This window comes from Caulobacter sp. DWR1-3-2b1 (assembly GCF_049895765.1).
GTDB lineage: Bacteria > Pseudomonadota > Alphaproteobacteria > Caulobacterales > Caulobacteraceae > Caulobacter.
Genome location: NZ_JAFCSZ010000002.1, coordinates 1 through 53973, shown reverse-complemented (window position 1 = coordinate 53973; position 53973 = coordinate 1). Strand labels below are relative to the sequence as shown.

General features: G+C 66.2%; 59 protein-coding genes, 1 tRNA gene and 1 pseudogene. 33 read left to right on the top strand and 28 right to left on the bottom strand.

The annotated features are described in order from the left end of the window. Window positions 1-107 precede the first annotated feature (107 nt). A pseudogene (locus tag ACP69S_RS02165) lies at window positions 108-362 on the top strand (Asd/ArgC dimerization domain-containing protein); the annotation flags it as partial. 10 nt (window positions 363-372) lie between these two features. Here ACP69S_RS02165 and ACP69S_RS02160 read toward each other — a convergent pair. The 5 genes from ACP69S_RS02160 to ACP69S_RS02140 all read right to left on the bottom strand — a co-directional run bounded on the left by ACP69S_RS02160 (window position 373) and on the right by ACP69S_RS02140 (window position 3766). Further along, window positions 373-801: a dihydrofolate reductase family protein gene (locus ACP69S_RS02160; protein WP_425994422.1), complete on the bottom strand. Its 429-nt coding sequence runs from the start codon at window positions 799-801 to the stop codon at window positions 373-375. Continuing rightward, window positions 789-911, bottom strand: a complete 123-nt coding sequence (locus tag ACP69S_RS02155; RefSeq protein WP_425994420.1) for a hypothetical protein — start codon at window positions 909-911, stop codon at window positions 789-791. The genes ACP69S_RS02160 and ACP69S_RS02155 overlap by 13 nt, the downstream gene beginning before the upstream one ends. Window positions 912-1012: 101 nt before the next feature. Continuing rightward, window positions 1013-1735: a M48 family metallopeptidase gene (locus ACP69S_RS02150; RefSeq protein ID WP_425994418.1), complete on the bottom strand. Its 723-nt coding sequence runs from the start codon at window positions 1733-1735 to the stop codon at window positions 1013-1015. A 62-nt stretch (window positions 1736-1797) separates the two neighbouring features. Beyond that, window positions 1798-3060, bottom strand: coding sequence for a polyhydroxyalkanoate depolymerase (locus ACP69S_RS02145; RefSeq protein WP_425994416.1), 1263 nt, complete (start codon window positions 3058-3060; stop codon window positions 1798-1800). Window positions 3061-3148: 88 nt separating this feature from the next. Further along, window positions 3149-3766: an SCO family protein gene (locus ACP69S_RS02140; protein ID WP_425994987.1), complete on the bottom strand. Its 618-nt coding sequence runs from the start codon at window positions 3764-3766 to the stop codon at window positions 3149-3151. A 54-nt stretch (window positions 3767-3820) separates the two neighbouring features. On the opposite strand from ACP69S_RS02140, the gene ACP69S_RS02135 reads away from it, so the two are divergent. Then, the gene (locus tag ACP69S_RS02135) at window positions 3821-5221 is read left to right on the top strand and encodes an ActS/PrrB/RegB family redox-sensitive histidine kinase (RefSeq protein WP_425994414.1); all 1401 of its coding nucleotides are present in this window, start codon (window positions 3821-3823) and stop codon (window positions 5219-5221) included. Between the two features lie 76 nt (window positions 5222-5297). Then, a complete protein-coding gene (spdR, locus tag ACP69S_RS02130; RefSeq protein WP_425994412.1) occupies window positions 5298-5855 on the top strand; it encodes a stationary phase response regulator transcription factor SpdR in 558 nt (185 codons plus the stop codon). 152 nt (window positions 5856-6007) lie between these two features. On the opposite strand, the gene ACP69S_RS02125 is transcribed toward spdR, so the two are convergent. The 3 genes from ACP69S_RS02125 to ACP69S_RS02115 all read right to left on the bottom strand — a co-directional run bounded on the left by ACP69S_RS02125 (window position 6008) and on the right by ACP69S_RS02115 (window position 7999). After that, complete coding sequence (locus tag ACP69S_RS02125) at window positions 6008-6793, bottom strand: SDR family oxidoreductase (protein WP_425994410.1); 786 nt, start codon at window positions 6791-6793, stop codon at window positions 6008-6010. Between the two features lie 242 nt (window positions 6794-7035). After that, entirely contained in the window at window positions 7036-7332 is a 297-nt protein-coding gene (locus tag ACP69S_RS02120) for a 4a-hydroxytetrahydrobiopterin dehydratase (RefSeq protein WP_425994409.1), read from the bottom strand. Between the two features lie 25 nt (window positions 7333-7357). Beyond that, window positions 7358-7999 carry an HAD-IA family hydrolase gene (locus ACP69S_RS02115; protein ID WP_425994407.1) on the bottom strand — a complete coding sequence of 214 codons (642 nt, stop codon included), beginning with the start codon at window positions 7997-7999 and terminating at the stop codon, window positions 7358-7360. Between the two features lie 144 nt (window positions 8000-8143). Here ACP69S_RS02115 and ACP69S_RS02110 point away from each other — a divergent pair, with 144 nt between their 5' ends. The 4 genes from ACP69S_RS02110 (at window position 8144) to ACP69S_RS02095 (ending at window position 11556) form a co-directional block, all read left to right on the top strand. Next, window positions 8144-8686, top strand: a complete 543-nt coding sequence (locus ACP69S_RS02110; RefSeq protein ID WP_425994405.1) for a hypothetical protein — start codon at window positions 8144-8146, stop codon at window positions 8684-8686. 66 nt (window positions 8687-8752) lie between these two features. Continuing rightward, window positions 8753-8857: a hypothetical protein gene (locus tag ACP69S_RS02105; protein ID WP_425994404.1), complete on the top strand. Its 105-nt coding sequence runs from the start codon at window positions 8753-8755 to the stop codon at window positions 8855-8857. Window positions 8858-9013: 156 nt separating this feature from the next. After that, a complete protein-coding gene (locus tag ACP69S_RS02100) occupies window positions 9014-11023 on the top strand; it encodes an AsmA family protein (RefSeq protein ID WP_425994402.1) in 2010 nt (669 codons plus the stop codon). Between the two features lie 257 nt (window positions 11024-11280). Then, a complete protein-coding gene (locus ACP69S_RS02095; RefSeq protein ID WP_425994400.1) occupies window positions 11281-11556 on the top strand; it encodes a YjhX family toxin in 276 nt (91 codons plus the stop codon). 36 nt (window positions 11557-11592) lie between these two features. Here ACP69S_RS02095 and rsmD read toward each other — a convergent pair whose 3' ends face one another. Next, complete coding sequence (rsmD, locus tag ACP69S_RS02090) at window positions 11593-12180, bottom strand: 16S rRNA (guanine(966)-N(2))-methyltransferase RsmD (protein WP_425994398.1); 588 nt, start codon at window positions 12178-12180, stop codon at window positions 11593-11595. Between the two features lie 154 nt (window positions 12181-12334). Here rsmD and ACP69S_RS02085 point away from each other — a divergent pair, with 154 nt between their 5' ends. Beyond that, the gene (locus tag ACP69S_RS02085; protein ID WP_425994396.1) at window positions 12335-13282 is read left to right on the top strand and encodes a CPBP family intramembrane glutamic endopeptidase; all 948 of its coding nucleotides are present in this window, start codon (window positions 12335-12337) and stop codon (window positions 13280-13282) included. Here ACP69S_RS02085 and ACP69S_RS02080 read toward each other — a convergent pair. Together ACP69S_RS02080 and ACP69S_RS02075 are read right to left on the bottom strand one after the other, a co-directional pair. After that, window positions 13279-13923, bottom strand: a complete 645-nt coding sequence (locus tag ACP69S_RS02080) for a lysophospholipid acyltransferase family protein (protein ID WP_425994394.1) — start codon at window positions 13921-13923, stop codon at window positions 13279-13281. The two genes, ACP69S_RS02085 and ACP69S_RS02080, sit on opposite strands and share 4 nt — an antisense overlap. A 6-nt stretch (window positions 13924-13929) precedes the next feature. Further along, complete coding sequence (locus ACP69S_RS02075) at window positions 13930-14904, bottom strand: phosphatidate cytidylyltransferase (protein ID WP_425994392.1); 975 nt, start codon at window positions 14902-14904, stop codon at window positions 13930-13932. A gap of 68 nt (window positions 14905-14972) precedes the next feature. On the opposite strand from ACP69S_RS02075, the gene ACP69S_RS02070 reads away from it, so the two are divergent. Continuing rightward, the gene (locus tag ACP69S_RS02070; protein ID WP_425994390.1) at window positions 14973-15662 is read left to right on the top strand and encodes a CDP-alcohol phosphatidyltransferase family protein; all 690 of its coding nucleotides are present in this window, start codon (window positions 14973-14975) and stop codon (window positions 15660-15662) included. A gap of 110 nt (window positions 15663-15772) precedes the next feature. On the opposite strand, the gene ACP69S_RS02065 is transcribed toward ACP69S_RS02070, so the two are convergent. Continuing rightward, complete coding sequence (locus ACP69S_RS02065; RefSeq protein ID WP_425994388.1) at window positions 15773-17347, bottom strand: pseudouridine synthase; 1575 nt, start codon at window positions 17345-17347, stop codon at window positions 15773-15775. Between the two features lie 50 nt (window positions 17348-17397). On the opposite strand from ACP69S_RS02065, the gene tadA reads away from it, so the two are divergent. Continuing rightward, window positions 17398-17901 carry a tRNA adenosine(34) deaminase TadA gene (tadA, locus tag ACP69S_RS02060; RefSeq protein WP_425994386.1) on the top strand — a complete coding sequence of 168 codons (504 nt, stop codon included), beginning with the start codon at window positions 17398-17400 and terminating at the stop codon, window positions 17899-17901. A gap of 110 nt (window positions 17902-18011) precedes the next feature. On the opposite strand, the gene ACP69S_RS02055 is transcribed toward tadA, so the two are convergent. Then, window positions 18012-18425, bottom strand: a complete 414-nt coding sequence (locus tag ACP69S_RS02055) for a hypothetical protein (RefSeq protein WP_425994384.1) — start codon at window positions 18423-18425, stop codon at window positions 18012-18014. Between the two features lie 117 nt (window positions 18426-18542). Between ACP69S_RS02055 and pseB the strand changes: the two genes are divergently transcribed. Beyond that, complete coding sequence (gene pseB / locus ACP69S_RS02050) at window positions 18543-19580, top strand: UDP-N-acetylglucosamine 4,6-dehydratase (inverting) (protein WP_425994382.1); 1038 nt, start codon at window positions 18543-18545, stop codon at window positions 19578-19580. Further along, window positions 19580-20746: a UDP-4-amino-4,6-dideoxy-N-acetyl-beta-L-altrosamine transaminase gene (gene pseC / locus ACP69S_RS02045; protein ID WP_425994380.1), complete on the top strand. Its 1167-nt coding sequence runs from the start codon at window positions 19580-19582 to the stop codon at window positions 20744-20746. Before pseB ends, pseC begins: the two co-directional genes overlap by 1 nt. Here the strand turns inward: pseC and ACP69S_RS02040 are convergent. Beyond that, window positions 20743-21084, bottom strand: coding sequence for an EthD family reductase (locus tag ACP69S_RS02040; RefSeq protein WP_425994378.1), 342 nt, complete (start codon window positions 21082-21084; stop codon window positions 20743-20745). The two genes, pseC and ACP69S_RS02040, sit on opposite strands and share 4 nt — an antisense overlap. A gap of 61 nt (window positions 21085-21145) precedes the next feature. Next, window positions 21146-22849, bottom strand: a complete 1704-nt coding sequence (locus ACP69S_RS02035) for a hypothetical protein (protein WP_425994376.1) — start codon at window positions 22847-22849, stop codon at window positions 21146-21148. A gap of 326 nt (window positions 22850-23175) precedes the next feature. On the opposite strand from ACP69S_RS02035, the gene ACP69S_RS02030 reads away from it, so the two are divergent. The 6 genes from ACP69S_RS02030 to ACP69S_RS02005 all read left to right on the top strand — a co-directional run bounded on the left by ACP69S_RS02030 (window position 23176) and on the right by ACP69S_RS02005 (window position 27317). Continuing rightward, window positions 23176-23883, top strand: coding sequence for a response regulator transcription factor (locus ACP69S_RS02030; RefSeq protein ID WP_425994374.1), 708 nt, complete (start codon window positions 23176-23178; stop codon window positions 23881-23883). Then, entirely contained in the window at window positions 23858-25456 is a 1599-nt protein-coding gene (locus ACP69S_RS02025; protein WP_425994372.1) for a stimulus-sensing domain-containing protein, read from the top strand. Before ACP69S_RS02030 ends, ACP69S_RS02025 begins: the two co-directional genes overlap by 26 nt. Next, window positions 25453-25887: an HPr kinase/phosphorylase gene (locus tag ACP69S_RS02020; protein WP_425994369.1), complete on the top strand. Its 435-nt coding sequence runs from the start codon at window positions 25453-25455 to the stop codon at window positions 25885-25887. The genes ACP69S_RS02025 and ACP69S_RS02020 overlap by 4 nt, the downstream gene beginning before the upstream one ends. 74 nt (window positions 25888-25961) lie before the next feature. Beyond that, window positions 25962-26366, top strand: coding sequence for a PTS sugar transporter subunit IIA (locus ACP69S_RS02015; RefSeq protein WP_425994366.1), 405 nt, complete (start codon window positions 25962-25964; stop codon window positions 26364-26366). Further along, window positions 26363-26641 carry an HPr family phosphocarrier protein gene (locus tag ACP69S_RS02010; RefSeq protein WP_425994364.1) on the top strand — a complete coding sequence of 93 codons (279 nt, stop codon included), beginning with the start codon at window positions 26363-26365 and terminating at the stop codon, window positions 26639-26641. The genes ACP69S_RS02015 and ACP69S_RS02010 overlap by 4 nt, the downstream gene beginning before the upstream one ends. 364 nt (window positions 26642-27005) lie before the next feature. Then, window positions 27006-27317, top strand: coding sequence for a DNA-binding protein (locus ACP69S_RS02005; protein WP_425994362.1), 312 nt, complete (start codon window positions 27006-27008; stop codon window positions 27315-27317). Here ACP69S_RS02005 and ACP69S_RS02000 read toward each other — a convergent pair. Together ACP69S_RS02000 and phaR are read right to left on the bottom strand one after the other, a co-directional pair. Next, a complete protein-coding gene (locus ACP69S_RS02000) occupies window positions 27314-27646 on the bottom strand; it encodes a hypothetical protein (RefSeq protein ID WP_425994360.1) in 333 nt (110 codons plus the stop codon). The genes ACP69S_RS02005 and ACP69S_RS02000 overlap by 4 nt on opposite strands. A gap of 59 nt (window positions 27647-27705) precedes the next feature. After that, window positions 27706-28386: a polyhydroxyalkanoate synthesis repressor PhaR gene (gene phaR, locus ACP69S_RS01995; RefSeq protein WP_425994358.1), complete on the bottom strand. Its 681-nt coding sequence runs from the start codon at window positions 28384-28386 to the stop codon at window positions 27706-27708. A gap of 218 nt (window positions 28387-28604) precedes the next feature. On the opposite strand from phaR, the gene ACP69S_RS01990 reads away from it, so the two are divergent. The 3 genes from ACP69S_RS01990 (at window position 28605) to ACP69S_RS01980 (ending at window position 31554) form a co-directional block, all read left to right on the top strand. Then, the gene (locus ACP69S_RS01990; protein WP_425994356.1) at window positions 28605-29780 is read left to right on the top strand and encodes an acetyl-CoA C-acetyltransferase; all 1176 of its coding nucleotides are present in this window, start codon (window positions 28605-28607) and stop codon (window positions 29778-29780) included. Between the two features lie 87 nt (window positions 29781-29867). Then, complete coding sequence (locus ACP69S_RS01985; protein WP_425994354.1) at window positions 29868-30593, top strand: beta-ketoacyl-ACP reductase; 726 nt, start codon at window positions 29868-29870, stop codon at window positions 30591-30593. Between the two features lie 178 nt (window positions 30594-30771). Then, window positions 30772-31554, top strand: coding sequence for a DUF4908 domain-containing protein (locus tag ACP69S_RS01980; protein WP_425994352.1), 783 nt, complete (start codon window positions 30772-30774; stop codon window positions 31552-31554). A 154-nt stretch (window positions 31555-31708) separates the two neighbouring features. Here the strand turns inward: ACP69S_RS01980 and ACP69S_RS01975 are convergent, their stop codons facing one another. The 3 genes from ACP69S_RS01975 to gloB form a co-directional block, all read right to left on the bottom strand. Continuing rightward, the gene (locus ACP69S_RS01975) at window positions 31709-32149 is read right to left on the bottom strand and encodes a hypothetical protein (RefSeq protein ID WP_425994350.1); all 441 of its coding nucleotides are present in this window, start codon (window positions 32147-32149) and stop codon (window positions 31709-31711) included. A gap of 137 nt (window positions 32150-32286) precedes the next feature. Then, on the bottom strand, window positions 32287-32754 hold the full coding sequence (locus ACP69S_RS01970; RefSeq protein ID WP_425994348.1) for a cupin domain-containing protein: 468 nt from the start codon (window positions 32752-32754) through the stop codon (window positions 32287-32289). Further along, window positions 32751-33497: a hydroxyacylglutathione hydrolase gene (gene gloB, locus ACP69S_RS01965; protein WP_425994346.1), complete on the bottom strand. Its 747-nt coding sequence runs from the start codon at window positions 33495-33497 to the stop codon at window positions 32751-32753. The genes ACP69S_RS01970 and gloB overlap by 4 nt, the downstream gene beginning before the upstream one ends. 78 nt (window positions 33498-33575) lie before the next feature. Here gloB and ACP69S_RS01960 point away from each other — a divergent pair, with 78 nt between their 5' ends. The 3 genes from ACP69S_RS01960 (at window position 33576) to ACP69S_RS01950 (ending at window position 36464) form a co-directional block, all read left to right on the top strand. Next, entirely contained in the window at window positions 33576-34397 is an 822-nt protein-coding gene (locus ACP69S_RS01960; RefSeq protein WP_425994344.1) for a class I SAM-dependent methyltransferase, read from the top strand. A 26-nt stretch (window positions 34398-34423) separates the two neighbouring features. After that, window positions 34424-34768, top strand: coding sequence for a P-II family nitrogen regulator (locus ACP69S_RS01955; RefSeq protein ID WP_062143741.1), 345 nt, complete (start codon window positions 34424-34426; stop codon window positions 34766-34768). Between the two features lie 184 nt (window positions 34769-34952). Next, the gene (locus ACP69S_RS01950; protein ID WP_425994343.1) at window positions 34953-36464 is read left to right on the top strand and encodes a phospholipase D-like domain-containing protein; all 1512 of its coding nucleotides are present in this window, start codon (window positions 34953-34955) and stop codon (window positions 36462-36464) included. On the opposite strand, the gene ACP69S_RS01945 is transcribed toward ACP69S_RS01950, so the two are convergent. The 3 genes from ACP69S_RS01945 to metX all read right to left on the bottom strand — a co-directional run bounded on the left by ACP69S_RS01945 (window position 36400) and on the right by metX (window position 39144). Continuing rightward, on the bottom strand, window positions 36400-37197 hold the full coding sequence (locus ACP69S_RS01945; RefSeq protein WP_425994342.1) for an endonuclease/exonuclease/phosphatase family protein: 798 nt from the start codon (window positions 37195-37197) through the stop codon (window positions 36400-36402). The genes ACP69S_RS01950 and ACP69S_RS01945 overlap by 65 nt on opposite strands. Continuing rightward, window positions 37194-37853, bottom strand: a complete 660-nt coding sequence (gene metW / locus ACP69S_RS01940; RefSeq protein ID WP_425994340.1) for a methionine biosynthesis protein MetW — start codon at window positions 37851-37853, stop codon at window positions 37194-37196. The genes ACP69S_RS01945 and metW overlap by 4 nt, the downstream gene beginning before the upstream one ends. A 136-nt stretch (window positions 37854-37989) precedes the next feature. Continuing rightward, on the bottom strand, window positions 37990-39144 hold the full coding sequence (gene metX / locus ACP69S_RS01935) for a homoserine O-acetyltransferase MetX (protein ID WP_425994339.1): 1155 nt from the start codon (window positions 39142-39144) through the stop codon (window positions 37990-37992). A gap of 78 nt (window positions 39145-39222) precedes the next feature. Here metX and ACP69S_RS01930 point away from each other — a divergent pair, with 78 nt between their 5' ends. From ACP69S_RS01930 to ACP69S_RS01910, 5 genes are read left to right on the top strand one after another with little or no spacing between them, the layout of a single operon-like run. Beyond that, entirely contained in the window at window positions 39223-39750 is a 528-nt protein-coding gene (locus tag ACP69S_RS01930) for a SixA phosphatase family protein (RefSeq protein ID WP_425994337.1), read from the top strand. After that, on the top strand, window positions 39747-40091 hold the full coding sequence (locus tag ACP69S_RS01925) for a DUF952 domain-containing protein (RefSeq protein WP_425994334.1): 345 nt from the start codon (window positions 39747-39749) through the stop codon (window positions 40089-40091). Before ACP69S_RS01930 ends, ACP69S_RS01925 begins: the two co-directional genes overlap by 4 nt. Further along, entirely contained in the window at window positions 40088-41146 is a 1059-nt protein-coding gene (locus tag ACP69S_RS01920; protein ID WP_425994332.1) for a quinone-dependent dihydroorotate dehydrogenase, read from the top strand. The genes ACP69S_RS01925 and ACP69S_RS01920 overlap by 4 nt, the downstream gene beginning before the upstream one ends. After that, window positions 41143-41880: a TVP38/TMEM64 family protein gene (locus ACP69S_RS01915; protein WP_425994330.1), complete on the top strand. Its 738-nt coding sequence runs from the start codon at window positions 41143-41145 to the stop codon at window positions 41878-41880. Before ACP69S_RS01920 ends, ACP69S_RS01915 begins: the two co-directional genes overlap by 4 nt. A gap of 9 nt (window positions 41881-41889) precedes the next feature. Further along, window positions 41890-43392, top strand: a complete 1503-nt coding sequence (locus tag ACP69S_RS01910; protein WP_425994328.1) for a sensor histidine kinase — start codon at window positions 41890-41892, stop codon at window positions 43390-43392. A gap of 186 nt (window positions 43393-43578) precedes the next feature. On the opposite strand, the gene ACP69S_RS01905 is transcribed toward ACP69S_RS01910, so the two are convergent. Then, on the bottom strand, window positions 43579-44355 hold the full coding sequence (locus tag ACP69S_RS01905; protein WP_425994325.1) for a LytTR family DNA-binding domain-containing protein: 777 nt from the start codon (window positions 44353-44355) through the stop codon (window positions 43579-43581). A 111-nt stretch (window positions 44356-44466) separates the two neighbouring features. Here ACP69S_RS01905 and ACP69S_RS01900 point away from each other — a divergent pair, with 111 nt between their 5' ends. After that, window positions 44467-45858 (top strand): alpha/beta hydrolase family protein, encoded by a 1392-nt coding sequence (locus ACP69S_RS01900; protein ID WP_425994322.1) that lies wholly within the window; start codon window positions 44467-44469, stop codon window positions 45856-45858. Between the two features lie 166 nt (window positions 45859-46024). Here ACP69S_RS01900 and ggt read toward each other — a convergent pair whose 3' ends face one another. Next, on the bottom strand, window positions 46025-47755 hold the full coding sequence (gene ggt / locus ACP69S_RS01895; protein ID WP_425994320.1) for a gamma-glutamyltransferase: 1731 nt from the start codon (window positions 47753-47755) through the stop codon (window positions 46025-46027). Window positions 47756-48010: 255 nt separating this feature from the next. Between ggt and ACP69S_RS01890 the strand changes: the two genes are divergently transcribed. Then, window positions 48011-48087: transfer RNA gene (locus tag ACP69S_RS01890), tRNA-Arg, on the top strand. 1093 nt (window positions 48088-49180) lie between these two features. On the opposite strand, the gene ACP69S_RS01885 is transcribed toward ACP69S_RS01890, so the two are convergent. Both ACP69S_RS01885 and ACP69S_RS01880 read right to left on the bottom strand, forming a co-directional pair. Then, window positions 49181-49603: a hypothetical protein gene (locus ACP69S_RS01885; protein ID WP_425994318.1), complete on the bottom strand. Its 423-nt coding sequence runs from the start codon at window positions 49601-49603 to the stop codon at window positions 49181-49183. 32 nt (window positions 49604-49635) lie between these two features. Continuing rightward, window positions 49636-49962 (bottom strand): hypothetical protein, encoded by a 327-nt coding sequence (locus ACP69S_RS01880; RefSeq protein WP_425994316.1) that lies wholly within the window; start codon window positions 49960-49962, stop codon window positions 49636-49638. A gap of 625 nt (window positions 49963-50587) precedes the next feature. On the opposite strand from ACP69S_RS01880, the gene ACP69S_RS01875 reads away from it, so the two are divergent. After that, a complete protein-coding gene (locus ACP69S_RS01875) occupies window positions 50588-50818 on the top strand; it encodes a DUF3768 domain-containing protein (RefSeq protein WP_425994313.1) in 231 nt (76 codons plus the stop codon). 420 nt (window positions 50819-51238) lie between these two features. On the opposite strand, the gene ACP69S_RS01870 is transcribed toward ACP69S_RS01875, so the two are convergent. Then, window positions 51239-51439 carry a hypothetical protein gene (locus tag ACP69S_RS01870; RefSeq protein ID WP_425994311.1) on the bottom strand — a complete coding sequence of 67 codons (201 nt, stop codon included), beginning with the start codon at window positions 51437-51439 and terminating at the stop codon, window positions 51239-51241. A 410-nt stretch (window positions 51440-51849) separates the two neighbouring features. Here ACP69S_RS01870 and ACP69S_RS01865 point away from each other — a divergent pair, with 410 nt between their 5' ends. Further along, window positions 51850-53886: a TonB-dependent receptor gene (locus tag ACP69S_RS01865; protein ID WP_425994309.1), complete on the top strand. Its 2037-nt coding sequence runs from the start codon at window positions 51850-51852 to the stop codon at window positions 53884-53886. Window positions 53887-53973: the final 87 nt, after the last annotated feature.

Below are 53973 nucleotides of genomic sequence, written 5' to 3'. Positions count from 1 at the left end.
AATGTCAACTTGCGGCCATCAGTTGAACCCGCCACCCGTGGCCGACGTTTGAGCTCGCCCATCGTAGGGGTAGGCTCCTTCAGCGATTGCGGGCGAGGAGCGACTGATCGCTGTCGATCAACGCCGAGTTCGAGCGGCCGATCTCGGTGGAGCAGGCCACCGCCCTGCTGGCCGCCGCGTCGGGGGTGGTGGTGGACGACGTCCCCAACCCGCTGGCGGCGACGGGTCAGGACCCGGTCTTCGTCGGCCGCATCCGTCCCGACCCGACCGTGGTTCACGGCCTGGTCCTGTTCGTCAGCGGCGACAACCTGCGCAAGGACGCGGCCCTGAACGCCGTGCAGATCGCCGAGGTGATGCTGGGGACGACAGGCTTCACGCCGACCGATAGATCTGCGCCACCGCGCCGCCCGGAAAGGCCTGCGAGCTCATCAGCTTGAGCGGAGCCGGCGCGGCGAGTTCGGAGAACAGCGGCAGGCCCTTGCCCAGCGCCACGGGGGCCACGATCAGGGCGAACTGATCGACCAGTCCCTGGGTGACGAGACTGCGAGCGAAGCTGACGCCGCCGTGGGCTATGATCGGTTTGCCCTCCTGGGCTTTCAGCTTGGCGATTTCCGCGGCGTCGAGCACCGCAGTCGTGTTCATGCCGCCCAGGATCGCCGGCCCCTGTCGTGAGAAAACGGCCTTGGGGATCTGGTTCATCGGCGGCGCGAACGGGTCGGCGGAGGTCTGCCAGTAGGCGCCCATCCCCTGAAAGCTGCGACTGCCCATGATGTGCAGGCTGGCGTTGCCTATGAACTCCACCCCAAGGTCTTCGCCTCCTGATCGGCGCCGAACATCCACGTGTTTGCGCCATCCATGTCGCTCACGAAGCCGTCGATCGACATGGCCATCTTCAAGATCAGGTCTCTCACGGCGTCCTCCCGTTGTGGTCCTGACCCAAGGACGGACCGGATCGACAAACTCCGACAGCCTGATCGATTTTTTTGTCCGCCGGCGCCAATGCCGAAAGCACCTAAGCCGAGACCGCGTGCAATTCCGCCGCATGCGCCCGCAGCCACGCCCGGTGTGGCGCGGGATCGCCCGCCAGCCGCTCGCACAGGGTCCAGAACTTCGGACCATGGTTGGCCTCGATCAGGTGGGCGCATTCATGGGCGGCGACATAGTCGGCCACCGGCGCCGGGGCCAGGATCAGGCGCCAGCTGTAGCGGATCGCCGCGAGGTTGGCCCCTCGCGCCGGACGGCACGAGCCCCAGCGCGCCTTGGGATCGGCTACCGCCACGCTTGGCATAGGCCGACCGAGGGCAGTGGCATGGACAGCGGTGCGCTCGGTGAGCACGGCCAAGGCCTCGCGCTTGGCCAGACGCAGGATTTTCAGGCCCCAATTGGCGTCGTCGGGCGCGATCAGGCGGTCGCCCTCCTTGCGCGCGCGGCCAGAACCGGTCTCGAGCCGATAGGCCTGACCGTAGAGGCGCAAGGTCCCGCCAGGCGCGACACTGGTCCGGCCCGGCAGGGCGGCCAGCTGGCCGGCGATCCAGGCGGATTTCTCATGGGCGAAGGCGACGGCTTCCGACAGGCGGCGTGGGGTCGGGGCCAGGGCCACGACTTCCGATCTGGCGCGGTCGACCCGCAGCGACACCCGCCTCGCGCGGCCATCGACCTTCAGCCGCACGGGGCAGCCGGCCACGTCCAGCCGGTCGCCGTCGGAGAAGCGCTGCGCAGCGGTGAACGGACCCATGGTCCCTACATCGCGTTGGTCGGCCGTCCGCGCAAGGCCGTCAATGCAAGGTGGGCGAGAAGCTAGGCTTCCTCGCCGAAGTTCGGGTCGCTCTTGCGGATGAACGAGCGGACGCGGGGATAGATCTCCTCGCGGAACCGGCGGCCGTTGAAGACGCCATAGTGGCCGACGCCCGGCTGCACATAGTCGGTCTTCATATCGTCGGGCAGGTTGGGGGTCAGGGCGTGGGCGGCCTGGGTCTGGCCTATGCCTGAGATGTCGTCGTTCTCGCCCTCGACCGTCATCAGGCCGATATCGGTGATCAGGTCCGGACGCACCAGACGGCCGCGATGCATCAGCTCGCCCTTGGGCAGCAAGTGCTGCTGGAAGACGATGTCGATGGTCTGGAGATAGAATTCTTCGGTCAGATCGAGGACCGAGAGATACTCGTCATAGAATTCCAGGTGCTTGTCGGCGCTGTCGCCGTCGCCCTTCACCAGATCTTGGAAGTAGCGCTTATGGGCTTCCTGGTGCTTGGCCTTGTTCATGCTCATGAAGCTGGCCAGTTGCACGAAGCCCGGATAGACGCGCCGACCCACGCCCACATAGGGCGGCGGCACGGTGTAGATCATGTTGGACTGGAACCAGGCGAAGGGCTTTTCCTCGGCCAGGTTGTTGGTCACGGTCGGCGACAGGCGCGCATCGATCGGCGAGCCCATGAAGGTCATGCTGGCCGGACGCGAGGGATGATTTTCCTCAGCCATCAGGGCGGCGGCGGCCAGAACCGGCGGTCCAGGCTGGCAAACAGCGACGACATTGGGGCGCGGGCCCAGCACGGCCAGCATCTGGATGATGTGGTCGATATAGTCGTGGAAGTCGAAGCGACCCTCCAGCATCGAGACTTCGCGGGCATTGACCCAGTCGACGATGAACACCGCGTGGTCGGGCAGGAAGGCTTCGACCGTGCCGCGCAACAGGGTCGCGTAGTGGCCCGAAAGGGGGGCGACGATCAGCACGGCGGGGTCGAGGCTGAACTTCCCGGCCCGGCGCATGTCGGCCATGTCGCGGTCGAACTGGATGACGCGGGCCCAGGGGCTTTCCCAGACCACGGTGGGGCGCACCCGCACGTCGACCTGGCCGACCTTGATGGTGTCGATGTTCCAGGCCGGCTTGCCGTAGCGCCGCGTGACGTTGGTGAACAGATCGGCGCCGGCATGGATGCGGCGGCCCATATCGGTGTTGGCGGCGGGGTTTAGCGGCGAACCCCAGAAGTCGCGCGCGACACGCGCCGCCTCGCGCAGGGGAGAGGAGGCGTAATAGGCCGCTTCATGAAGGGCGTAGAGCATGGCGCATCCATTATGTTGCGCCGCAGCATAGCATGCCGAAACCTAAGAAAGTCCATCGAAGATACGTGCGACCGCTCGCCTCAAGACATTACGGCCCGCTGGAGATCGCTGAACGCCCGCGCATGGCGTCATTGATCCGCCGCGCGATGTCTTCCGGCGGCAGGTTGTAGGGGATCACCGTCGTGAACCGGCCCTTGGGGTCCATCAGATAGATCGCGGTCGAGTGATCGACCGTATAGCCAGGACCATCACCAACCTTGGTGAAATAGACGCGATAGGCTTTCGCCGCCGCCGCCACCTGTTGCGGCGTACCCGTCAGGCCCAGGGTCGTCTTGGGTACATAGTCGGCCGAAACATAGGCCTTCATCTGCTTGACGTCGTCGCGCTCGGGATCGACCGAGACGAAGACGATCTGCAGGTCCTGCGCCTTCTTGGGCCCCAGGATGTCGGTCGCCGCCGCCAGGCCCTGCAGCGTGCCGGGGCAGACGTCGGGACAGTAGGTGAAGCCGAAGAACACCGCGCTCCACTTGCCCTTCAGGGCCTTTTCCGTGGTCGGCGCGCCGTTCTGATCGACCAGCTGGAAGGGGCCGCCGACCGCCGCCGGAGCGGGCGCGGACTTGAACACGCCGGCGCGGAAAGCCAGGCCCGTGGCGAAAATTGCGGCGACGACGCAGGCCAAAATCAGAATGATGCGGTGACGAGGCATGTGCATTTTACCTTTGGCTCTCGCCAGACGCGAAATTCTGGACAATCCTGCGACATGGCTGACGTTTCGTTCGTAAGAGCGCCCGACGACCAGCGTTCGAAGGGGCTCGATAGGCCGGGTGAAGACCCGGCGCAAGACGATGACTGGTCCTGGGCCGCCCCGGGGCTGCGTCGCGGACGTCTGCGGGTTCGTTCGCTGCTGGCGCAACGCTGGCTGGCCGTCGCCGGCCAGACCATCGCCCTACTGTTCGTCGGCCTAGTGCTCAAGCTGCAGGTGCCTTGGGCCCTGTGCTTCTCCCTGATCGCCCTGTCGGCCTGGCTGAACGTGCTGCTGGGCCTGGCCTCGACCGGCCAGAGGCTGGCCCGCGAGGGCGAGGCCACCGCCCAGGTCGCCTTCGATATCCTGCAGCTTTCGGGCCTGCTGTACCTGACGGGTGGGGCGCTCAATCCGTTCGCCGTCCTGCTGATCGCGCCGGTCACCCTGGCGGCGGCCACCCTGCCCGCGCGCTTCGCCCTGGGCCTGGGCCTGCTGGCCATCGCCTCGTCCGTGCTGCTGGCTTTCTTCCATATGCCGCTTCCGACCCTGGCCGGCGAGCCGCCCCTGGCGCCGCCCGTGCCGGCTGTGCTGGCCTCGATCATTGTGGCGAGGATCCTGGGCATCGTGATCACCGGCGCCTATGCCTGGCAGGCGGCCAGCGAGTCCGCGCGGATGGAACTGGCCCTCAATGTCACCGAAACGGTGTTGGCCCGCGAGCAGAGGCTGTCGGCCCTGGGCGCCTTGGCCGCCGCCGCCGCCCACGAACTGGGCACGCCCCTGGCCACCATCTCGGTGGTGGCGCGCGAGATGGCCCGCAACGCCCCCGACGACACCACCCGCGAGGACGCCGAGCTGATGATCGGCCAGGCCGCCCGCTGTCGCGAGATCCTGCAGCGCCTGACCGAGATGCCCGAGGCCAAGGACGCCGTGCACGAGCGCATGAGCCTGGTCCAGCTGGTCCAGGACGTCATCGAGCCGCACCTGGTGCACGGCGTGCGCGTCGAGGCCGTGGTCAATGGTCCGTCGGGCGAGACCGCGCCAGACATCTGGCGGCGGCCCGAGGTGATCCACGCCATGACCTCCATCGTGGAGAACGCCGTCGATTTCGCCCGCGCCGAGGTGCTGGTCATCGCCCGCTTCGATCAGCGCTCGATCGTCATCGAAGTGCGCGACGACGGCCCCGGCTTTTCCGCCGAGGTGCTGACCAAGCTGGGCGAGCCCTATGTCACCACCCGGCCCGGCGCCGAGGGATCGCGAACGGGCCATGTCGGCATGGGCCTGGGCTTCTTTATCGCCAAGACCCTGCTGGAACGGACAGGGGCTGCGGTGGATTTCCGAAATGGTCGGCGCGGCGGAGCCGTGGTCTCCGCACGCTGGCCGCGATCCGCGCTTGAAGCCCCTGGCTACACGGGGGCTTGATGCTGGGCGGAGAAGGGCGACATGATGTTTTGTGAGCACACTCGGTTGAGTGCGGGCGCGGGGAGGCGCTGGATTCATGGCGGATATTAGTGAGCTGGTTGCGGCCCTGCCCGACAAGACGCTTCTGCTACTCGACGACGACGCGCCCCTGCGCACCAGGCTGGGGCGAGCGCTGGAACAACGCGGGTTCGTGGTGACCCTGGCCGCCTCGGTGGCCGAGGCGCTGGCCCTGCTGCGGGCCCACGCCCCGGCCCACGCCGTGCTCGACATGCGGCTGGAGGATGGCACGGGGCTGAAGGTGGTCGAGGCGGTGCGCGACGCTCGGCCCGACGCCAAGATCATCATGCTCACCGGCTATGGCAACATTGCCACCGCCGTGGCCGCCGTAAAGGCCGGGGTGGTGGACTACCTCTCCAAGCCGGCCGACGCCGACGACGTGGCCCGCGCCCTGCTGGCCGCCAAGGACGCGGCCCCCGTGCCCCCGGAAAACCCGATGAGCGCCGACCGCGTGCGGTGGGAGCACATCCAGCGGGTCTATGAGATGTGCGGACACAACGTGTCGGAGACGGCGCGGCGGCTGAACATGCACCGCCGGACCCTGCAGCGGATCCTGGCCAAACGCGCGCCGCGGTAGGCGATAGCTCCCCTCTCTCCTTGCGGGAGGGATGAGGGGTTGAAGAACGCAAGACGTCGCGACCGCCTCTTCGCTAGTCGCGGCGTTTCTGTCTGCGCGACCCGAAGGCTGCGCCGACACCTTCTCCCGCAAGGGGAGAAGGGACTTCTCGGTCACATCGCCGAGATGCCGCCGTCGACCTTGATCTCGGCGCCGGTCATGAACTTGCTCTCGTCGCTGGCCAGGTAGAGCACGGCGTTGGCGATATCGTTGGGCTCGCCGATCCGGCCCAGGGGGATTTGCCGCGCCAGCTTGGCGTGGGCCTCTTCCTTGCCGAACCGCGCCGAGAAGCCGTCGAGGATCGGGGTGTCGATGAAGGTCGGGTGGATCGAGTTGGAGCGGATATCCAGCTTCATCTTGGCGCAGTAGAGCGCGATGTTCTTGGACAGCAGCCAGACCGCCGCCTTGGAGGCGTTGTAGGCCGGCGAATTGCCGTTGGCGATCAGGCCGGCGATGGAACTGAGATTGACGATCGAGCCGGGCTGGTGGGCGCGCATGTGTGTCAGGGCGTGCTTGGCGCCCAGGAACACCGAGTCGACATTGACCGACATCACCTTCTTCCAGAGCGCGAAATCCAGGCTCTCGATTGGTCCGTCACCGCCGATGCCGGCATTGTTGACCAGCACCGACAGGCCGCCCATGGCCTCCGTCGCCTTTTCCAGCACCGCGATCCATTCGTCTTCCTGGGTGACGTCCAGCTCGAAGGCGAAGGCCGTGCCGGCCCCGTGGGCCGCGTTGATCTCGTCAGCCACGGCTTGCGCGCCGGCCAGATTGATGTCGGCCAAACTGACCTTGGCGCCGTGGCTGGCCAACATTCGTCCCGCCGCCGCGCCCAGACCCTGGGCCCCACCGGTGATGAAGGCCTTCTTGCCGGCGACCCGGCCCGTGTTCTGCGCCATTTGGCGTCCTCCCGATTATTCAAACGATAGTTTGAACTGGATGGCGGCGAGGCGGAAGAGGGAAACGGTTTTGGTCTGGCGGCCAGCGCTGGACGCCCCCTCCGTCACGCTGCGTATCCGCAGCGCGCCACCTTCCCCGCTCCGCATGGGAGGAGAAGGCTGCATCTCCTCACCCGTGAAACGGGAGAGGTGGCAGGGCGCGAATACGCGACATGACGGAGGGGGCGTCCCAGCGTTGGCCGCTAAGCCACCGCCTCATCCATGAACTTCGCCAGCGCCAAATCCAGCTCCGTCACGCCATCGGCGTCATGCGTGGTCAACAGCACCTCGACCCGGTTGTAGACATTGAACCATTCGGGATGGTGGTCGAGCTTGTCGGCCATCAGGGCCACGCGCGTCATGAAGCCGAAGGCTGCATTGAAGTCGGCGAACTTGAACGTCTTTACGATGGCGTCCCGATGAGGGGCAGAGTCCGGTGCGGCGCTCCAGCCAGACAGCTGCGAGATGGCGGCGGCGGCGCCGATCTTGGGGCGGGACATGGAACCTCCGAAAGATGTTTCCCCTTTAGAACGCCAAACCGGTCGCCCTCGCAAGGTCGGCGAGGAGTTGCTCCTCGGCCGAGACCTTGATCGCGGTCATGCCGAGCGCAGCGGCCGGTTTGCAGTTGATCCCCAGGTCGTCGAGATAGACGCAGTTTTCCGGCTTCACGTTCAGGGCCTCGCACATCATCAGATAGATGCGAGGATCGGGCTTGCGGACCCCGGCCTTGGAGCTTTCGATCACCACCGCGAAGTGGCTCATGATCTCGGCCACGGCAGCGGCTTTTTCGGCGGTCGAGGCCATGCCGGCCCCGTGGCCGGTGGGGACATTGTTGGTGATGCAGCCCACCTTGAAGCTCGCCTTGCAGACTAGAAGCGCCGCCAGCACACGAGGCCGCAGGTCGCCATAGAGCAGCGGCAGGACGTCGGCCCCACGCACGGCATGACCCAGGCGGGTGGCCTCTTCCAGGAACAGGACGTCGAAGCCCGCTGCGTCGATCTCCGAGCGTTCGAAGCGCGCCCAGGCGTTGCTATCGGGATCGGTGGCATTGACCGTGCGGATGAAGTCGGCCGGCAGGCCGGCTTGCGCCTCGTAACGCCGGAAGGCCTCGAACGGCGAGGTGGTGAAGACACCGCCGAAATCCCAGATCACCGCCTCGACCGCCATGCCGTCCTCAAACGTTTGTTTGACCGACGGTAGGGCCAGCCCCGACCTGAGGCAAGCGCCCCAGGCCCAAGCTCCGTTCGCGCGCCGGGTGAACCCTAAGGCCGTTAATCTTCGTTAATGCTTTGCTCTGGCCAGGAGCGCTTCATGACCTTGCCTCGCCTGACCCTTTGCCTCGCCATCGCCGCGACCGCGTTCGTCGCCAGCGCCGCCATGGCCGCTGGTTCCGATCACGGCCTGCGGGGCGGGCCGCCCATATCGCGTACCGGCCTGCCGCTGGACCCTGAACTGTTGCCGCCCAATACCGGACCCGGCGACTGCGTCACGCGCCGCGTCACCGGCCCAGCCGGCGCCTATCGCTGGGACCGCGTCGAGTGCGACGCCGAACGTGGCTGGACCGGCTTCGACCAGTGGGGCTATGGCCGCCGGCCGCTCGAGGTCGAGACCCTTCCCTCGCATCACGCCGACCGCTACAGCGGGCGGCGCGCCGAAGAGATCTACGAGCAACGCCAGGAGCGCCGGTTCGAGGACTACGGCGCCTCTGAAGGCTATGACCAGGTCCGTTACGATCCGCGCGCCCCGGATCGCCCCGAGAACCGCTACGGCCCCGGCCCGTCGCGCGCCTACGAGTACCGCGTGGCCGGCCGCGACGCCGATGGCTTCCTGGTCTGGCCCGGAAAACAGCCTTGACCCTTGGCCCGGGCCTTGCGGGCCACCCTTCCCGACGAACCAATTTGGGACGGGGAACCTGAAGCCATGCGCACGCCAACCAAGCCTTTCTTCAAGCGCTATGAACTGATCGCCATCGCCGCCTTCGTGGTGGCCGCAATCGCCGTCAGCAGCCTGGGTCTCGTCTACTAGGGGCCCTCCTGCCAAGCTTCTTGGCGCCGGAGATGGAACAGGATTACCCCGCCCGCGCGTTGTGCATGGGCAATTGGAGGTCAGGTCCTGTCCGATCACGAACAAATCGCGCCTAAACGCGCCCCACTCGAGCGGCTGCGCGCCCGCTGGGCGCTGATGCCCACCTCGGCGCGACGCGGCGCGATCGCGGCCGTGGCGCTGTTCGTGACGGTGATCGCGTTCCTGATCATCTTCGACTGGAACTGGCTGCGCGGTCCCATCGGCCGCATCGCCTCGGCGCAGCTGGACCGCAAGGTCGAGATTGTCGGGGATCTGCGCGTCCACCCCTGGTCGTTTTCGCCGAAGGTCGAGGCTCTGAACCTGCGCGTCGGCCAGCCGGAGTGGGCGATGAAGGCCGATCCGACCCTGCCGCCGATGGCCAGGGTTCAGCGCGTAGCGGTGCAGTTCAAGCTTCTGCCGCTGTTCAAGGGCGACATCATCCTGCCGCTGCTGGCCATCGACCGGCCGGTCGTGCGCCTGATCCGCGACGCCAAGGGCCAAGCCAACTGGACCTTCGGCGCCAAGAAGGCCAACGCCAAGCCGCTGAAGCTGCCGGCCATCCAGCACTTCATCATCAACGACGGCCAGTTGCGGATCGACGACCGCCAGCGTGACGTATTGTTCGAGGGCACGGTCAACTCCAATGAGCATGCCAGCGGCGACGGGCGCGGCAAGTTCGTGCTGGAGGGCAAGGGCAGGCTCAACCGCTCGCCGTTCACGGCCATGGTCAGCGGCGGTCCGCTGCTGAATATCACGCCCGACAAGCCCTATCCGTTCGAGGCCAAGATCCTGGCCGCCTCGACCAACGTCTCGGCCAAGGGCTCGATCACCAAGCCGTTCGACCTGGGCCGCTTCGTCACCGATATCACCGTGTCCGGCACCGACCTGAACCGGCTCTATGCCCTGACCGGTCTGACCTTGCCCAACACCCCGCCCTACCGGATCAGCGGCAAGCTGACCCGCAAGGGCGGCCGCTTCGACTTCAACGGCCTGTCGGGCCGGATCGGCGACAGCGACATCTCGGGCAATCTCTTCGTGCTGACCGACCGCGAGCGCCCCTACCTGGAAGCAAATCTGCAGTCGCGCCGCCTGGACTTCGATGACCTGGGCAGCCTGGTCGGCGCGGCTCCGGCCACGGGTCGTGGCGAGACCGCCTCGGCCGGCCAGAAGGTCGAGGCCAACCAGCGCGCGGCCACCAAGCGCCTGTTGCCGGACGCCACCCTGCAGACCGAACGCGTCCGGGCCATGGATGCCAAGGTCAAGTATCGCGCCCTGGCCGTGAACGCCCCGGGCTTTCCGCTCAAGAAGGTTCGGATGGATCTGACGCTCGAAAAGGGCGTGCTGACCATGGACCCCATCGCCTTCACCTTCGCGCGCGGCGATCTGGCCGGGAAGGTGCGACTGGACGCGCGCCCGAAGGTCCCGCGCACCGATCTGGATTTGCGCCTGACCAACGCCAGGCTGGAAGATTTCATCCCCGTGCAGAGCGGCGGCAAGCCGATCGTCGAGGGACAGGTCATGGCGCGCGCCAAGCTGTCGGGCGTGGGCAACAGCATTCACCGCGCGGCTTCCAGCGCCAACGGGACATTCACCATCGTCTCACCGCGCGGCACGGTCCGTCAGGCCTTCGCCGAGCTGATGGGCGTCAACCTTTCCAAGGGCCTGCTCCTGCTGCTGGCCAAGGACACCGACGAAACCGTCGTGCGCTGCGCCGTGGCCGACTTCACGGTCCGTAGCGGCGTGGCGACGACCAACCACCTGGTGGCCGACACCGGGGTGGTGCTGGTGCGCGGCAAGGGCGAGATTAATCTGGAGACCGAGCGGATGGATTTCCGCATCGAGGGCGACAGCAAGAAGCCGCGCTTGATGCGCCTGTTCGTGCCGATCACCATTTCCGGGCCGTTCCTGGAGCCGAAGGTCGGATTCAAGGCCACAAAGGCCGTCAGCCAGGGCGGCATCGCCGCGGCCCTGGGCGTGCTGGTCAATCCGCTGGCCGCCTTGCTGCCGTTCGTGACCACCGGCGAAGCCAAGAACGCCGACTGCGAAGGCCTGGTGGCCGATGCGCGCGGCGAAGGCGTACCGGTCAAGGTAGCCCAGACCACGGCGGCTCCGGTGAAGAAGAAGTAGGGCCCTTGTATCCGCTCTCCCCGGCGAAAGCCGGGGCCCAGATCGAACCCAGGGCGGGAAATTGGATGAGCTTGAGTTCCCACCTTCGAGCGGTAGAATAGCCCATCACTCCAACGGTGGTTTTATGTCCGAGATTGTATTCGAGGCCCGGGCCTAACAGGCTCCGAACCTCCGGTTCGTAAGTCGATCAGGCCCTGATCCGTCGCGCGCACCGCGAGGGCGCGTGTTCTCACGCCTCGATCTCCGGACTCATTCCCTTGAACATTTCCAAAGCGCAGCAACGCACGCTGCACGCGCTGGCGCAGGGCGCCCGCATCGATCTCGTACGCGACGACACTGGCCATCTCATCGACGTCGACTGCGTCACCCGCGAGGGCTGGCGCCTGAGCGACTGCAATCTCGGCGTCTTCAAGGCGTTGAAAAAGCGGCGGCTGATCGCCAGCAGTGGCGGCGGCCCCTACCGCATTACGCGGGAAGGTGCGGTCAGCTTGAGGTCGCAGCTCGACAACCGCGTCACCGCACGCGGCTGGTAGGCTTCTCGGTTGCGCGCATTCTGATCGCCAAAGCGCTCACACTTTGGCGGAATGCGCTTGGTCGGCCACCTTGAGGAACAGGACACGCGCGGCGCCATAGTCGCGCGTGTCCAACACCGTGAAGCCAGGCGTGGCGGGCTCTGGCTCGTCGCGACCGCGTTCGAACATCACGATGGCGCCGGGCTTCAGCCAGCCGTGGGCCAAAAGCTGGGCCAGGGCCTTCTCGCCCAGGCCCTTGGCGTAGGGCGGGTCGAGGAAGGCAATGTCGAACGGCGCGCCGACGCTGGAGGGCGGCAGGCCAAGGTCGGTGGCGTCGCGACGATGCACGCGGGTGACGCCAAACAGGCTCATGGCGTCGATATTCTCGCGGATCGCGCCGCGCGCCGGATCTGCGGTCTCGACGAAAAGACAGAAGGCCGCGCCGCGCGACAAGGCCTCCAGTCCCAGGGCCCCGGAACCGGCGAACAGATCGACCACCCGCGCGCCATGCAGCTCCGGTGCCCAGGCGGCGTGTTCCAGGATGTTGAACACCGCCTGGCGCGCGCGGTCGGAGGTGGGCCGCGTGGCGTCGCCGGGCGGGGCGACGATGGCCTTGCCGCGATATTGGCCGGAAACGATGCGCATCGAGCTGCAATCCCTGTCTTGCGCGGCGTGTGTGCCGCTCTTGGATCGCCACGGCAAGCCGACGCTTTACAAGTTTCGGCGGGCGCTCTCTTAGTCCCGAAGAACAAAGGGATGCAGACTAAACACCATGGCGATAGCGGCGATCCTGGAGGCTATGCGAGAGTCACGTTTCTTTGCGGACCTGACGCCCTATGATCGCGACGGTCGCCGGCTGCTGGTCGCGGTCCCGGTCGGGCTGCTGGCCGCCGCCGCCGCCGCGGTGCTGGGCGCGGCCTCGGCCTGCCTGATGGTAATGGTGATCGTCAGCGGCCTGGATGGCGCGCCGGCCGCCGCGGCCCTGTTTTCGGTGTTCGACCAGCCCGCCCGGGCCGAGACCGAGGGCATGGCGTCCCTGTTCGTGCTGGCGGTGCTGGCTGGCGTCAACGCCGCCGCCGCCCTGGCCTTCGTGGCCGTGGGAGCGGGGATCAGCCATCGCCCGGTCCGGCGCTACGCCGTGGTCGAGACAGCGTTCCGCACCCGGCTGCTGATCGCGGGCCTGGTTCTGGTCGGAACGATCATGGCCACCCTGATCCTAGCCTCACACACCCTGAGCGCCAGCATGCCACCCCCGCCAGTCCTGACCCTGGCCACGACCACCTTCGACCGCGCGACCTACGCCGCCTTCGCCATCGTGCTGCTGGTGATCGCCGCCGCGGCCGAGGAGATCGTGTTCCGCGGCTGGCTGCTGAAGCACGCGGGCGCCTTCGTCCGCAATCCGGCGATCCTGATGGCGGTCAATGGCCTGCTGTTCGCCCTGATCCACTTCGACCCCAATCCGGGCGCCTTCCTGGTGCGGGCGGCCATGGGCGCGGGCCTGACCTGGATGACCCTGCGCACCGGCGGGATCGAGCTGGCCATCGGCGCCCATGCCGCCAACAACATCGCCATCCTGCTGCTGCTGCGCCCGCTGTCGCTGGCGCCCGAGACGCCGCACGCCTTCCAGTGGACCTCGCTGATCACCGTGGTCGCGATCGGCGCCGGCTACGCCCTGCTGGCCGAGGCCGTGGTGCGCTGGCCAGTCGTCACCCGCTGGTTTGGCCGTGAGACTCCTGCGGCGGTTTAACGCCAGCGCAGCGGCGGAGCGGCGGCCTTCAGGGCCAGCAAGGCTTCGCGCAGGGCGTCCATGAAGGCCGGGCGGCTGCCCTGCCAATGCAGGGGCTCGCCCACCAGCACCGCGCAGTTCAGGGGCACCGGCACGACTTTACCCTTGGGCAGCACCCTGCCCGCCCCCTGGATCCAGACCGGGATCACCGGGGCGTCGGGAAAAGCCTCCGCCAGACGCGCGACGCCGGTCTTCAGCTGACCCATCTCGTCGGTCTCGCCCTCGCCGCGCGTGCCTTCGGGAAAGACCACCACGATGTCGCCGGCCGCCAGGGCTTCGCGGGCCGGAGCCAGCACATCCTCGCCGGATCCTGCTTTTGCCCGGGCCACCGGCACGATGCCGATCACCCGGCGCGAGAACCAGCCGATCACCGGATCGCGCAGAAAGTAGTCGGCGGCGGCCGCCGGCCTTACGCGCCGCAAGGCCTTCGACGGAAAGATCGCCAGCAGCAGCAGGGTGTCGACATGGCTGGAATGGTTGGCCGCGACGATGGCCGGCCCCTTCAGCGGCAGCCTCTCACGGTTGGCGACATCGGCGCCCGTCATGAACAGGGCGATAGGCCGGGCGATCAGGATCAGCAGCAGGGAACGCAGGAAGGTCATGCCGGCCTAGAATTTATCGAGCGCATACAGCGCCAGCAGATGGAAATAGAGCGGGGCGGTGAAGGTCAGGCTGTCGGCCCGGTCCAGCACCCCGCCGTGGCCGGGGATGGCGTGACTGGTGTCCTTGACCCCGATATCGCGCTTGACCGCGCTCATGGTCACGTCGCCGGCGAAGCCCGCCACCGGCAGCACCACCGCCAGGATCGCAAGCCCCAGGCCCGACAGCGGCGTGAAGACCGGACCCGCGAACCAGATCAGCAGGCCCGCGCTGATCCAGCCGCCGATGAAGCCTTCCCAGGTCTTGTTGGGGCTGATGGTCGGCATGATCTTGTGGCGCCCGAAAAGCTTGCCCCACACATATTGCGCCACGTCGTTGAACTCGGTGGCCAGTAGCAGGAAGAACACCAGCCCCGCCGGTCCGGCTGGCAGGTTTTCGCTGGCGGGCGTTCGCATCAGCAAGGCCGCGAAGCCGAGGTTGTAAACGCAGGTGACCAGCCCCCAGTGGAAGGTCGCCGCTGTAGCCAAATAGCCCCGGGTCTGGCCCAGCATCGCCATCAGGAACGGCATGCCGAGGAACACCCAAACCGGGATGAAGACGAGATAGAACATGTAGAGGTCAGCGGCGATGAAGCCGTAGGAGGCGACCAGCACCAGATAGGCCGCCAGGATCGCGAACCGGTCTTCCCTCCGTGTGGGGGCGAGGGACAGGAACTCGCGCAGGCCCATGAACGAGATCAGGGCGAACACCGCCACGGTCGCCTGCCAGCCGGCCAACAAGGCGCCGGCCAGCATGGCCACCATCCCCCACCAGCTGCTGATCCGCAGGCGCAGCTCGACATAGGATTTTTCGGGCTTCAGCAGTGGCAGCACGGCGGCGATGATCGCCGCGACGCCCAGCAGGGCGACGACGCTTGCAAGGCCCATCAGCAGGGCGGGCGGCTGAGCGGCCAGAAACTCACCAACGCTGTCGAAGATCGTCATGCCCGTCCCATTCGCGACACCTGGGGTATAGCCTAGTTGTAGGGATCAGCGACACGTCCGGAGCCGCCATGACCAACGACCTCGAAAACCGTCGCCCGCTGAAGGTGCGCTCAGCGTCATGGGCGCGCGCAGCCGCCGCACGGCTGGCCCACGCCAATGTCAGCCCCGACGCGATCTCGTGCGCTGGCGTGGCCTGCGCCGTGCTGGGCGGATCCCTGATGATGCTGGCCGGCGGACTTGGCCCGGCCGGCCGCGCCGTCGCCCTGATCCTGGCGGTGCTGTGCATCCAGCTGCGGCTGGTCTGCAACCTGCTGGACGGCCTGGTCGCGGTCGAGCACGGCAAGGCCAGCCCCGCCGGACCGATCTGGAACGAGCTGCCCGACCGCGTCGCTGACGTTCTCTTCCTGGTCGGCGCCGGCTATTTCGCGCGGACGGCGGGGTTGCACGGGGCCGAGGCCCTCGGCTGGCTCGCCGCCGTGCTGGCCGTGGTCACCGCCTATGTCCGCGAACTGGGACGCGGTCTGGGCCAGCCCGCCGACTTCCGCGGGCCGATGGCCAAGCCCCAGCGGATGGCTGCCCTGACCGTGGCCTGCCTGATCTCGGTGGTGGAGCTCCTATGGCGCGGTAACGGTCAGATAATGGTCGCAGCCCTGGCGATCATCGTCGTGGGGACGCTGATCACCGTGGTGCGCCGGACCCGCCATCTGGCGATCCGGTTGAGCGACAACATCCAGTCGGAAGACGAAGACCAGCACTAGAGCATTTTCCGATAAGTGTGAAACGGTTATCGGATCGAAAAATGCTCTAAACTTCTGATTTAGAGCCCTTTTCGCCCGACCCTGATGAAGCCATCAGGTCGGAAAGGGCTCTAGCGCGGCTTCTTCGGGCCCCTATACGGACGCGGCGCACCCGGCTTGGTGTCGAACGCAGCCGGAGCGGCCCGCGCGGGCCTGGCCTCGGCCGGCTTCGGGCCGGGCTTGCCGCCAAGCTTGCCGGAAAAGGGCTTGCCGCCTGCTCCCGAAGGCTTGCCGGCGAAAGGCTTGCCGGCCGTCTTGCCGGGCTCCGCCGAGCGACCTTCGAAACCGCCGGCCCGGGCTGGCTTGGCTGAAGGCGGCTTGCCACCGGACCGGTCGAACGACTTGGCGCCGCCGGGACCGCCCAGCTTGGCGACGAAAGACTTGGCGGCGAAGGGCTTGCCCCCGGCCTTCTCCGGTTCCGTCGAACGCGCCTCGAAACCTGCTCGCGCCGGCCTGGCGGAGGAGGGCTTGCCGCCCGCCTTGTCGAAGCTTTTGGCCCCGGCCACGCCACCGGCCGCCTTGGCGCCGAACGACTTGGGACCCGCGGCGGTCTTGGCCCCACGCGGCGCGAGATGGTCGGGCTTGGGGCCGATCATCTTGCTCTCGATGGACTTGGGCGCCCGCTTGATCGGCTTGACGCCGGCGATGACGACCTTCTTCTTTGGCTTGGCCCAGCCGGCCTTGTAGACCGGCTTTTCCAGCGTGCGCTCACCCGGCTCGAGAACCTTGGGCAGGGGCGCGGACTTGATCGCCCGGCGTTGCAGCTCGCCGCCCTTGGCGGTGCCCGGCGCATGCAGCGGATCAGCCACGCCCATGAACTGCGGCTTGTCGCCGGTGGGCATGTCTTCCTCGGCCACCAGACCGGCCAGCAGTTCGCGGATCACCCGGGGGCCGACCTCCTCGACCTGGCCGGGCATCAGGGTGGCCAGGGCGAACGGCCCGTAAGCCAGGCGGATCAGGCGATTGACCTTGAGGTCCAGATGCTCGAGCACCCGGCGGATTTCGCGGTTCTTGCCTTCGGTCAGCGAGATGGTGATCCAGATGTTTTTGCCGCCGGCCTTGTCCTGGGCCTTGTCGAGCTTGGCCTCGATGGGACCATAGCGGACGCCCTCGATGGTGACGCCGTCCTTCAGCCGGTCCAGCCGCGCCTGATCGGTGTTGCCGAAGGCGCGGACGCGATAGCGGCGTACCCAGCCGTTATTTGGCGCCTCCAGCTTCCGCGACAGCTCGCCGTCATTGGTCAGCAGCAGCAGGCCTTCGGAGTTCAAGTCGAGACGACCCACCGAGATCAGCCGCGGCAGCTCGCGCGGCAGGGCCTGGAACACCGTCGGGCGCTCCTTGGGGTCGTTGTGGGTGGTCATCAGACCGGTGGGCTTGTTGTAGCGGAACAGCCGCGTCGGCTCGCGCTCGGCCACCAGCTTGCCGTCGACGGTCAGGAAGTCGCCGGGGCCGACCTTCATCGCCGGGGTGGTCAGAACCTTGCCATTGATGGCGACGCGGCCCGCCTCGATCAGCCGCTCGACCTCGCGCCGCGAGGCCACGCCCGCGCGGGCCAGGGCCTTGGCGACCCGCTCGCCCGTCGAGGAATCGTCGAGGTCGCCGTCGAGGCCGGGATCATATAGGGGGTCGTGGGGCGTATCGGTCATACTCGTTCCTTCGAGGGGCTGGGCGCATCTCACGATGGGCTTTTGGGCAAATGCGCACCGATCCTCCGGACGATCAAGACCAGCAGGCCCAAGACCAGCGGGCCATGCGTCTCGCCCTGGACGAAGCCCACGCCGCCGCCGCGCGGGGCGAGACGCCGGTCGGGGCGGTTATCCTCGATCCGAAGACCGGCGAGATTCTCGGCACGGCGGGCAATGGCCCCATCGCCGCCCACGACCCGACCGCTCACGCCGAAATCGCGGTAATGCGGCAGGTGGCGGCGAAGCTGGAAAACTATCGCCTGACCGACTTGACCCTGGTGGTGACCCTGGAGCCCTGCGCCATGTGCGCCGGGGCGATCAGCCATGCGCGGATCGGGCGGGTGGTGTTCGGGGCCGAGGACCCCAAGGGCGGCGCGGTGGTCCATGGGCCGCGCTTCTTCGCCCAACCTACCTGCCACTGGCGGCCGGAGGTGACCGGCGGAGTGATGGCGCAGGAGAGCGCTGACCTGCTTAGGGGGTTCTTTCGCGAGCGACGCGGGAAGCCGAAAACCTAGAGCCCTTTCCGACCTGATGGCTTCATCAGAGTCGGGCGAAAAGAGCTCTAAATCAAAAGTTTAGAGCATTTTTCGATCCGATAACCGTTTCACACTTATCGGAAAATGCTCTAGTTCAGCAGCGCCGAGCCCAGCAGCACCCGGCTGCCCGACTTGCCCAGCACCTTGTCAGCGGTCTTCTGCATTTCGCGGGACAGATAGTCGATGTCCGGGGCGTCGCCGCGGCGCATGCCCGAGGCGTAGGTCATCAGAACCTGGGCGAAGGCGGCGCGCAGACGGGGCTCGGACTGCTGGGCGCGTTCCATCAGCTTGGCGTCCTTGGCCTCGATGCCCGCCTCCAGGGTCAGCACGCCGCGTCGTCCATCGCGACGCAGGGCGACCGCCGTCAGGGGCTTGAAGGCGAAATAGGTGACGGCCTTGGCCTTGTCGTCCTTCTTGGGGGCGGAACTGGCGAGAGCGTGCTCCGGCGTGGCCACGAGGACGCTGGCAAGGACGAGCGGAAGGAGGGTCAGGGCGCGGCGCATGAGCTATGTTAGCGCCACGTGGTTGACGTCCTCTTTACGCCTAGGCGCGACAAAGGAGCGTTAACCACGAATCGCAACCCTCGCGGATCTTCGCGGCGGGGGCGCAGGAGGCTGAACTTGGGCCGTTTTTCCCCGAAATCCCTCGATCTGGACGGCAAGGTGATCTTGGTCACTGGCGGCACCGGCTCGTTTGGCCGCCGCTTCATTGAAACCGTCCTACGGCTCTCCAATCCGCGGAAGATGATCGTGTATTCCCGCGACGAATTGAAGCAGAGCGACATGCAGATGGAGCTGCGCGAGCAGTTCGACGACGCGACCTACGCGAAACTTCGCTTCTTCTTGGGTGACGTGCGCGACCGCGAGCGCCTGACCCTGGCCCTGCGCGGGGTCGATATCGTGATCCACGCCGCCGCCCTGAAGCAGGTGCCGGCCGCCGAATATAATCCGTCCGAATGCATCCACACCAATGTGCTGGGCGCCGAGAATGTGGTCTGGGCCAGCCTGACCAACCACGTGAAAAAGGTGGTGGCCCTGTCGACCGACAAGGCCTGCAACCCGATCAACCTGTACGGCGCGACCAAGCTCGCCTCAGACAAGACCTTTGTGGCGGCCAACAACCTGTCGGGCGACATCGGCACGCGCTTTGCGGTCGTTCGTTACGGCAATGTCGTGGGATCGCGCGGCAGCGTCGTGCCGCTGTTCAAGCGGCTGCTGGCCAATGGCGCCACTGAGCTGCCGATCACCGACGAGCGCATGACCCGCTTCTGGATCACCCTGAACGAGGGCGTGGATTTCGTGCTCTCGTCGCTGGACCTGATGCGTGGCGGCGAGATCTTCGTGCCGAAGATCCCGTCGATGACCATGCCGGATCTGGTGAAGGCCATGTCGCCAACCGCCGGGGTCAAGGTCATCGGCATCCGTCCCGGCGAGAAGCTGCACGAGATGATGATCAGCGCCGACGACGCGCGGGCCACGGTCGAGCTGGCCGACCGCTATGTGATCGAGCCGACCTTCGTCGAATATCCCCGCAAGCGTTTCGGCCCCGAGGACGGCGCTAAGCCGGCAGAGGAAGGTTTCTGCTACAGCAGCGACAACAATGACGATTGGCTGTCGGCGCCAGACCTGCTGGCCATGCTAGAGGAGAAGGCGGGTTGATGGCGGGTCCGCCCTTTCTTCCTTACGGTCGCCAGACCATCGAGGACGATGACGTGGCGGCGGTCGCAGCCGCTTTGCGCGCCGACTTCCTGACCACCGGCCCAACGGTCGAGGCCTTCGAAACGGCCTTCAAGACCAAGGTCGGGGCCGAGCACGCCATCGCCGTCTCCAACGGCACAGCCACCCTGCACTTGGCCATGCTGGCCCTGGGGGTCGGCGAGGGCGATGTCTGTATCGCGCCGTCGATCACTTTTCTCGCGACCGCCAACTGCGCCCGCTATGTCGGGGCCGAGGTGGTGTTCGCCGACGTCGATCCCCATTCCGGCCTGATGACCCCCGACACCCTGGCCAAGGCTCTGGCGCGCTGTGGCGACAAGCCGGTCAAGGCGATCCTGCCGGTTCACCTGCGCGGCGACGTCTGCGACCTGCCGGCGATGCGCGGCATGGCCAGCGCGGCCGGCGCGGTGCTGGTCGAGGACGCGCCGCATGCGCTGGGTTCGGTCGCCACGTTCGGCGGCGTGAAGCACAATGTCGGCGACGGCGCCTACTCAGCCTTCGCCAGCTTCTCGTTCCATCCGGTCAAGACGCTGGCCACCGGCGAAGGCGGCATGCTGACCACCAATGACGAGGGTCTCGCGGCGCGGGCGCGCTGCCTGCGCGGCCACGGCATGGTGCGGCCGCAGGGTTCCGATCCCTGGTGGTACGAGATGCCGGAGATCGGCTTCAACTATCGCATTCCCGACGTGCTATGCGCCCTGGGAATCTCGCAACTGGCCAAGCTGGACCGCTTCGTCACGCGCCGCCGCGCCCTGGCCGCCCGCTATGTCGAACTGCTCGAGAAACTGTCGCCCCGCGTGCGGCTGGCCACCAGCCCCGACTATTCCAACCCCGCCCTGCATCTGCTGACCGTGCTGATCGATTTCGACGCCATCGGCATCTCGCGCCGGATGGTGGTCGACGGGCTTAAGGCCCATGGCGTTGGGACCCAGGTCCACTACATCCCCGTGCACCAGCAGCCCTATTACGTGAAGCGCTACGGCGCGCTCGACCTGCCGGGCGCCCAGGCCTGGTACGACCGCTGCCTGACCCTGCCGCTCTACCCAACCATGGCCGACAGCGATGTCGACCGGGTGGTCGAGGCGCTGGACAAGGTATTGAAGCGCTAGGCCAGGGCGCTGAGCTGAGCGATGGGCACGACATTGGTGAACCTGGCCACATCGGCCATCACCTCGGCTGCGCGCGGTCCGCCAAGGGACGCCTGAAGCGCTTCGGCGTCGCGGAATGCCAGATGCGCCATGGCGATGAACGGCGCAGGACCGCCATCCGCCGCCGACAAGCCCTTGAGGACCTGCACGCCGGTCAGACCCGTGGAGCCGAAGGCCTCGTGAACAAGCGGAATGTGGGTGGCGTTGTAATAGTCATGGTCGAAATGAGCGCCGTCGATCGCCGCATAGAGCACGCTGAAGATCACCATCGGTCCGCCCTTGATCGCCGCCGCCCTCATGGCGCGGTTCTGGACGCAGCTTAGGCGTCCTTCCGCCCATCGCAAGCCGGCCAGGCGGGCTTCAGGCGGCTTGCGGCGTCTGCATCAGGCCCTTGAGCAGGTCCATCATCGCTGGGGAGGCGGCCAGTTCCTCGCGGGCTTCGGGCGCGCGCGCCAGTTTCAAGGCTTCCGTCCGGGCCTTGTCGGCCACCGGTCCGGTAGGACCGGCCTCGCCCGTGGCCAGCTTGACCAGCAGGGCCAGACGTTGGGCCAGGGGGGCCGGAGCTCGCGCCAGCATGGTCAGCAAACGACTGTCGGACTCGACCTGGGCGCCCAGGTCGCCCAGCTTGTTGCACAGAGGCTCGTAGTCCTCGCGGACCAGGCCCGAACGCGTGACTGTCTTCTGCAGACCAGCCAGCGCCGCCAGCTTGGAGGCCGGCGAGTCGGGCCCCTGGCGCAGTTCCTTCTCGAACCGCAGGGCGGTGATGTTGGCGCTGAGCCAGCGGGCGGCCTGACGCTTGTTGACCGCGCCCATGACGTTTTCGGCCAAGCGGATCAGGATGATGATCTCCTCGCGGGCCGAGCGGTCGCGACCCAGCAGGGCCTCGATGAACTCGCCGTTGAGGAGGGTCTTGGAGCGGACGGTGAAGGCCGCTTGGATGTCCTCGGGCGGCAGGATGCGTCCGGCGGCGGCCGTCAGGCTCATGGCCAGGGCGCGCAAATATTCGATTTCGGCCTCGGCGTCGCCGGGCTTCAGCCGGCGCACGCCGTTCAGCTCGGTCAGCACCCGCTTGGCGATGGATGCGCGGACAGGCGCGAAGTGGTCGCCGCATAGCCATTCGCTAAGGCGTTTGGCGGTGCCGGAAAGCTCGGGCATGCAGGCGCGGACCTGGGCTTGCATGCGGATCAGAGCCTCGACCTGGGCGCCGCCCGACAGGCGGGTCATGGCGGCGAGCGTCGAGCCGAGATCGTCGGCCGTGCCCAGCAGGTCGGCCATGCCGGCCCGCGAGCCGATGATCTCGGCCAGGGGCTGTTCGATGGCGTGTAGGGCCAGGGCGCGCGGGCCAGGCTCGGTCGGAGCAGCGTCGGCCAGGTCCAGCAAGCGAGCGATCTTGTCCGACCAACTGACGCCGGGCGCGATGGAAGCGGCGACCCCGGCCCCCAGAAGGAAGGCGCGGTCGGGGTCCGTCGCCAGGCGCGTGGCGGCCTTGGCGAAACCTTCCTTGTCCAGATCCGGCAGCGCGCCCTTCTTGAAGGCCTTCATCAGATTGGCGACAGAGCGCTCGACCAGGCCCTGGAAGGTGCGGATCAGTTCGTGGACCGACATGCCCCGGGCTTCGGCCTCGGGAATGGCGATCTTCTGCAGGGCGTGCTGCAGGTCAGTGCCCGAGGCTTCCAGCTTTTCGACCAGGTCGGGACGGTGCAGCAGCTCGAACGGGGTGGCGTTATGCCGCGCCAGCCAGCCCTCGAGCAGGCGGCCGATCCGGTCGCGGGCGTGGGCGGTATAGAGGTCGGCGGGCTGGACGCAGAGGGGATCGAGATCCTCGACTTCCTTCTTCGGCTTGCCGCCGTCGACCATCCCCTTGGTGAAGATGGCGATGGATTTATATTCGCCGGATTCGCGGTCCAGGGTTTCCTTGCTGACGCGCACGGCGACCGCGCGGCCTTGTGTCAGGCACTCTTCGGCAATCTGAAGCGCAGCGGTGCGAACTTCCGTGGCCATTTCCAGGACCCACTGCGCGCCGACCTTGCGGCGCACGAAAAGTTCGTAATGGACATCGCTCATGGGCTAAGGGCTCCCCGAGCTTCGGTTATGGGATACAAGACCTTAAAGCGAGGTTGAGGCGCGCATTGTGGTGAAGCTTGGCGCCGTCTCGCGGTCCAGCCGCAATCACGCCACGCTGGGGCCGCAAAGGCCGGCGAAACCGGGTCGGGAAAGCGTGAGCATGGCAGCCGAAAGTGGTTACCGGTTTCGGCGACTGCCATGCTCTATCTATAGATGACCGGGGTTTGCCCCTACGGGGAAAACCCCGGGGCGCACCGCGCGTTGAAGCATAGGCGAGTGGTGATAGGATCGCTCGACGGACGGAAACAAGGGATCAGACGGGCTCCATGGCCGCTATCACGCTCATAGACGACGACGAGAACATCGTCGCTTCGGTCTCGCTGGCCCTCGAAAGCCACGGCCACACGGTCAAGGCCTATTACGACGGTGCTTCCGGCCTGGAAGCCGTCGAAAGCCAGGCGCCTGACCTGGTCATTCTCGACGTCAAGATGCCGCGCATGGATGGCATGGAAGTGCTGCGCCGTCTGCGCCAGACCTCCGAGATCCCGGTCATCATGCTGACCTCGAAAGACGACGAGATCGACGAGATCCTCGGCTTCAACCTCGGCGCCGACGACTACATGCACAAGCCCTTCAGCCAGCGCCTGCTGCTCGAGCGGGTGAAGGCCGTGCTGCGCCGCGCCCGTCCCGAGGACGAAGAACCCTCCATCGCCGCGGGCCTCGCCGGTTCCAAGATGATGAAGCGCGGCAAGCTGACCCTCGACCCGGCCCGCCACGACAGCCTGTGGGACGGCCGCCCCGTCCGCCTGACCGTCACCGAGTTCCTGCTGCTGCAGTCCCTGGCCCAGCGCCCAGGCTTCGTGAAGAGCCGCGACAACCTGATGGACGCCGCCTACGACGATCAGGTCTATGTCGATGACCGCACGATCGACAGCCACATCAAGCGGATGCGCAAGAAGTTCCGCCAGGTCGATCCCGAGTTCGATTCCATCGAGACCCTGTACGGCGTTGGTTACCGTTATCGCGAAGCCTGACGTCGACGCGCCGAAGCGTCGATGGCGCTGGCCGCGCGGCTCGCGTCTTGGCCGGCTGATCATCGGCCTGAATGTGCTGGCGCTGGCGATCCTGGTGATCGGAGCGCTGGTGCTCAACGAGTTGCGTAGCGGCCTCGTCACGGCGCGAATCGATAGCCTGACCACCCAGGGCGAGCTGATCGCCAGGGTCATCAACCAGTTCGCCACCGAGGGCGAGCCGGAACCCGCGCTCAACGCCGAGGCGGCCAGCGCCATCGTCCAGCTGCTGTTCATCCCGCGCTCACAGCGGGCGCGACTGTTCGACGCCCATGGCGCCGTGCTGGCCGACAGCTTCGTGGTCGCCGACCGCGTCGAGTGGAAGGTCCTGCCGCCGGCCCGCAAAGCTGGCGAGAACGACGCCAGCCCGCACCAGACGCCGGCCGCCGAAGCGCGGTCCGAACAGGCCCGCAACGATCTGGCCGACGAGGTCTCCAGGGCCCTGCGCGGCGCGCCAGTCGCCGGCACCCGCATGTCGGAGAACGGCGAGCGGGTCGTCTCGGTGTCGATCCCTATCCAGCACGTGCGTGCCGCCCTTGGCGTGCTGACCCTTGAAGCCGGCGACGTCGATGCGATCATCGCCGCCGAGCGTCGCGCCCTGCTGCCCTTCATCCTGGTGGCGATCTCGGCCACCCTGATCTCCAGTCTGCTGCTGCATCGCCTGATCGCCGAGCCGGTGATGCGCCTGGCCCGGGCCGCCGACCGGGTGCGACTGGAGGGGGCGCGCGCCATCTCCCTGCCAGACATCGCCCGCCGCCAGGACGAGATCGGCGACCTGTCCCGCGCCTTGGAGGAGATGACCCATTCGCTGTCGGAGCGCATGGACGGCATCGAACGGTTCGCCGCCGACGTCGCCCACGAGATCAAGAACCCCCTGACCTCGATTCGCTCGGCCATCGAAACCCTGGACCTGGTCTCCGACCCCGCGGCCCGCGCCCGGCTGCTGGCCATCCTGCAGAACGACGTCAATCGACTGGACCGGCTGGTCACAGACATCTCCAACGCCTCGCGCCTCGACGCGGAGCTGTCGCGCGAGGCTCCCCGCGCCCTGGACCTGGCCAAGCTGTTGGCCGAGGTCGCCAGTCTCTACGAAGCCCAACTTCGCCCCGGCGACGCGCCCGGCAGCGTGCGGGTGGCGGTCTCGGCCGGAGAGCCCGGCGCAGCGGCCCGGCTGATGGCCCGAGAGACCCCCATCGGGCAGGTGTTCCGCAACCTGATCGACAATGCCCGCTCGTTCAGCCCCGCCGACGGCGAGGTCCGCGTCGTCCTGGTCAAGGCCCGCGGCCGCTTGGTGACGACCATCGACGACGATGGCCCCGGCATACCCGCCGAAAACCTCGAGACGATCTTCGAGCGCTTCTACACCTCGCGGCCCAAGGGCAAGGCGTTCGGCGGCAATTCGGGTCTGGGCCTGTCGATCGCCCGCCAGATCGTCGAGGCTCACGGCGGCGAGCTGAAGGCCGAGAATCGCCGCGACGCGAACGGCGTCCTGCTGGGCGCGCGCTTTACGGTCGATCTGCCGGAATCGCGCGAATGATCCGCCACGCCGGCCTGATCGCCCTGCGACTGGGCGGACTTTGGCGGGGCGCCCTGATCGAAGGCCCCTCGGGCGTCGGCAAGAGCGACCTGGCCCTGCGCGCGCTCGAATCGGGCTTTCGTCTGGTGGCCGACGACTACACCTCCGTCTTCGCTTCAGGCGGCCGGCTCTATGGCCGCGCGCCCGATTCCCTGGCCGGCCTGACCGAGGTCAGAGGCCTCGGTATCGTCCAGATTCCCGCCATCGGCCTGGCCGAAATCGCAGCCGTCGTGCGGTGTATCGACACCCCCGGCGCCGTCGAACGCCTGCCAGAACCTCGGTTCGAGGCCCTCTGCAATGTGACCGTTCCCGTTTTCGACCTGTGGCCGCTGGAACCCGCCGCCCCTGTGAAAATCAGACGCATGCTGGAGCATCTTGGAGTCGCTCCCTAACGAGCGTATCAAGTGCGCCCGCGCGGCTCCTCCCGGCCGCCACGGGTTATGGGGATCCGTTTGAGAAATCAGGCATGATCGGGCTCGTGATCGTTACGCACGGGCGTCTGGCGGAAGAGTTCGTCTCCGCCATGGAACACGTCGTCGGCCCGCAGAGCGCGGTGAAGGCGATCTGCATCGGCCCGGAAGACGACATGGAACGTCGTCGGTCCGACATTCTGAAGGCGTGCGCCACCGTCGATGGAGGCGGCGGCGTGATTCTGCTGACCGACATGTTCGGCGGCACGCCCAGCAACCTGGCCATCTCGGTGATGGAACAGACCAAGGCCGAGGTCATCGCAGGACTAAACCTGCCGATGCTGATCAAGCTGGCCAGCGTGCGCCAGCGCCAGGACCTGCAGTCCTGCGTCGCCCATGCCCAGGAGGCTGGACGGAAATATATCTCCGTGGCCTCCTACGTGCTGGCTGGAGAAAAATGAGTCGCATGGCGGAGCGGACGGTCGAAATCGTCAACGAACGGGGCTTGCACGCCCGGGCCTCGGCCAAGTTTGTGAAGATGGCGGCTGGTTTCGACGCCGAGGTTACGGTCAGCCGAGACGGCTCCTGCGTCGATGCCCGCTCGATCATGGGCTTGATGATGCTGGCCGCTGGTATCGGCTCGACCATCGACATCGCCGCCGAAGGCCCCGAGGCCGACGCCGCGCTCGAAGCGCTGAGCGAGTTGGTGGCTAACCGGTTCGACGAAGAGCGGTAGCGGCGACGAGCAGCGGACGGAGACTACGCGTCCCCCTTCTACCCACTCGGCGTTTCCGCGCGAGGCTGCGAAACCGGGCCTACGCAGCAAGGCTTGCCTGAACTAGAGCATTTTCCGATAAGTGTGAAACGGTTATCGGATCGAAAAATGCTCTAAACTTTTGATTTAGAGCTCTTTTCGCCCGACTCTGATGAAGCCATCGGGTCGGAAAGGGCTCTAGGTCAGGGCCGTGAAGATCAGGGTGACCACGGCGATGTCGAAATAGCGGATGGCGGCGGTCAGCATGGGAGCTCTCGTCGGCGATGAATTCACCAACGGTTAAGCAAGACCGGCGCCAAGCCGGGCGCCCCGGGACGAAACGCTGATGGCGCTGTTCTTCGACCGCGACTGGTACGAGGGGCGGCTGGCCGAGCGGGGCCTGAGCCGCGCCGTCCTGGCGGCTGTCGCTCACATGGACGAAGCGTCGCTGGACCTCGCGTTCAAGGATCAGCGCGAGCTGAGCTGGAACGAACTGGCTGCCTTTGCTGAACTTTTGGGCGTCACAGCCGCGGAGGCGGCCTTGCGCGCCGGGGTGCGGCCGCCGCCCGATCCTTTGGATGGGCAGGCCAAACGGATCGCCATGCTGGAGGCCAGGGTCGCCACCCTCGAGGCGCGCCTGGGCAAGCTCGAACCCTAGATCGCGGTCTTCTTCAGCAGGCCTGTCTTGGGACGACGGTCGGCCTCGCCGGAATATTCCGTCCCGAGATAGGTCGATCTCGCCGAGTCGAGCACTTCCTGCCCACCACGCAGGCCGCGCTTCTGGCCGCTCTGGCCCATCAGTTGAGCGGCGAAGGTTGCAAAGCCGCTCCGTCGGGGTGGCGGGGCGGGCGCGGGCTGCTCGTCCAGCGCGAACGCAACCTCTTCGGACTCGGCCTCATGGGCGGAGTCTTGGGTCGTGTTCGAGCGCACGGTCAGCGCGCGACGCGAAGGGCTGGAAGGCCGGACAGGATCGATAGAGCCGTTCATGGTGAAGACCGTAGGGTCCTGACCGTTAAGAACGGCTGTTCCGGCGTGGTTTCCAGCCGTTAAGGCTTGGTGGCCAGTTTCTCGATCTGCTGCTGCATCACTTCCAGCTGACGCTTCAGATCGGCCAGGGAATCCTCGCTGGGCTGCGGGGCCGGGGCGGCCGGAGCCGCCTCCGGCGTGGTCGCGGCGGCTGCGGCGGCGGCTGCGTCCTCGGGTCGCGCATAGGCGAAGGGCGAGAACATCTTCATGGCCCGATCGAACAGGGCCATGTTCTGGCGGACCTGCTCTTCATAGACGCCGATACCGACCGGCAGCTTGGCGGCGGTCAGGCCGGGGGTGACGCCCGCGAACTGGGTGCGCATCCGCTCCTGCTGCTTGGTGAAGCTTTCCAGCGACATCTCCAGATAGCTGGGCAGGAAGGCCTGCATGGAGTTGCCGTAGAAGCCGATTAGCTGGCGCAGGAACTGGATGGGCAGCAGATTCTGCCCGCCGCCCCGGTTTTCTTCCTCGAAGATGATCTGGGTCAGCACCGAGCGGGTGATGTCGTCATTGGACTTGGCGTCATAGACCACGAAGTCCACGCCCTCCTTCACCATGTCCGACAGGTGATCGAGGGTGACGTACGAACTGGACGCTGTGTTGTAGAGGCGACGATTGGCGTATTTCTTGATGATTACGCGTTGACCGGCCGCTTTTTCGGCTCCGGCGGTCGTTTCGCCTTTTTCAGGGTTCTCGGACATTTCGTTCCCTAGGACAGCGGTGTCGCCCGCTTTTCGCATCACACTATCGCGAATGCAAAGGCATGGCGCCAGTGGTCAGAACACTTGGAGGCCGTAACAAGCCGTGAAAATGTGGTTGTGACGAACGCGGTTCGGTATGCATTGTGTTGCTGCACTGCAAAAAGAACGGGCGCCGCAACTGCGAAGGCGTCACGTCAGATCGATTCGGGAGACTCGCCATGAGCGACATCGTCATCGTTTCCGCCGCCCGCACGCCGGTCGGCTCCTTCAACGGGGCGCTGTCCAGCCTGCCCGCCTCCGAACTGGGCAAGATCGCCATTCAGGCCGCAGTCGAGCGCGCCGGCATCTCGCCGGCCGACGTCGATGAAGTGATCCTCGGCCAGGTTCTGCAGGCCGGCGCCGGCCAGGGTCCGGCCCGCCAGGCCTCGATCAATGCCGGCATTCCGGTCGGCAGCCCCGCCTGGAGCCTCAACCAGCTGTGCGGCTCGGGCCTGCGCGCCGTGGCCCTGGCGGCCCAGCAGATCTCGTCGGGCGATGCCAAGATCGTCGTGGCCGGCGGCCAGGAAAGCATGAGCCAGGCGCCGCACGCCCAGCACCTGCGTGGCGGCCAGAAGATGGGCGATCTGTCCTTTATCGACACCATGATCAAGGACGGCCTGTGGGACGCCTTCTACGGCTATCACATGGGCCAGACCGCCGAGAACATCGCCAATCGCTGGCAGATCACCCGCGGCGATCAGGACGCCTTCGCGGTCGCCAGCCAGAACAAGGCCGAGGCCGCCCAGAAGGCCGGCAAGTTCGACGCCGAGATCGTCCCCGTCACCATCAAGGGCCGCAAGGGCGACACCATTGTCGACAAGGACGAATTCATCCGCCACGGCGTGACCCTCGACGCGATCTCGGGCCTCAAGCCCGCCTTCAACAAGGAAGGCTCGGTCACGGCCGCCAACGCCTCGGGCCTCAATGACGGCGCCGCCGCCCTGGTGCTGATGAGCGCCGACGAAGCCGCCAAGCGCGGCCTCAAGCCCCTGGCCCGGATCGCCTCGTGGGCCAATGCCGGCGTCGACCCGGAGGTCATGGGCACCGGCCCGATCCCGGCCAGCAAAAAGGCCCTCGAAAAGGCCGGCTGGACGGTCGCCGACCTCGACCTGATCGAGTCCAACGAAGCCTTCGCCGCCCAGTCGCTGTGCGTGGTCCAGGAGCTGGGTCTCGATCCGGCCAAGGTGAACGTCAACGGCGGCGCGATCGCCATCGGTCATCCGATCGGCGCTTCCGGCGCTCGCGTCCTCACCACCTTGCTGCACGAGATGCAGCGCTCGGGCGCCAAGAAGGGTCTGGCAACCCTGTGCATCGGCGGCGGCATGGGCGTGGCCATGTGCGTCGAGGCCGTCTGAAGAGACAATTTTCGATGACGGCGCGCCGGGGCCTTGCTCCGGCGCGTTGATCACCGACAATCATAAAAAGAACTTTGGGAGAGACTTATGACGAGAGTTGCATTCGTGACCGGCGGCACCCGGGGTATCGGCCGCGCGATCTGCGAGCGCCTGGTGGCCGACGGCATGAAGGTCGCGGCCGGCTATTCCGGCAATGAGGAAGCCGCCGCAGCCTGCGCCAAGGATCTGGGCGTGATGGTCGTGAAGGGCAATGTCGGCTCGTTCGAAGACTGCGCCGCCGCCGTCAAGAAGGTCGAGGCCGAGCTGGGCCCCATCGACGTGCTGATCAACAACGCCGGCATCACCCGCGACGGCATGCTGCACAAGATGACCTACGAGCAGTGGTCCGAAGTGATCCGGGTCAACATGGACTCAGCCTTCAACATGACCCGCCCGGTCATCGAGGGTATGCGCGAGCGCAGTTGGGGCCGGATCATCAATATCAGCTCGATCAACGGCCAAAAGGGCCAGATGGGCCAGACCAACTATTCGGCCGCCAAGGCCGGGCTGATCGGCTTCACCAAGGCCCTGGCCCTTGAGAACGCCAAGAAGGGCGTCACGGTCAATGTGATCTGCCCGGGCTATATCGACACCGAAATGGTCGCCGCCGTGCCTGAAAACGTGCTGGCCAGCATCATCGCCGGCATTCCGGTGGGCCGCCTGGGCAAGGGCGAAGAGATCGCCGACATGGTCGCTTTCCTGGCCGGCGAACGCGCGGGCTTCGTGACCGGCGCCACCCTGACCCTGAACGGCGGGCAGTATATGGCGGCCTAAGGTGATCGCCTGATGGCATGTTTGCAACGGCCCGGCGCACATGCGATCGGGCCGTTGTCGCGAGTCGACCCGGGGCGTTTCGTCGTGAAACCTTTGGTTTGGGACGACGGCGGATCGTTCGACGCGGCGCAGGGTGTCTCGTCCAAGATTCGCCCTAGTCGGCAGGCATGACGGGTTCATGAAGAGTTGGATTGTCGAGACGGACGGCTGGAGGGCGAATTGCGCCCTCGCGATCGTCGCCATTCTCGCCATCGCCTCGCCGGTCGGCGCCCAGCAGAGCAGCCCGTCGCTCAAGGACGCCCTGCTCAGCCAGCGGGGCTTTTCGGGCTCGCGCCGCCCTCCTCCGCCGCCTGTCGCCCGCTATGTTTCGGAAACCGGCAGCGCCTTCGTGCTGGATCGCACCTCGCCGCTGCCGCTGCTCAAGTTCGAGAATAGCGCCGAGGTCTGGGTGCTCTCGCCCCAGCCCGCCTCGCGCGGCGACGTGATCTATCGCAACGAGATGGGCGAGCCGATGCTGCGGGCCACCAAGCTCGGCGGCATGATCCTGTTCACGGACGAAAGCCCCAACGGCGCGGCCGCGGCCCTGGTGGGCAAGGCGCCGTCGATCCAGCCGCCGTCGGTGCTGTCGCCCATCGCCCTCTATCAGCGCATGGGCCAGGCCAGCCTTCGCGCCAGCCGGGCGGCCCAGCGGCAGATGCCCTTCGAGACGCTGCAGGACGCCAGACCGGAAACCTCGGTGCTGATCGCCGAGTCCGCGACGGTCACCGCCGAAGCCTTCGAACGCATGGCCCGCAACGGCGACCGGTCGATCCTGGCCAGGATCACGCGGGTGGTGCTGGCTGAAGGCCACAAGCCGGGCGCAACCCTCAAGAACGGCGCTCTGGTCGTGACCTATGCGCCTGGTCAGGGTGTGGCCGGGCGCCCCTCTTCCAAGCGGATCGTCAAGGTGGTCGACCGCTAGAGCCCTTTCCGACCTGATGGCTTCATCAGGGTCGGGCGAAAAAGGCTATAAATCAAAATTTTAGAGCATTTTTTGATTCGATAACCGTTTCACACTTATCGGAAAATGTTCTAGCGATCCGAAGAATAGAGACGCCCCGGCGAGGGCGAGTGCGTCAGCTGGCCTCGATACCCAGAGCTTTCAATTCCTTGAGGAAGCGCATCAGGCTGGTATGGGAGCGCTTGAGGCCCGTGATCATTTCAGGCTGGGCATGGGCTGCCCCGGGAACGATGAAGCCTACGCGGCCGACCTTCTTGGCGACGCCGCGCTTGAGCATCTCGACGACACGGCGACGGACGGTTTCGTAGGGCAGACCCAGAGAGTCGGCGACCTGGCGAATGGTGATCGGCCGGCGCTCTTCGTCGGGCGGAATGTCGTCGATCTCGGCATAGACGCGCCCGCGCAGGTGGGAGACGTTGCCCGCCCAGAGGGTCGTATAGACCAGCGAATAGACGATATCGACGCCATGGGTTTCATTGGCGATCTCGACCCAGCGCAAGATGTAGTCCGTGGCGCAACGCACTGTGGCGCGCGCGTCATGGTACTCGTCCGACATTGCTGTTCCCACCCCGTGTACCAAGCGCTGTTACAGCGAACAGCGTCATTTGGGCGTGAAAAAGTTTGGAATGCCGGGTGCGGTAAATCGTCTCGCCGCTCGCCAGAAGCGCTGCGTGGGAGCGCTACATGAGAGGCTTAGGGCATCGTCGGTCGCCACTCGGCCGGAGCCATCTCGAAGCCCTCGAACCGGAAACCTGGCGCCACCGTGCAGCCGACCAGAGTCCAGGCGCCCAGGCTGACGGCCGTCTGCCACCACAGGGTCGGGACGATGACCTGCGGACGGCAACCGGCCCGAAGATCCGGACCCAGAAGGTGGGCCGTGGCCCCTGCGCCGTCGGGCGGCGACAGGGTCAGGGAGAGCGGCGCGCCGGCGTGATAGTGCCAGACCTCGACCGCATCGACCCGGTGCCAGGCCGACATCTGTTCGGCTTCGAGCAGGTAATAGATCGCTGTAGAGGCCGGGCGGGCGCCGTCGACGGCGATGTCCTGGAAGGTCCGGCGATACCACCCGCCCTCGGGATGCGGCTGAAGGTCGAGCAGGCGGATGATTTCCTTGGCGCCCAGATCGCCGGAGATACCCAGGGGCTTGGTTTCGAAGCTCATCCCTTGAAGCCGTCCTTGGCGGCGCGGATCTCGGCGAAGGCCATGGCGGGTTCCAGGTTCGGGCGCAGCAGCGGCGCGCGCAGGAAGGGGTTGGTCGCCTTCTCGACGCCGATGGAGGTCGGCACGGTCGGCACGCCCCGCTCGCGAGCGGCGAAGATCTGCTCGGCGCGCGTCTTCAGCACCGGATCGTCGTCCACCGACAGGGCGAAGCGGGCGTTAGAGGCTGTATATTCATGGGCGCAATAGACGGTGGTGGCGTCCGGCAGGGCGGTGAGCCGGGACAGCGAGTCCCACATCTGCTCGGCCGTGCCTTCGAACAGGCGGCCGCAGCCCAGGGCGAACAGGGTGTCGCCCACGAAGGCGATGGCGTCTTCGGCGTCATGATAGGCGATATGGCCCAGGGTGTGGCCGCCCGTGTCGATCACCGTGAACCGGGTTTCGCCCAGATCGACCACGTCGCCATGGCCGACCTCGCGATCCAGCGGCGCGATCCGCGTGACCTCCGCCGGACCGACGATGGTCGCGCCGGTCGCCGCCTTGATCGCCGCATTGCCGCCGGCGTGGTCCGGGTGCCAGTGGGTATTGAGGATCAGGTCGAGCTTCCAACCCAGGCGGTCGAGTTCAGCGAGGATCGCGTCGGCGTCGGGCGTATCGATGGTCGCCGTCTTCCCGGTCGCGTCGTCGCGCACGAGAAAGCCATAGTTGTCGGACAGGCAGGCGAACTGGTGGACGGTCAGCGACATGGACAACCTTGTTCTGCTGGGCGGTGACGCGAGGCTCGCCACCGCCTACATAGATGACCTCAGCGCCCCGGAGACTCAATGCGTCGCGACGTGCTCGATCTCAGAGCCTTCTACGCTACCCCGCTTGGTCGGGCAGCGCGGCTGATGCTGGCGCGCAAGGTCGATGAGGCGTGGGGCGACACCCGCGGGCTCGACGTGCTGGGCCTTGGCTATGCCACGCCCTTTCTGGATTCGGCCCGTCAGAGCGCCCGCCGCGTGGTGGCGGCCATGCCGGCCACCCAGGGCGTCGAGGTCTGGCCGCATGGCGGTCGCAACCAGGCGTGCCTGATCGAAGAGACGGCGCTGCCCCTGCCCAATGCGATGTTCGACCGGGTGCTGGCCGTTCACGCCCTGGAAGAGGCCGACGACCCGGCCGCCGTTCTTTCCGAGATCGGCCGGGTCCTGGCGCCGACTGGCCGGCTGATCGTGGCGGTCGCGTCGCGAGACGGCGTCTGGGCCGGGGCCGAAAGCACGCCCTTCGGCCATGGCCGCCCGTTCAGCCGCAGTCAGCTGGAACGCCTGATTCGCGACGCCGACCTGGAGCCTGCGGGCTGGACTCGCGCACTCTACGCCCCCCCCATCGCCATGGCGGCCGGCTGGGCTGAAGGATTCGAGCAGGTCGGCGCGCGCCTCTGGCCGCGTTTCGCCGGTTTGATCCTGATGGAAGCGGTCAAACAGACCTTCGCCGTGAAGCCGCGCGGCCATCGCGCGCGCGTCCGGGTCTTTGCGCCGGGGGTCCTGGCGCCGAGCCCTGTCGGGCCGGCGGCGGCTCGCAAGGCGCCTGTTGAAAAGGCGCCTGCGCGAATTGCCGACGGATCGCACTTGGACGCGCCGCGTTCGAAGCCTAGCTTAGGTTCGTAATCACTGTTCGCTGCGGGAGCCGCGCCATGAAAATGATCGTCGCCATCATCAAGCCGAGCCGCCTTGACGCCGTTCTGGAAGCGGTCACCGAGGCTGGCGCGTCGGGGCTGACGGTGACCGAGGTGCGCGGTTACGGCCGGCAGAAGGGCAAGACCGAGGTTTATCGCGGCGCCGAATACGAGGTGAAGCTGCTGCCGAAGGTCAAGCTTGAGATCGCCGTGCCCACCGACGTGGTCGAGCCGGTGGTCGAGGCCCTGCAGCGCACCGCCAACACGGGCAAGATCGGCGACGGCAAGGTGTTCGTCATGGATCTGGAACAGGCCCTGCGCATCCGCACCGGCGAACGTGACGCGGCGGCTATCGCGGGCTGAGCGGGATCGTCGGCGCGCCGGCGATCCAGGCTTCCTCAAGGAAATCCAGGCTATGGACGCGCCGGCGATGGCGCGCACCCGTCACTGCGATGACTCCTTTCGGAAAGATCGAACAAGCTGCGCTTGAAGCGGAGCCACAATACGGGTCCGCGCTTTGTCGGATTTCACACCCGATAGGAGCGTCATGGGCGAGTGTTCTTCTGTTTTCTTTCCAGGCCATAATTGCTGGCGCGTCGAGCCCGCCGACAGGCTGGCCCTGTTCATCGACAACGACGAAACCTTCGACGCCCTGAAGCCCCTGTTGCTGGCGGCCAAGCGTTCGATCTGGATTCTGGCCTGGGTGTTCGATCCGCTGACGCGTCTGGATCCCGACCGGGTCAGGAAGAGCCGCGATCCCGAACAAGCCGACCGCATCGGCCTGATCCTGCGCCGGCAGGCGGCGCTCAATCCCGCCCTGGACGTTCGGGTCCTTGCCTGGGACATGCCCCTGCCGCTGGCTGCCGCCATGCTGTTTGGCCCGCAGCGCGGCGCTGCCTTCTTCGCCGGCTCGCGGGTGAAGTATCAGCTCGACACCACCCTGCCGGCCTCGGCCTGCCATCACCAGAAGGTGGTGATCATCGACGGCGCGACGGCGCTCTTGAGCGGCGGCGACATCGGGGTCGATCGCTGGGACACGTGCGAGCACCTCGACAACGATCCGCGCCGCCGCCTGCCGAACGGGCGGCACTATCCGGCCCGACACGAGGTGGCGATGCTGGTCGATGGGCGCGCCGCCCAGGGGCTGGGCGACATGTTCATCGATCGTTGGCGCAACGCCACGGGCGAGGAGCTCACCTTGCCCGAACGACCGGAAGAGACGCCCTGGCCGAAGGGCCTGCTGCCCGATCTTCGGCGCACCTCGGTGGCGATCAGTCGGACGGGAGCGGCCTGGAAGGGTCGGCCCGAGATCACCGAGAGTCTGCAACTTCACCTGAGCGGCATCCGCGCGGCCAAGCGGCTGATCTATCTGGAGAACCAGTACCTGACCTCGCCGATCATCGTCGAGGCGCTGGCCGAGCGGCTGGCCGAGCCGGACGGGCCCGAAGTCGTGACGATCGGACCGGCGCGCAGTCCCAGCTATTTCGACCAGATGACAATGGACAGCGCCCGCACCGCGGCCATCAACCGGCTGCGGTCGATCGATATCCACAAGCGTTTTTCGGCCTTCAGCGCCCATACGGCCAAGGGCGATCCGATCATCGTTCACTCCAAGGTGGCGATCATGGACAACTGGATGCTGCGGGTCGGCTCGGCCAATCTCAACAACCGCTCCATCGGTCTCGACACCGAATGCGACCTGACCTTCGAGGGACGCGACGATCTCGAACGCGAGGTCATCGCCGCCTTCCAGGCTCGTCTCGTTGGCCACTTCCTGGCGCGCTCGCCCATCGACGTGATCGAGGCCATGCAGCGCGAGGGTGGTTTGGCGGCGGCGATCAACGCACTGGACGTCAAGGGCGGACCGCCGCGTCGGTTGCAGCCGGTGCCCGTGCGAAATCTCACGGGTGTTCAGCAGTTCATTGCCGACTGGAGCCTGGGCGACGCCATCTCGCCCGACGACGCCTGGCGGCCCTGGGGCCGCCGCGAGCGGCTCAAGCGGGATCTGGTTCGATTGACGGCGCCGCCACCGGCGCTCCCGGAGCACCTGCGGCAGTAACCTCCAGGTCAACGACCAGCGGCAGGTGGTCGGACGCCACCCGCGCTCGCGAGTCGTAGGGCGACCGCACGGCGATCGTCTCCAGACCCTTGGTCAGGAAGACGTGGTCGATACGCATGAACGGGAAGCTGGACGGGAAGGTGGCGGTCGCCGGCCGCAGCCAGCCCCCGCTCGGCGTTTGGGCGTCGCGCATGGCGGCCCGCAGCATCCGATAGGTGGCCGAATAGGGCGTGGCGTTGAAATCGCCCAGCAGCACGCCCGGCGCCGTCCATTGATCGGCGGCCATCCACTTTTCGCCGAGCAGGGCGGCGGCCTGGCGCTTCTGTTCCTGGGGGATCAGACCCAGATGGGTGTTGATGATCTGGACCGGCGTGTCGCCGACCATGACCTCGACCCACAGCGCGCCGCGCGGTTCCAGGCCGGGCACCCGGCGATAAAGCGGCAGGCCCTCGGCCTTGATCCGGCGTTCAGGCAAGGCCGTCAGTATGGCGTCGCCGTAGAGTTCCTCTTCCACAGCCATGGCCGGGTGGAAGTGGAACTTCATCTTCAGCAGCTCGGCCAGGCGATGGGCCTGATCCACGGTCTTGGTTCGCCGACGCAGGACATCCAGTTCCTGCAGCGCGACCACGTCCGGCATTTCGGCCGCGATGACCTCGGCCACGCGCTCGACGTCGAGCGCCCGGTCGGTGCCCACACAGCGGTGGACGTTGTAGGTCATCAGGCGAAGCTTCATCCGTCGAAGAGATCGCCTGAGACCGCCGGAGGTTCCCTGGTGGGAGCGCTTCCCCGGCTGAGCATGAACAGGCAGGTCTCGGCCCGCCAGTTCTCGAGCGGGCTGGCCGGATCGATCGGCCGGGCCGGGCCCGCGCCTGCAAAGGCCGCGCAGGCGTCGACCCGCACGTCCAGGTCGTCGGTCAGGGCCAGGAAGTCGACCAGGGTGCAAAGGTGGATATTCGGCGTCGACCACCAGGGCATGGGCAGGGCCTTGGTCTCGGGCATCCGGCCCCGGCTGAGCAGTGACCAGCGCACCCGCCAATGGCCGAAATTGGGGAACGAGACGATGGCCCGGTCGGCGATACGCAGCAGCTCGTCCAGCACGTGGCGCGGCTGGCGCGTGGCCTGCAGGGTCTGGGACAGGATGGCGTAGTCGAAGGTCTTGTCGGGGAAGTGGTCCAGGTCCTGGTCGGCGTCGCCCTGCACCACCGACAGGCCGCGCGCCATGCAGGCGGCGACGCCGCTGGCGCTGATTTCCAGGCCCCGACCATCCACCTGCTTTTCGTGGATCAGCAGGTCGAGCAGGTCGCCCTCCTCGCAGCCGACGTCGAGCACGCGCGAGCCGGGGCGGACGAGGCGCAGTATCTCGCGGAAGTCTTCGCGGGCGGCGGTCACAGGCGAGATCCTCCCCCTGAAGGGGGAGGCGGCCGAAGGCCGGAGGGGGCAGTCGGCACTGACTTGGCCATGACTTCCCCCTCCGCCGGCTTCGCCGACACCTCCCCCGTCAGGGGGAGGATCTGCGTCATGCTCCTCACGCCAGCCCCCGTTCGCGTTCCACCGAACCCAGGAAGCCAGTCAGGGCCGAGTCCATCACCGGCTCGTCCAGCAGGAAGGCGTCATGACCCTTGTCGCTCTCGATCTCGACGAAGGCCACGCGGCAGCCGGCGGCGGTCAGGGCCCGCACGATGTGGCGGTTCTCGGCGGTGGGATACAGCCAGTCGCTGGTGAAGCTGAGCACGCAGAAGCGCATGTGGCGCGCCTGGGTGAAGGCGTTGGCCAGCACGCCGCCATGGCTGGCGGCGATGTCGAAATAGTCCATGGCCCGGGTGATGTAGAGATAGCTGTTGGCGTCGAACCGGTCGACGAAGCTGGCCCCCTGGTGGCGCAGATAGCTCTCCACCTGGAAGTCGGCGTCGAAGCCCCAGGACAGGCCATCGCGTTGCAGCTCGCGGCCGAACTTTCGCTGCAGCGCCGGCTCGGACAGATAGGTGATATGGGCGGCCATCCGCGCGACGGCCAGACCCTTTTCAGGCCGGGCTCCCTGGTCGGCATAGGCGCCGCCGCGCCAGTCGGGGTCGGCCATGATCGCCTGGCGCCCCACCTCGTGGAAGGCGATGTTCTGGGCCGAATGCCTTGAGGCGGAAGCGATGATCACGGCGCTGGCCAGCCGGTCGGGATAATCCACCGCCCATTGCTGCACCTGCATGCCGCCCATCGAGCCGCCGACCACCGCGAACAGGGTCTCGACGCCCAACGCCTTCACCAGCATCGCCTGGGCGCGGACCATGTCGGCGATGGTGATCACCGGGAACGACAGCGCCCACGGCTTGCCGGTCGCGGGATTGATCGAGGCCGGGCCCGTCGAGCCCATGCAGCCGCCGACCACATTGGTGCAGATGATGAAATGCCGGGTCGGGTCCAGCGGCTTGCCGGGACCCACCAGACGCGGCCACCAGCCGGGCTTGCCCGTCGTTGGATGGGCCGAGGCCACATACTGGTCCATGGTCAGGGCGTGGCAGATCAGGACGGCGTTGGAGCGGTCGGCGTTCAACGCACCATAGGTCTGGTAGGCGACCTCAAGACCCTCGATCACGCCGCCCGAGTCGAGGCGCAGGGGTTCGCTCGCCGGAAACCGCCAGGTTCCGCCATCGTTGAGCGCGGACGGGGCCAAATCCAAGTCACCCATGCCCGCCTTGGACCGCTTGGCGAAGAAGGTGTCAACCGCCCGCTTCCGGCTGGCCCCGGCTGAGGCTATGGAGGGCGCATGGACCGTCTGATCCTCATGCGCCACGGCCAGGCCGAACGGCAGGCCGCGACCGGCGGCGATTTCGAACGTGGCTTGACCCCGAAAGGGCGCGAAGACGCGACTCTGATGGGCCGGCTGCTGGCCAAAAGCGGCGCGACGCCCGATCTGGTGCTGGTCTCCAGCGCCCGCCGGACCCGCGAGACCTTCGCCGCCGCCTCGGCCGCCTTCCCCAAGGCCCGGGTCGAGTTCCGCCGCGACCTCTATCACGCCGAGCCCGGGGAAGTGGTCACGGCGCTTGAGGACGAAGGCGACGCCGTCAGCGTCGTGATGGTCATCGGCCACAATCCCGGCCTGCACGAACTGGCCCTGCGCCTGATCCTACAGGGCGGGGCCGAACCTGTGGCCCTCAACAAGGTCCGCAGTCGCTTTCCCACTGCCACGACGGCGGTTTTCGCGTTCGGCCCAGGTAGCCCGAACTTTGGCGGTCCGCCTGTGCTGGAGCATCTTTTTTACGCGTCCGAAAACGGCGGCACAGGCGGCGAATGACCCTGATCTACAAGATCCTCTCCCGAGTCGAATGGGAGGCCGCCCAGGCCGCCGGCCAGCTGGAAGGCTCGGCGCTCGATCTGGCAGACGGCTTCATCCACCTGTCGGGCGCCGACCAGGCCCAGGAGACGGCGGCCAGGTGGTTCGCAGGCCAGACCGACCTCGTGCTGCTGGGCGTCGAGGCCGAGGCCCTGGGCGAGGCGCTGAAGTGGGAGGCCTCGCGCGGCGGGGCGCTGTTTCCGCATCTCTATCGACCCCTGCTGCCGTCCGAAGTGGTCAGCCAGAAATCCCTCGAACTGGACGCCGATGGCGTGCCCCAGCTAGGCGATGTCTCCGCATGAGCCTGCATGATCTCGCCGCCCGGGCGCTGCACGTTCTCGACCCGGAAGACGCCCATGGCCTGGCCATCAAGGGCCTGAAGGCCGGGCTGGGTCCGCGCGATAGCGGGCCGGGCGATCCCATGCTGTCGATTTCGCTGGCCGGCATGCATCTGGGAAGCTGTGTCGGCCTGGCCGCCGGTTTCGACAAGAACGCCGAGGTTCCCGACGCCATGCTGGCCGCCGGCTTTGGCTTCGTCGAGGCGGGCACGGTCACCCCCCTGCCCCAGGACGGCAACCCGCGTCCGCGCCTGTTTCGCCTGACCCAGGACCAGGCGGTGATCAACCGCATGGGCTTCAATAACGAGGGCCTCGAAGTCGTCGCCGACCGGCTGGCCAAGCGCGCTGGTCGCCATGGTTTCGTCGGGGCCAATATCGGGGCCAACAAGGACGCAACCGACCGCATCCAGGACTATGTGACGGGCCTGACCCGTCTGTGGGGGCTGTCCGACTATTTCACCGCCAACATCTCCTCGCCCAACACGCCGGGCCTGCGCGCCCTGCAGACCAAGGCGGCGCTGGAGGAACTGCTGGGACGCCTGGCCGAGACGCGAGGCCTGCTGAAGGCCGGCTCGACCAGCGACTATCCGATCTTCCTGAAGGTCGCGCCCGATCTGGAGGACGGCGAGATCGAGGCCATCGTCGAGACCGTGGTCGCCAACGGCCTGGACGGGATCATCGTCAGCAATACCACCATCGCTCGCCCAGCGACGCTGAAGTCGGCGAGCAAGGGCGAGACCGGCGGCCTGTCGGGCGCGCCGCTGCTGGAACCCTCCACCGCGGTGCTGAGGCGCTTCCACGCGGCGGCGGCCGGGCGTACGGCCCTGATCGGCGCGGGCGGCATCGCCGACGGGGCCGGGGCCTATGCCAAGATCCGGGCCGGCGCGCGGGCCGTGCAGCTCTATTCCGCCCTGGTTTATGGCGGGCCGGGCCTGGTGGTCCGCATCAAGCGCGATCTGGCCAGGCGACTGCGGGCCGACGGCTTCGCCACCGTCGAGGACGCGGTCGGCGTCGCATGACGACCGCCCGCGCCCTGACCTTGCTGCGACGCTTTGGACCCGTGGCGGCGCTGGTCGCGCTGTTCGTCTGGGCCGTGGCTAGCGGGATGGCCGAACACATCTCGCTGGAGGAGCTCCGCGCCCGGGCCCAGGGCTTGCAGGCCTTCGTTCGCGAGCACCCGGTGCTGAGCGTCGCAACCTATGTCGCCCTCTATATCGCCACCGTTTCAATCTCCCTGCCCGGAGCCCTGATCCTGTCGCTGAGCGGCGGCTTCCTGTTTGGACCGATCCTGGGCGGGGCGGCGGCGGTGGGCGGCGCGACGGGGGGTTCGACCGTGGTCTATCTGGTCAGCCGCACGGCCTTTGGCGACTTCCTGCGGCGCTGGCGCAATCCCCTGCTGCTGAAGATCGAGGAGGGCTTTCGCGACAACGCCTTTTCCTACCTGCTGACCCTGCGCCTGATCCCGGCCTTTCCGCTGCTGCTGGTCAATGTCGCCTCGGGCCTGATGAGGGTGCCGGTGCGCACCTTCCTGCTCGCGTCATTCCTGGGCATGGTCCCCAGCTCGTTCGTCTATGCTGGCATCGGCGCTGGCCTTGGCCATGTCTTCGCCCAGGGCGAGCCCGTGTCGCTGGGCACCCTGCTGTCGCCGAGGATCTATTTGCCGATCATCGGCATGGGCGTGCTGGCCTTTCTGCCGTCGCTGTGGCGCCATTGGCGACGCGGGCGCGTTGCTCCCGCGCCCCACGTGAAGTAACTCAGGTTCATGACCGAGACGGTCTCGCCGCCGGAAAACCCGACCCCGCCCGCCCCGCGCCGTTTTCCGTGGCCGCGCGGCCTGTCAGCGCGCCTGCTGCTGTTCACCGCCTTTGTCGTCACCCTGGCTGGTCTGATGGTCCTGCCGCCCACCCTGGCGGCCTACGAAGAGCAGTGGCTGCTGGACCGCGTGCGGGCCGGCGAGCTGGCCTCGACCATCGCCGAGAGCGATCCCGAGCTGCGGGTCAGCGATCCGGTGGCCGGCCAGCTGTTCGATCAGGCCGGGGCGGTCACCGTCGCCGTCCAGGTCGACGGCGCCCGGCGCCTCGTCCTGCCGCCCAAGGTTCCGATGCAGACGCCCTATCTGGTCGACCTGCGCCGCCAGAACCCGGGCTCGTGGCTGGCCGCGCCGTTCTTCACCCTGACCAGCCCGCCCGGCAGCATGGTCCGGGTGATGGCCGAGCCGCGCTTCCGCAAGGCCGAGTTCGTCGAGGTCGTGCTGCCCGACGCCCCGCTGAAGGCCCAGCTGGTCGCCTATTTCTGGCGCCTGGCGGCTATCACGGTGTTCGTCGCCGGCTTGGCGGGCTTCTTCGTCTATCTGTTCCTCAACATCTTCCTGGTGCGCCCCATGCAGCGGATCACCCGGGCCATGGAGCAGTTCCGCGCCGACCCGTCCGATCCCGAAGCCCGGATCGTCGTATCGAAGCGCCGCGACGAGATCGGCCGGGCCGAACTTGAACTCGACCGCATGCAGACCGACCTGCTGACCGCCCTGGCCTCCAAGGCCCGCCTGGCGGCCTTGGGCGAGGCGGTGGCCAAGATCAATCACGACCTGCGCAACATGCTGACCAGCGCCCAGATGGCCTCTGATCGTCTGGCCGCCCTGGGCGATCCCAAGGTGGCCCAGGCCCTGCCGCGCCTGGAGCGAGCGCTCGACCGCGCAATCACCCTGGCCACCGACGTCATGGCCTATGGCAAGTCCAATGAACCGGCGCCCGTCGCCCGCCCGACACCCCTGCGCGCCGCCCTGGAAACCGCCGCCGAAGACTCCGGCCTGGCCCCCGGCGGCGTGGTTCTGGAAACCGTGATCGATCCGCGCGAGCAGGTTCTGGCGGACCCGGACCAACTGCATCGCATCCTGACCAACCTGCTTCGCAACGCCCGCGAAGCTATCGAGGGCGCGCCGGATCGCGGCGGCAAGGGCCGGGTCTTCGTCGAGCTGCATCGCGGCGAGGGCCTGTCCATCCTGCGCCTCTCCGACGATGGTCCCGGCGTGCCGCAACGCGCCCAGGCCAACCTGTTCCAGCCCTTCGTCGGCTCGGTGCGCCGGGGCGGCACAGGCCTTGGCCTGGCCATCGCCCGAGAACTGGCCCAGGGCCACGGTGGCGACCTGGTGCTCGTCGAGACCGGCCCGGGAGGCTCAGTGTTCGACCTGACGCTGTCGGGTATTCCCGAGCCGGTAGCAGAGCCCGCCGTACTGGCCTCGGCGCCGGGCGACAACGCCGCGCCTTAAGCCCGCCCAACTCGGCCGACGGCGCGGAGAGCGGACCGGTTGAAGGTCTGTTTTAGGGTAGTTTGCGGACACCTAGAGCCCTTTCCGACCTGATGGCTTCATCAGGGTCGGGCGAAAAGGGCTCTAAATCAAAAGTTTAGAGCATTTTTCGATCCGATAACCGTTTCACACTTATCGGAAAATGCTCTAGAACCAGCCGGCCTCTTTCAACACCGGACCATAGGTCCGGCTCACCGGAACCGTCAGCCCGCCGGCAAGGCGCATTTCGCCTACGCCGCGCCGCCACTGCACGGCCTCTACTGCGTCGGCCGCCACCCACCAGGAACGATGGACCCGCCAGCCGTGAGCCCGGGCCAGTTCGTTCAGCGCATCGGCGAACCGCGCGGTGATCAGTTCCGCGCCCACCTCGGTATGAACCTTCAGATAGTGGTCGTGCGCCTCGATCGCGATCAGCCGCGCCTCGCGGCGCTTGGCCGATAGCCGCCGCCTGAAGGCCACCTCCGCCTCGGGCAGCGGCGGGGCGATGACGGTTCGCGTCTCGACGACGATGCGCGCGCGCCGCCAGACCAAGGCCCGGACGGCCATCACCGCCAGCATGATTGGCCACACCTGCCAGAGCAGCCACCCGTAGGCCCGCCAAGTGATCGGCTGGTCTACGGTCAGATGCTGGGTGACCAGCACCAGCAGCGTCACCGGCGGCGTCATCAGCACCGAGACGGTCGCCACCCGCCACCAAGGTATCGTGATGCGTCGACGCAACACTTCGTCCGCCGCGATCCCGATTAGCCCGCCCCCGACGATGCAGATCATCCAGTAGACATAGCGCCCCACAACAGGCGCGCCGTCCGAGTCGAAGGGCCCGAGGAACCCCATCAACAGGCCGATCCCCGCCAGCATGGAGAAGTCGATCGTCCAGCGCCGCAGCGCCGCCGTCCCGCCGTGCTTTCTCGCCTTGTCGTCCATGTCGTCCCGTTCGCGCACCCCAGGCGCCGTTCGCGAAGTCGGACCTATCGAGCCGCCGCGCCACCGGCAATGGCGTTGGACGAAACCCCAACCTGCTCGATCGGAAAACCTGTGTCGCAATCCTGGCTTGCCGCTTCCCTGGCCATCGCCATATCCGTTGTCGCCCTGCCCGCCATGGCCCAACTTCCGGGGTCCGATGTCGATGCCCGGCCCGATCCGACCCTGACTTGCCACGTCGGCGTGTATCGTCTGGGCGACGGCGGCTGGGTGGATGTCGCCCCACTGGTGAACCAGGGCCTCAAGTGGCGCCGGCTCGACGGTTCGACCGCACGGATGATTCTCGGCGCCGAAGGGCGCTGGGTCAGCACCCTGGGATCGACCAATCGTATTGAGGGGCCGCAACCGCAACTGGGAGCCTGCGGCGAGGGGCGGATCCGCTTCGAGGGCCAGTGGGGCGACCGCATGACGCTGGATACGCGAGACACGACTTTCATCGGCCAGGCCGGAGCCCGTCTCAATGGTCGGCTGATCTTGCCGCCCGGCGACGGTCCCGTCCCCATCATGATCGAGGTACACGGATCGGAAGGGTCGAACGCCCTCGACTTCAACGCCTTCCAGCGGTTCGCTCCGGCCTCGGGGGTTGGCGTCTTCGTCTACGCCAAGCGGGGCTCAGGCGGATCAGAGGGCCATTACACCCAGGACTTCCACATTCTCGCCGAGGACGCTGCGGCGGCGGTCGTCGAGGCCCGCCGGTTAGCCGGCGCCCGGGCGAGCCGGGTCGGCCTGCACGGCGCCAGCCAGGGCGGTTGGGTGGCGCCGCTCGCCGCCGACCGGACGCCCGTCGATTTCGTCATTATCGGCTTCGGCTTGGCTTACGGCGTCCTGTCCGAGGACAGCGACCAAGTGGTTATGAACCTCGAAGCCAAGGGTTGGGGAGGCGATGTCCTGGAAAAAGCGCGCCTGATCACCGACGTCACCGGCGCTTTCGTGGCCTCGCACGGCGCCGTCGGTTTCGAAGGTCTGGAGGCCGTTCGCGCTCGCTATCGCGCCGAACCATGGTTCGCGGACATCAAGGGCGAGTTCACCGGCCTGCTGCTCAACGCGCCCAACGAACAGATCATCGCTATGGCCTCCCAGCTCGAAAACGGGCCGTCGTGGGACTATGACCCTCTGCCGGTGCTGAGCAGCCTGGACGCGCCAATGCTATGGGTCCAGGCGGAGGACGACATGGGGGCGCCGCCAGCCGCCACGCGGCGGCGACTGATCGACCTGTCCGCCAAAGGGCGCCCGATCACCCTGCTGGAATATCCGGACACCGACCATGGCATCGTCCGGTTCGAGACCGCCCATGACGGCAGTCGCACATCGCTCGGCTACGCACCCGGCTATTTCGAGGCTGTGCTGGACTGGGCGCGAACGGGCCGGTTGGACGGCGCTTACGGCGACGGTCGAATTCTCGCGCGGGCGTTATCGACAAGCGCCGCCTCCGGGTCTGTCCGCTAACTTTCGGACGCAGATATTGCCGCCCATCCCATAAGCGGCGCCCGGCGCTTCGCTCATCCTTACATCTCTTGGAGGCTGCAGCGTGCCGGTCTGTCCAGGTTGGTCAAGAACGGGGCGCCTGATTGAAACCCTCTCCCTCTGGGAGAGGTTTTGGCAATGCAGCGCTCTACAGCCCCCTGGCCACGCCCTCGCGACGCGGATCGGCGCCGCCCTCCAGAACTCCACCCGAACGGACGATCACGCCGTGCAGGCCCGAGGTCTCGTTCTGGCCGGTCTTGACCGTCACGCCGCGGGCATTAAGCGCTGCCACCATGTCGGGGCCGAACAACTCGGCGTCGCCAGAGAAGTTCTCGCCGCGCGCCACCATGTTGGGCAGGTTGATCGCCTCCTGCATGGTCAGGTTCCAGTAGAACAGCCCGACCATGGCCTTCAGATTATACGACAGTATGGCGTTGCCGCCCGGCGAGCCCACGGCGGCCAGGAACCTGCCCTTGTCGTCCAGCACGATCAGCGGCGTCATCGAAGAGCGCGGACGCTTGCCCGCCGCCACCGCGTTGGCGGCCGGGGCGCCGTCCTTCTCGACCGGCGAGAAGCTGAAATCGGTCATCTGGTTGTTGAGGAAGAAGCCGCCGACCATGCGGCCCGAGCCGAAGATGCTCTCGACCGTGGTCGTCATCGATACGACATTGCCGGCCGGGTCCATGACGACGAAATGGCTGGTGCCGCTGGGCTCGCGGGTGGCGTCGATCCCAACGACGGGCGCGCCCTTGGGCAGGCCAAACTTCGGCGCCGGCCCGGCCACGTCCTTGATCAGCCTGGCGCGCTCGGCGACATAGGCTGGATCCAGCAAGCCCTCGACCGGCACCTTCACGAACGAAGGATCAGCGACATAGCGATCGCGGTCGGCGTACATCACCCGCTCGGCCTCGGCCAGGATCGCCCAGGCAGCCGGGTCCTTGGGGCCAAGCTTGGCGATGTCGGTATGCTCCAGCATCATCAGCGCCTGCAGCACCGCCACGCCGCTCGACGACGGATTGGGCACGCAGACCGTATAGACCTTCCACGGCCGGCAAAGGGCGTCGGCCGAGCGCGGGCGGTAGGTCTTCAGGTCAGCCAGGGTGATGCTGCCCGGCAGCGCGCCCTCACGCACCTTGTCGACGATGGCCTGGGCGATCGGGCCTTCGTAGAGGGCGCTCGGCCCCTCGGCGGCCAGGCGCTTGAGGGTGGCGGCATAGGCCGGGTTCTTCAGCACGTCGCCCGCCTGGTAGCGCTGGCCATCGGGCCTGGTGAAATAGGCCTTGGCGTCCGGTGTGTGCCCCTGGAGAATGCGCGGGCTGTTGACCATGCCGGCCATGCGCGGGCTGACCGTGAAGCCGTCGGTCGCCAACCGTTCGGCATCCCTGAACAGGGTGCTCCATCTGGCGCTCCCGTGCTCCTTCTGGGTTTGGGCCAGCATGGCCACCACGCCCGGCACGCCGGTCGCGCGGCCCGACAGCACGGCGGTGCCGAAAGACAGTGGCTTGCCTTCCAGACCCATGAACATGTCCGGCGCCGCGCCGTGGGGGGCCTTCTCGCGACCGTCATAGGCGGTCACCTTGCCGGTCCTGGCGTCGTAATAGGTCAGGAACGCCCCGCCGCCGAGGCCAGAACTCTGCGGCTCGACCAGGCTCAGCACGGCCTGGATCGCCACCGCCGCGTCGACCGCACTCCCGCCGTCGCGCAGCACCCGCAGCCCCGCCTCGGTGGCCAGCGGATTGGCGGCGGCGACAAAGCCGCGCGGCGTGGTCGCCGCTGCTGGAGCCGCGGCGACGGGCCGGGCCGTGGCCATGGTCGAGGCGCCGGGCATCTGGGCGCAGGCGGAAAGGGCAAGCAGGGAAACGAGGATCAGGCGACGCATGCGAACAGGTTCCGTAGGGAAGAACGACGACGGCCAAGCCGCCGCCGGCGAGCTGTCCATGGACAACAAACCACCGTGCCTGTCACGTCCCGGCGACGCTGCTGGTCCCCGAAAGCCTCGCCCCGCCCCATTCCACGCGAAAGGCGCCCATCGGCGCGGCGACGCTTGGTGAAAACTTTTCTCGATATCGGCCAAACGACGCTTGCGCCCCGCAATCGGACGGGCTATCTCCCCCGCCTCGCCGAAAGGCAATGCGCGCCCGTAGCTCAGCTGGATAGAGCATCAGACTACGAATCTGAGGGTCGGACGTTCGAATCGTTCCGGGCGCGCCATTTTCTTCAAGAAAATCAGAGAGTTGCAGATTTCCGCTCGACGGGAATTTATCCGTACACGGCTGTAACCGCTGTAAACCGAGCTGTAAACGGCGGGTTGTTTGGCGGTCGTGTTCGATATTATTTAAATAAAACAATGCTCTGAGTGATGCCGGGTAATCTTGGGCTCTTAAGGGGTGGGCCTTGCTTCGCACTTTATCCACATCCACTCCTCGGGAGGTCCGGAAGAGGGCGTTTCCAAAAGCGGTTCGGGGTGGAGTGGAGACATCACCTCCAGGCCGCGCTAGCTTCGCTGCTGCAAGGAGTGTTTGAAAAATGGTCCAAAGATCACGGCTCGCCGCCACTTTGACAGCGTTCGGACTGCTGACGTTAGGGCCGTTTGCACTTGTTCAAGGGCTTCTCTTTCTTGAACACAAGAGCCCGTGGCATTCGCAAGAAGCCGAATTGCTTTTCGTCATCACGGGCGTCGCGATCGGCGTCCTCGGCCTTTGGATGATGCCAATAGGGAGGCGGTCCCGAGGACTTTTGACGGCCCCCTACGCCTTACTGATGGCTGCCGCGACTTGGTTCTCCGCGCTTCCGACAGTATGCAGCTATTTTGGCGATTGCATGTGAATGTTCTTGGCCTGCACGATCTGTAACTCATGAGGCCTTGGTGTGGGGTCTATGCGTTTTGGTTACAGCTCTAAGTTTTCAAGCTATTGAAATATAATAACTTTCACCAAAACTACGAATCTGAGGGTCGGACGTTCGAATCGTTCCGGGCGCGCCATTTTCTTCCAGAAGAATCAAGGACTTATGGATTTTCGCTCGGCGGAAATTCATCCGCGTGCGGCTGTAACCGCTGTAAACCGACCTGTAAATCTGAGGTGGTTTCGTGATTTCTGAAGATAATGAGTATGGAAAACAGTCGCTTGGCGAAAATCTAGTAGTCTGAGGCTCTTAGTCAGCATCGCCAGCGCCCGATCGCTCAAATGGCCGCCGATGATGGAAGACGTCGAAGGTGGAATGGCGCTTGTGCCAGACGAGGACCCTGGATGTCATCGCCTGGGAGCGGACGTTCCGAGGGACTGAGAGGGATGGGAGGGGACGGCTATTTCGCCTTTAGACCTGGCGTCGTTGTACGATTGAACTCGTCCCAACGAAGGAGATAGCGTCGAGCCTCACCGCCCAGATGCGGGTTCACCGTTGAGAAATCAAAACCACTATGGTGCGTCGCTCGCCAGATTTCCTCCAACAGGTCAGTCGCCACGGCATTTGAAACATGCTCATCGGTGGAGCGGAGAAGGCGCTCGATCTCCGCGAAGAGGCGCTTCAAATCCTTGTCGGCGATTGGATTTCGCTTCGAAGCAATCGCCCGTCCGATCTGCCGAAATGCTGCATTGGCCCAGAGGCTGGGCTCAACGCTATCGGGATCCCATTCGGTCATCCGAGCTTGGGTTTGCGGGGACAACCTCGCAAGTTGGCCTGCGGCCACGAGGCCGCGCGCTGCGCTTTCCACATCCATGACGGCCATCAAGCCTTATTCCCTGAAGGTCAGCAACGGGGTCAGCCGCCCCCGGCAGCAGGGCGACTTTCTGTCCAGCCGACGTAACAGTCGTCTTCGATAAGGGCGGTAAGGCGCGCGCCGCCCAAACCAGCGAAGGTTACCTTTGCCGCATAGCCTTCTGCCCCGGTCCGAACCTCTTCGACCTTGTCGCTGCCGAACGTCCGCTGATCCGCCTCTGTGGAACGCGACAGCATTGCGCTCTTTGCCTTTAGCGCCATAGCTTGGGCGTCCGATGAAGAGATGGGCGCACAGCTCGTCGCTTGCGGCTTATCGCACCCCGCGAGGGCGACAACGAATATCGGAACGGCGAGCTTGGCGATCTTCATTCTTAACCTTGAACGGACATGGCCAAGTTCCGCAACGGTTCAAGTTCGCCATTGGCGTCCGTCCCAAAGGCGGAGATTGCCGGTTCACTGGTCTGCACGATCTGTAACTCATGAGGCCCTGGTGTGGGTCCTATGCATTTCGGTTACAGCTCAAGATCTACAACCTATTGAAATATAACAACTTTCACCAAAACTACGAATCTGAGGGTCGGACGTTCGAATCGTTCCGGGCGCGCCATTCTCCATTGATTTAACTCATGTTTTTAGCCATTTGGCGACTTAGCCATAAGGGCGGCCATAAGGCGCGCCGGCGTTCAAGCGAACTAAGGCGAAATACTGCCCAGTGGCCCCAAGCGCAGCCCCCATTTCAATATATGTTGCAAAAACAACCGGTTAGTGGTATTTTGGATTATTGATGCATCTGCGCTGTGGTTTGGCGCTGGCATCATTGCACGGCCTCCGACGACGCATCCAGCGCCTGTCCTCCCGACGCCGTTGTCCGCTTTCAAAACCTGGAGAAACGCCATGACTGCCGAAAGGCGGGTACGCATCTGCGTGCTCAACGACCAACTGCGCCAGCGTCATATCGGTGGACGCATCTTACTAAAGCCGCAGCCTTCTCGGGATGGGCAAGCCCGCAGTCATGGAGGCGCTCAAAGCCATCGCGGAGATCGATCAGTTCGACAACTCAAGCGATCCTTACAGTGAGCATGACTTTGGTAGCGTGGTCGTCGCGGACCAGCGCCTGTTTTGGAAAATCGATTACTACGAAACAACGTTCGGGGCAGGTGTGGATCCAGCCAACGCGAACAGCTGCACGCGCGTGCTGACCGTCATGTTGGCGGAGGAGTTCTGATGCGGGCTGCCAAGCAAGGTGATCTCGACGCCCTATGTGGCGTTTACGCCATCATCAACTGCCTCCACGTCTTGGGCACACGCCGGCACAGCCAAGCTTTAACCAAAGATCTGTTTCACGAGCTAACCCATGCCCTCGGCGCGGTCAGGCTCCTGGCCGGTATGAGAGACGGATTGGATCCCGAGGATCTACTTCTAGCGGCCTCAAGCGCCTTCCCCATCGTCGCCGCCAAGTACGACATTTGCCTGATTCTGGACCAACCCTACCGAGTCAGGGAGTTTGAGTCCGCCGACGAGTTTTTCTTCGAGGTCCGGCAGTCCATTTTAGCCCAAGACCAAGCTGCAGTCGTGAACGTGCTCATGCCAGGTGGTGGTGACCACTGGACAGTGCCCAGCGCTATTGGGGGCGGAAAGATGGTGCTCAGTCGGCCTGCAGGATCTGGGTGGCAAAGTCGGCGAAATCGCGGAAAGGGTCGCCCGTGACGGGTTGCGGAGCCTGCGGATGATGCGCCTCTGAAGCTGTGCGAATCGCGCCCAGCTCAGCTCCCAGCGCCGCATATTGCGGCGCCACGACGGGCCAATCGAATGTCTCGCGCACATGGCGGCGGCCCGCTTCGCCCATGCAGCGGCGAAGCTCGGGCTGGGTGCTTTCGTCGAAGATCCGCAGGTCTGGGGCAAGGCGCTTCTGGCGCTCTGCGAGAGCCCCCAGAAGATCGCCCGTCGTCGCCGTCCGGAGTGGATTATGTGAGCGCCAAACGCCTGCACCACCAGCAAGCGCCGGTTCGGGCGGCCTTTTATCGGGGTTTGATGCTTCAGAGATCCCGCCTGGAAGCCGATCGCCAGGCGCGTTGGCCCTGCCGCACTAAAAATCCCGCCGCCTTGCAGGCGACAAGCGTAAGGCGGGTTGCTAGAGGTCTCGGCGATTGAAGACGGATACTGCGGTTATGTCATCTGGGGGAAACCCTGGAGCTGGGACGAGCCGCCTGAGAGAAGTGCTACGTATCCTCATGGAGCGCGGCCGGGGGATAAGAAATGATCGGTGTCGCGCAGGCGCTCGCTTTGGCGATGAATTCCACCTGTTCTGTGACGCCGGTTGCGTCGACGGCGCCGTCTGTTGCCGGTCAGGTCGCCTGCGCGCCAGAGTCCGCGGTCGCGGCCATTACGGTCAATGGCTATCGCGCCAGCCTGGCCCGGGCCCTGGCGATCAAGAGGTCCGAAACCGATATAGCCGAGGTCATTAGCGCCGAAGACGTCGCCGACTTTCCGGATCTGAACCTGGCTGAAGCGCTGCAGCGCTTGCCCGGCGTCGCCATCGACCGGGACGCCGGCGAGGGCCGCTCCATAACGGTGCGCGGCTTGTCGTCGGAATTCACTCGTGTGCGGATCAATGGGCTCGAAGCGCTGGCGACCACGGGCGGCAAGGACACCGGCGGCGGCTCGGGCGGCTCCAATCGCGGCCGGGGCTTTGACTTCCAGGTTTTCGCCTCGGAGCTCTTCAATCGCGTTACGGTCCGAAAATCCCTGGCCGCCGAGGTCGAGGAAGGCTCCCTGGGCGCCACGGTTGATTTGCGACCCGCTCGCCCCTTCGACTACCAGGGCTTTACGGCAGTCGGCAGCCTGCAGCAGGGCTACAATGACCTATCACGCAGCAGCGATCCGCGCGGCTCGTTCCTGATCAGCGACACCTGGTTCGATAGCCGGCTCGGAGCGCTGTTTTCCGTCGCTTACAGCGATCGTCAGGTGCGGGAGGAGGGGGCCGGCAGCGGACGGTGGGAAAATCCCAGTATTGCTGGCAATTCCGGCGGATGTTTCGAAAGCCCGGGGCCCTGCAACACGCCGGCCGGCGTCTACAGCCCCGTCAACGCATCCTGGCACCCGCGCATTCCGCGCTATGAGCGCCTGGACTACAGCTCCAAGCGCTTGGGCGCGACCGGGGCCCTGCAGTGGGCGCCCCGGGACGGTACGCTGTTCAGCCTCAATGTTCTCCATGCCTATACCGAAGGAGAGCGCCGCGAGGACTATCTTGAGGCCTATCTGACCCGGAAGGGGATGGATGTCACCCGGGCCGTCTTTGATAACAAGAACCAGATGATCTCGGCGACGCTCGACGATGTCGATGTCCGCGCCGAAAGCCGCCACGACGTCCTGACCAGCGAATTCACCCAGGTGACCTTCGATTTCGGGCATCAGCTGTCGGATCGCTTGAGCTTTAGCGGTGCGATCGGCGCGTCAAATTCGATCCAGGACAATCCGGTTCAGACAACCCTGTCCTTGGACCGTTATGATGTTGACGGCTATTCCTACGATTTTTCCGGCAATGAGCGCCTGCCGAACCTCGGCTACAATTTCGATGTTACCGATCCAGGTCAGTGGATTTTCACTTCAAGCAATGCGCTGGGGGATCAGTCCTATATTCGTCTGCGACCCAACAAGACCGCCAACCGCCTGGCAAGCGCCCGGCTGGACGGAGCGTTCGAGATCAGTGATGCGCTGAAGCTGAAGGCGGGCTTTCTGGTCAAGGCCTATGACTTCCACAGCACCGAATGGCGACGCAACACCATCAATGGCCTGGTGGAGGGAGCCGTTCCGCTTCCCGCCGGCGTCACGACAGCCAGTATCTCGCGTCTCGTGACGGGTCTCGGCCGGAACATGAACATGCCGGCCGGAACACCGCGCGTCTGGCTAGCGCCAGACATCGACAAGCTGGTCTCGATGCTCGACATCCAGTGCAACTGCATCAACGCCTACGGAGACTTCCGGGTCAGCAGTGACAACCAGCGCAGCGCGCGGCGCGACATCAGTGAGGATGACGCCTCCGGATATGTCCAGATGGACTTCGACACGGCCATTCTCGACATGCGCCTGAGAGGCAATGCTGGCGTCCGATACGCCACGACCAAGACCCGTGCAGCCGGCATGGTCGGCACAAGGCTGGTGGAGCGCACCCACCGCTACAACGACGTCCTTCCGTCCCTGAACCTGGCTCTGGAGCCGCGCGACGACGTGGTTGTGCGTCTCGGGATTTCGAAAGTCATGTTGTCCGCCGTCAGCGCCTTTGAGACAGATTGAGGGTTCCGTTTAGAGGAGGGTTTTGGTCTCATCGTAGTGACGAAGGAACGAAGATGAGACCAAAACCCTTGGCCGCGAAAGCGACGC

Coding starts and splice junctions, on each gene's coding strand:
- gloB (WP_425994346.1), bottom strand. CDS start 33,497: ATGTCGCTGACCGTCCACCAGTTCGCCTGCCTGTCCGACAACTATGGC.
- ACP69S_RS02000 (WP_425994360.1), bottom strand. CDS start 27,646: ATGAACGGCTCTATCGATCCTGTCCGGCCTTCCAGCCCTTCGCGTCGC.
- tadA (WP_425994386.1), top strand. CDS start 17,398: ATGCGCACCGATCCTCCGGACGATCAAGACCAGCAGGCCCAAGACCAG.
- ACP69S_RS01905 (WP_425994325.1), bottom strand. CDS start 44,355: ATGGACGACAAGGCGAGAAAGCACGGCGGGACGGCGGCGCTGCGGCGC.
- ACP69S_RS01880 (WP_425994316.1), bottom strand. CDS start 49,962: ATGAAGATCGCCAAGCTCGCCGTTCCGATATTCGTTGTCGCCCTCGCG.
- ACP69S_RS02020 (WP_425994369.1), top strand. CDS start 25,453: ATGATCCGCCACGCCGGCCTGATCGCCCTGCGACTGGGCGGACTTTGG.
- ACP69S_RS02015 (WP_425994366.1), top strand. CDS start 25,962: ATGATCGGGCTCGTGATCGTTACGCACGGGCGTCTGGCGGAAGAGTTC.
- ACP69S_RS01985 (WP_425994354.1), top strand. CDS start 29,868: ATGACGAGAGTTGCATTCGTGACCGGCGGCACCCGGGGTATCGGCCGC.
- ACP69S_RS02075 (WP_425994392.1), bottom strand. CDS start 14,904: ATGACGATCTTCGACAGCGTTGGTGAGTTTCTGGCCGCTCAGCCGCCC.
- ACP69S_RS01960 (WP_425994344.1), top strand. CDS start 33,576: ATGCGTCGCGACGTGCTCGATCTCAGAGCCTTCTACGCTACCCCGCTT.
- ACP69S_RS02010 (WP_425994364.1), top strand. CDS start 26,363: ATGAGTCGCATGGCGGAGCGGACGGTCGAAATCGTCAACGAACGGGGC.
- ACP69S_RS02150 (WP_425994418.1), bottom strand. CDS start 1,735: ATGGGTCCGTTCACCGCTGCGCAGCGCTTCTCCGACGGCGACCGGCTG.
- ACP69S_RS02120 (WP_425994409.1), bottom strand. CDS start 7,332: ATGTCCCGCCCCAAGATCGGCGCCGCCGCCGCCATCTCGCAGCTGTCT.
- metX (WP_425994339.1), bottom strand. CDS start 39,144: ATGGGTGACTTGGATTTGGCCCCGTCCGCGCTCAACGATGGCGGAACC.
- ACP69S_RS02005 (WP_425994362.1), top strand. CDS start 27,006: ATGGCGCTGTTCTTCGACCGCGACTGGTACGAGGGGCGGCTGGCCGAG.
- ACP69S_RS01915 (WP_425994330.1), top strand. CDS start 41,143: ATGACGACCGCCCGCGCCCTGACCTTGCTGCGACGCTTTGGACCCGTG.
- ACP69S_RS01980 (WP_425994352.1), top strand. CDS start 30,772: ATGAAGAGTTGGATTGTCGAGACGGACGGCTGGAGGGCGAATTGCGCC.
- ACP69S_RS01990 (WP_425994356.1), top strand. CDS start 28,605: ATGAGCGACATCGTCATCGTTTCCGCCGCCCGCACGCCGGTCGGCTCC.
- ACP69S_RS01910 (WP_425994328.1), top strand. CDS start 41,890: ATGACCGAGACGGTCTCGCCGCCGGAAAACCCGACCCCGCCCGCCCCG.
- ACP69S_RS02115 (WP_425994407.1), bottom strand. CDS start 7,999: ATGGCGGTCGAGGCGGTGATCTGGGATTTCGGCGGTGTCTTCACCACC.
- pseC (WP_425994380.1), top strand. CDS start 19,580: ATGGCGGGTCCGCCCTTTCTTCCTTACGGTCGCCAGACCATCGAGGAC.
- ACP69S_RS01865 (WP_425994309.1), top strand. CDS start 51,850: ATGATCGGTGTCGCGCAGGCGCTCGCTTTGGCGATGAATTCCACCTGT.
- ggt (WP_425994320.1), bottom strand. CDS start 47,755: ATGCGTCGCCTGATCCTCGTTTCCCTGCTTGCCCTTTCCGCCTGCGCC.
- ACP69S_RS01885 (WP_425994318.1), bottom strand. CDS start 49,603: ATGGCCGTCATGGATGTGGAAAGCGCAGCGCGCGGCCTCGTGGCCGCA.
- ACP69S_RS02100 (WP_425994402.1), top strand. CDS start 9,014: ATGCCCACCTCGGCGCGACGCGGCGCGATCGCGGCCGTGGCGCTGTTC.
- phaR (WP_425994358.1), bottom strand. CDS start 28,386: ATGTCCGAGAACCCTGAAAAAGGCGAAACGACCGCCGGAGCCGAAAAA.
- ACP69S_RS02140 (WP_425994987.1), bottom strand. CDS start 3,766: ATGCCTCGTCACCGCATCATTCTGATTTTGGCCTGCGTCGTCGCCGCA.
- ACP69S_RS01950 (WP_425994343.1), top strand. CDS start 34,953: ATGGGCGAGTGTTCTTCTGTTTTCTTTCCAGGCCATAATTGCTGGCGC.
- ACP69S_RS01930 (WP_425994337.1), top strand. CDS start 39,223: ATGGACCGTCTGATCCTCATGCGCCACGGCCAGGCCGAACGGCAGGCC.
- ACP69S_RS02070 (WP_425994390.1), top strand. CDS start 14,973: ATGACCAACGACCTCGAAAACCGTCGCCCGCTGAAGGTGCGCTCAGCG.
- ACP69S_RS01955 (WP_062143741.1), top strand. CDS start 34,424: ATGAAAATGATCGTCGCCATCATCAAGCCGAGCCGCCTTGACGCCGTT.
- ACP69S_RS02085 (WP_425994396.1), top strand. CDS start 12,335: ATGCGAGAGTCACGTTTCTTTGCGGACCTGACGCCCTATGATCGCGAC.
- ACP69S_RS01925 (WP_425994334.1), top strand. CDS start 39,747: ATGACCCTGATCTACAAGATCCTCTCCCGAGTCGAATGGGAGGCCGCC.
- ACP69S_RS01870 (WP_425994311.1), bottom strand. CDS start 51,439: ATGGGCGAAGCGGGCCGCCGCCATGTGCGCGAGACATTCGATTGGCCC.
- ACP69S_RS02110 (WP_425994405.1), top strand. CDS start 8,144: ATGACCTTGCCTCGCCTGACCCTTTGCCTCGCCATCGCCGCGACCGCG.
- ACP69S_RS02040 (WP_425994378.1), bottom strand. CDS start 21,084: ATGAGGGCGGCGGCGATCAAGGGCGGACCGATGGTGATCTTCAGCGTG.
- ACP69S_RS02145 (WP_425994416.1), bottom strand. CDS start 3,060: ATGCTCTACGCCCTTCATGAAGCGGCCTATTACGCCTCCTCTCCCCTG.
- ACP69S_RS01920 (WP_425994332.1), top strand. CDS start 40,088: ATGAGCCTGCATGATCTCGCCGCCCGGGCGCTGCACGTTCTCGACCCG.
- ACP69S_RS01875 (WP_425994313.1), top strand. CDS start 50,588: ATGGGCAAGCCCGCAGTCATGGAGGCGCTCAAAGCCATCGCGGAGATC.
- ACP69S_RS02065 (WP_425994388.1), bottom strand. CDS start 17,347: ATGACCGATACGCCCCACGACCCCCTATATGATCCCGGCCTCGACGGC.
- ACP69S_RS02080 (WP_425994394.1), bottom strand. CDS start 13,923: ATGACCTTCCTGCGTTCCCTGCTGCTGATCCTGATCGCCCGGCCTATC.
- ACP69S_RS01945 (WP_425994342.1), bottom strand. CDS start 37,197: ATGAAGCTTCGCCTGATGACCTACAACGTCCACCGCTGTGTGGGCACC.
- ACP69S_RS02030 (WP_425994374.1), top strand. CDS start 23,176: ATGGCCGCTATCACGCTCATAGACGACGACGAGAACATCGTCGCTTCG.
- ACP69S_RS02105 (WP_425994404.1), top strand. CDS start 8,753: ATGCGCACGCCAACCAAGCCTTTCTTCAAGCGCTATGAACTGATCGCC.
- ACP69S_RS02135 (WP_425994414.1), top strand. CDS start 3,821: ATGGCTGACGTTTCGTTCGTAAGAGCGCCCGACGACCAGCGTTCGAAG.
- rsmD (WP_425994398.1), bottom strand. CDS start 12,180: ATGCGCATCGTTTCCGGCCAATATCGCGGCAAGGCCATCGTCGCCCCG.
- ACP69S_RS02055 (WP_425994384.1), bottom strand. CDS start 18,425: ATGCGCCGCGCCCTGACCCTCCTTCCGCTCGTCCTTGCCAGCGTCCTC.
- ACP69S_RS02125 (WP_425994410.1), bottom strand. CDS start 6,793: ATGGCGCAGAACACGGGCCGGGTCGCCGGCAAGAAGGCCTTCATCACC.
- ACP69S_RS02035 (WP_425994376.1), bottom strand. CDS start 22,849: ATGAGCGATGTCCATTACGAACTTTTCGTGCGCCGCAAGGTCGGCGCG.
- ACP69S_RS01975 (WP_425994350.1), bottom strand. CDS start 32,149: ATGTCGGACGAGTACCATGACGCGCGCGCCACAGTGCGTTGCGCCACG.
- spdR (WP_425994412.1), top strand. CDS start 5,298: ATGGCGGATATTAGTGAGCTGGTTGCGGCCCTGCCCGACAAGACGCTT.
- ACP69S_RS01970 (WP_425994348.1), bottom strand. CDS start 32,754: ATGAGCTTCGAAACCAAGCCCCTGGGTATCTCCGGCGATCTGGGCGCC.